We start from the raw sequence: 56,790 nt of genomic DNA on the forward strand, positions 1-56,790 counted from the left end.
CTTATGCGGGCACAGCAGCCTTGGCTTCTTTCAGGTGGTTCAGAACGGTCTCCGGAGAGGACACGCCATAGGGGTCTTCACCGTGGTTGTCGGACAGGCCCGGCTCTTCGAACCATGCTTCAACAACACCGTCGTTGATGATGGCTGCATAGCGCCAGGAACGGTTGCCGAAGCCCAGGTTGTCCTTGGCGACCAGCATGCCCATCTTGCGGGTGAATTCGCCGGAACCGTCCGGGATCACGGCCACGTTTTCCAGCTTCTGGTCGCGCGCCCAGGCGTTCATCACGAAGCTGTCGTTCACCGACATGCAGTAGATCGCGTCGATGCCTTCGGCCTGGAAGTCGCCAAAGCCTTTTTCATAGCCCGGCAGCTGGTAGGTGGAGCAGGTCGGGGTGAAAGCGCCCGGCAGCGAGAACAGCACAACGCGCTTGCCTGCAAAGTAATCTGCGGTGGTCTTGTCTTCCCAGCGGAAGGGGTTCGGGCCTTCGATCGACTCGTCACGGACGCGGGTGCGGAAGGTCACGTCGGGCAGCTTAACGCCAGCTTTCATTTCGGGATGCTCCTGAAGGTGGAAGTTCGTTCGGCGCGCAGACTTAAAATGATTCTAAGTGGGCTTCAACAATTTCGTGATGAAAATTACCGCCGGGTCCGGTTCTGCACCTGATGGCCGCTAAGTTGCGCCGTCCGGCTGGGGATTTGCGGCAAGGCTTCTGCCGCAGCGTCATGAGTTTTCCCCTTTGGCGGGTGTTTGCGAGCACTTAGAATACCGTGCTGCCCGGGTGCGGATTTCCCCGTGGCCTGCCTGCCGGGTTGGGTCCCGGATCTTTCAGCATTGCACCAGCCCGCTGCAATCTCTCGCGCGGCTGGAGATTAAAGGGATAAAAGATGCCATTTATTGTGACCAGCGCCACCGCAAATACGGGGATCAGCTATACTCCTTCCGACGATGATATCGTTCTGGTAGGACGCGAAACTTACTGGACCGTCAGCAACAAACAGTCTGTGCTGACATTGATCGGCGGTAATTCGAATTTCTCGGTGCTGATCGAAGGCGATCTGATAACCAATGGAGACACAGGGATCAATGTCGCGCCTGGGTCGGGGCTGAATCCGGACACATCCCTAGGTATTCATTTCCGGCTTTCAGAGTCCGGCAGCGTCCGGGCCAAGCTGGACGGAGTCAATTTTAATGGGTCTTCATCCATGTTCGTCAATGAAGGCGGGATCTATGCGGGCAGAACCGGTGTTGTTTTAAACGCAACCTATACTGATTTTTTTAATTCAGGACGGATTTCCGGAGACTACCTCGGGCTTGAGGCCAATGGAAACAGCCAGATTGTCAACCGCGGGGAAATCCTCTCCAGTTTCACGGCAGTCGGGCTGTCTGCAGATTCCATCGGTGTTGAAAACTACGGCTTCCTGCTTGGTGATTACGCTGGTATCCGCAGCAGTGGTAATACCTATATCAGCATCGTGAACGCAGGTCAGATCCAAGCGGAAACTTCCGGCATTGATGTTGCAGGTGATGGGTTGACCATCTCTAACTCCGGTAGGGTGGAGGGCGGCAAATACGGGGTCAATTTCCGCTTGTACGGAGATTCTTTGTATAATTCATCTGAGTTCGTGAACACCGGCACCGTGACCGGCGGCGAATACTCCTTGTTCGCCTGGAATGCCTCCGATGCCAGCAGCCGCTCTCACAGCCAGACGGTGAGCTTGTCGATCCGCAACTCTGGTTCCCTGATCGGTGATGTTCTTGCGTCATACGACAACGACACGTTTCGAAATACGGGGCTGATCGACGGAGATGTCAACCTGAGCGAAGGTAACGACACCTTTCTCGGCGCAGGCGGCATTGTAAAGGGAACAGTAAACGGCGGCGCCGGCGACGATACAATTATGGGCGGTGAGGAGGCCGATTACCTGAAGGGCGGCAGCGGGGCAGACCGGCTGTTCGGCGGCCGGGGGGATGACACGCTGGATGGCGGCGAAGATTCAGACATCATTTTTGGAAACCGCGGCAATGACTCGATCGTGGGACGTGACGGGGGGGACTATCTGACTGGCAGGTCCGGTGATGATTCCGTTTACGGAGACAGCGGCAATGATTTTCTGGATGGCAACTCAGGAAATGATTTCCTGTCCGGCGGCAGCGGCGCGGATCAGCTGATTGGCGGCAGCGGCGATGACACTCTCCGGGGCGGAACGGAAAATGACCAGCTGGAAGGCGGGCGCGGCAGTGATGAGCTGGAAGGGAGCTCAGGCGACGACACGCTCTCTGGCAACGCCGGGAATGATGTGCTGGCAGGCGAAGACGGCAATGACGTGCTTCGCGGCGGTTTAGGCGCCGATGAACTGTCAGGGGGGCAGGGCCGGGACAGCCTTGAAGGCGGGCGCGGCAGCGATGAGCTGCTGGGCGGAAGCGGACAGGACACTTTGGCGGGCGGCCGCGGCAATGATTTCCTGGACGGCGGTTCTTCCTCCGACAGCTTGCTTGGCGGCGCGGGCAATGACGAACTGCTCGGCGATCATGGCCTCGATACGCTGGACGGCGGCGCAGGCGACGACCTGCTGCGCGGCGGATCCTTTGCAGATACCTTTGTCTTTTCCGCTGGCGGAGGCAACGATACCATTGCCGACTTCAAGACCGGCCTGGACAAGCTGCGGCTGGACAGAGACATCTGGAGCGGCAGCATCACCAAGACGCAGGTGCTGGCCGATCATTCTGAGGCAGCGGGCGATGATCTGCTGCTGGACTTTGGCGTGGACGGCAGCCTGATCCTGCTCGGCGCCGCCGGGCTGACGGCCTCCGACATCACGTTTTTCTAGGCATTCGCCTGCAGCCGGGGGCGAGCGCCAGCCTGGCCGCCCCCCGGAGCTTCAGACAGCTGCTTTCTTGATCGTCACCGTGGTGCCGCGCAGTTTGCGTTCCGACGCCGCGGTGAGGTCGTTGAACCGTTTCAGGGTCGCCAGCAGCTTTTTCTTGTCCTTGGAGTCATTGATGGCGCCCGGGAATTTCTTCTTGGCGGTCTGATACTGGTCATTGATCTTCTTCAGATCCTTGAACTTCGCCGCTGCGGCTTTCAGATCCGGGGCGGCTGCCTTCAGATCTTCGCCGGCCTTTTCAATCGCCGCCACGCAATGGCCGTTGATCGCCTTCACCAGAGCGCCCACCCGGGTGGTGTATTTCTTCAGGTTCCGGTCCACCAAGAGCTGCGGCAACTCGGTTGCATCCAGCTTCTTGTCGTGGCTGTCGCCGCTTTCTTTGACGATCTTAGTGACTGTCTTCTGGAAGTTCGCGGCATAGAACTTCTGCGCCGCGTTCAGCTTGCCCTCGTACAGAGCCGCTTTCTTCACTTCGGCCGCTTCCTTGGCCAGAGTATCGCGCAGCGCTTCGATATCCTTTTTCGAAGCCGAAGACTTAGAGCGTTTCTTCAAATCCTTCTCGATGTCGCCAATCAGTTTCTGGATCTTGGTCAGGTGCGCCTGCGCCTCCTTGCAGAAGCCAAGCATCGCATTGAGTTCCTCCTGGTGAATGTCCACTGCCTTGTTCCAGGTGGTCAGGCCGTCCTTGACGTGCTTGTTCTTCTGCAAGTCGGCCATCTTCTTGGACTCGACTCCGTCCTTGCGCGCCTTGGCCAGGCTTTCGCGGAAGTAATCCTCGCCCTCCCAGGCGTTTCCCAGCGAAATACCAACACGTTTCTTCAGCTTGTCCCCTTCGGCAGTGGTGAATTTCTTGGTGCCTGCAGCCAGTTTCTTGTGTTCCGCTTTGAACTTCTCCAGCTCTTTGGCCATGGGTCCCTCCCTGAACGTGTTAACGGCGCATTCGCTTTGCACAGGTAAACTATGTGTTCCGAAGCGGCATTTTGGCAAAGGAAAACGGCAGAAATGCGCTGTATAAGCTATGCCGAGGAAGCAAGGCAGGGTTGCCGATAGCCGGGTGTCAACGCCCGGAACCTATGTTACACCTTGGCCAAGTGAGATGCCGGAAGGGAAAAACCACGTGCGAGACCTGAAAATCCCCGAGCAGCGCCACCCGGAAAAGGCGCACCGTCCCGACAACGCTCAGCCGAAAAAGCCAAGCTGGATCCGGGTCAAGGCGCCGGGCGGGCAGGGGTATGCGGACACGCACAAGATCATGCGCGAGCACAAGCTGACCACCGTCTGCGAGGAGGCAGGCTGCCCCAACGTTGGTGAATGCTGGAGCCAGGGCCACGCCACCATGATGATCATGGGCGAGGTCTGCACCCGCGCCTGTTCCTTCTGTAATATCGCCACCGGCAAGCCGCCCGAGGCGCTGGATGTGTTCGAACCCGGCCGGGTGGCAGACGCGGTGCAGAAGCTGGGGCTGAACCACGTGGTGATCACCTCGGTGGACCGTGATGACATCGAAGACGGCGGCGCTGAGCATTTTGCCCAGACCATCCGCGCTGTGCGCCACCGCTCGCCGGGCACCACCATTGAGATCCTCACACCGGACTTTCTGAAATGCGACCCGTCGGTGCTGGAAACCGTGGTTGAGGCACGCCCGGATGTGTTCAACCACAATCTGGAAACCGTCCCTGGCCTTTACCCGGAAGTCCGCGCTGGAGCGCGCTACTTCCATTCCCTGCGTCTGCTGCAGCGGGTCAAGGAGCTGGATCCGTCGATGTTTACCAAATCCGGCATCATGGTCGGCCTGGGCGAAGACGCGCAGGCGGTGAAGCAGGTGATGGACGACATGCGCGCCGCTGACGTCGACTTCCTGACCATCGGCCAGTACCTGCAGCCGACGCCCAAGCACCACGCGGTAGACCGGTTTGTGACGCCCGAAGAGTTCAAAACTTACGAGAAAGCCGCCTATGGCAAGGGCTTCCTCATGGTCTCGGCGACACCGCTGACACGGTCGTCGTACCATGCCGGCGACGACTTCGCGCAACTGCGCAAAGCGCGCAACAAGAAGCTGGGCCTGGCATGACGCCTGAGCGACTGGCGCGGCTTACACGGCTGCGCCACGCCCTGCATCAGATCCCCGAGGTTTCCGGTGCCGAGGAAAAGACTGCCGCCATGGTGGCGGACTACTTGCGCCTGTATGAACCGGATCAGCTGCTGACCGGTCTTGGCGGCCATGGCGTCGCAGCCATTTTCAACGGTGCAGCTGAAGGTCCGACGGTACTGATCCGCTGCGAGCTGGACGGCCTGCCGATCGAGGAATTGTCGGAGCTGCCCTACCGCTCCACTCACGCGGGCCGCGGCCATCTTTGCGGCCATGACGGCCACATGACCATGGTGGCGGCTTTGGCCGAGGATCTGCAGGCCCGCCGCCCGGCTTCGGGCCGTGTTGTTCTGCTATTCCAGCCCGCTGAGGAAACCGGCAAGGGCGCACCTGCCGTGCTTGCTGATCATGCGTTCAGCCAGATCGCCCCGGACTACGCGTTTTCGCTGCACAATCTGCCGGGGCTGCCTGTGGGGCAGGTGGCTCTCTGCGCCGGCCCGGCTAATTGCGCCTCTCGGGGCATGCGGATCAAGCTCACTGGCAAAACCTCCCATGCCGCCGCACCGCAGGACGGGGTATCGCCCGCCGGTGCCATTGCGCAATTGCTGCCGGGGCTGACAGCTTTGGCCAGCGGCGGCGAACTGGGGCCTGATTTCGCTTTGGTCACTTTGACCCATGCGCATCTGGGTGAGGCAACCTTTGGTATCGCGCCCGGCTATGGTGAGGTCTGGGCCACCCTGCGCACAGTTACCGACGCCCGTATGGGCCAGCTGATTGCGGATGCTACAGCGCTGGTGAAACAGGCCTGCGCAGCGGAGGGGCTGGCGTCCTCCATTGAGTTCGACGACGTCTTTGACGCCTGCACCAACCACCCCGAGGCTGTGGCAATCCTGAACGCTGCCAGCGAAGCGGCAGGCCATGCGGTTCAGATGCAAGACAAGCCCCAGCGCTGGTCCGAGGATTTCGGCCAGTTCGGTAAGGGCGCAAAGGCGGCGATGTTCTGGCTGGGCTCCGGCACGGATCAGCCGCAGCTGCACAATCCGGACTACGACTTCCCTAATGCGGTCATCCCGGTTGGGGCCGGGGTCTTTGCCCGGGTCATTGATCATCTGCTCAATACAGAAACGGGCGGCAACCGCTAGGTTCCGCCCGGTGATGCATCTGCCGGTCTTTTGGGGCATCTATGCCGCCCGGGGTCTTAGGCCGGTTCAGCCTTCGTCGGTGAAACGCACTTTTCCGATATGCGGCAGGTTGCGATTGCGCTGCGCGAAGTCGATGCCGTAGCCGACGACAAACTCGTCCGGGATCTCAAATCCGATCCAGTCGGCGCGGAAATCCACCTCGCGCCGTGATGGCTTGTCCAAGAGCGCAATGGATTTCAGCCGTGCAGGTTCCCGGCTTTTCAGCAGGTTCACCACATGGTTCAGCGTGTGGCCGGTGTCGACGATGTCTTCAACAACCAGCACGTCGCGCCCTTCAATGGCGCCGCGCAAGTCTTTGAGAATACGCACTTCCCGGCTGCTTTCCATCGCGTCGCCGTAAGAAGACGCCTCCAGGAAGTCGACCTCAATCGGCAAGTCCAATTCACGCACCAGATCTGCGATGAAGACAAAGCTGCCGCGTAGCAATCCGACCACCACTAGTTTGTCGGTATCACCGAACTCGCGGTGGATTTCACCGCAAAGCTCTTCGATCCGCGCCGCGATGGCTTTGGCTGAGATCATCACATCAATGACATATGGACGCTGTGACATGGCTGCCCCCTTGAATTTCCCGCGCGTACATAGGACATGACGCTGCACAATAGTAGCAGAAAATCAGCAGGCCGATGCCCACACACTCGGAAACCCGCCAGCTGCCGTATTCGGCACAGCAGATGTACGATCTGGTCGCGGATGTCGCGCAATACCCGAAATTCCTGCCCTGGTGCGCCGCCGCCCGGATCCGCAGCCGGGCGCCAATGGGCGAGGCTGAGGTGATGGAGGCGGATCTGGTGATCTCCTTCAAGGTCTTCCGCGAGCGCTTTGGCAGCCGGGTGACCCTGTATCCTGGCGAACAGAAGATTGACACCGAGTACCTGGACGGCCCGTTCCGCTACATGAAGTCGAACTGGTCATTTGCTCCGCGCGAGGATGGCACCTGCGACATTTCCTTCTTTGTCGATTTCGAGTTCAAGAACGCGGTGCTGCAGGGGATCATTGGGGTGGTTTTCAACGAGGCGATGCAGCGGATCGTGCGCGCCTTTGAGCGCCGGGCGGCGGAGCTTTACGGCTGAGATGCCGGAAGCAGGAAACCGCTTGACCTAAAGCGGGCTACAAGTCGTATGGCTGGCGGGGCATGAGATTTTCCAAAGGAAGGATTGACCCGCATGGAGCAGGAATTCTGGCAGGCGCGCTGGCGCGAGAACCGTATCGGCTTTCATGAGGCCGCGCCGAACACGCTGCTGACGAAGCACATTTCCCGGCTGGGCCTGAAAGCAGGCCAATCCGTCTTTGTCCCGCTTTGCGGCAAGGCGCTGGATCTGGATTGGCTGTTGGCGCAGGGGCTGCAGGTCACTGGGGCTGAATTCAACAAAGGCGCCGTTGAAGAGGTCTTTGCGCGCCAGGGGCTTGAGCCGGAGGTCGTCCAGCAGGGGAAGCTCCTGCGGTATCGGGCGGGCGCGCTGACGTTGTTTGCCGGTGATTTCTTTGCCCTTAGCGCCGAACAGGTTGGCTCCGTCGATGCTGTTTATGACCGGGCGGCGCTGGTGGCGGTGAAGCCCGAAGACAGAACGGTTTATGCGGGGCATCTCAACCGGATCACAAGCACTGCGCCGCAGCTTTTGATCGGTTTCGATTATGACCAGTCGCTGATGCAGGGGCCGCCGTTTTCGGTGCCTGGCGGTCTCGTCCAGACGCTCTATCAGGGCACACATGCGATCACCCTGGCCGAGGAGCGCCTTGCAGATGGCCGGATCGGTGAACGCTGCAACGCGCTGGAGCAAGCCTGGTTGCTGTCTCCATTGTCCTGAAACGAAAAGCGGGTCCCCGAGGGGACCCGCCCGGTGCGAAATATGCACCTTCTGCCGTGAGTGGCGGCATTCGTCATAGCCGGGGTCAGCTGTTCATGTCGTATGCCCGCTCACCATGAACAGAGAGATCGAGTCCGTTGGTCTCGCTTTCAAGATCCACGCGCAGGGATGTGATCGCTGCGGAGATCTTCACTAGGGCGATGGTCACAACCACGGTGAAGATGCCGACGATGGCCAGTGCGCCCAGCTGTGCCGCCCAGGCGCCGGCGCCGAAGACGGCGATCATGATGGTGCCGAAGATGCCGCCGACGCCATGCACGGCAAAGACATCCAGGGTGTCGTCGATCTGCATCTTGTTGCGCACCAGGTTGACCATTTCCTGGCACAGCACTCCGGCCACAGCACCGATGATCAGCGCCTCCATCGGGCCGACAAAGCCGGAGGCCGGGGTGATCGAGGCGAGGCCTGCAATGGTGCCGGTGACCAGGCCCACCAGAGACGCCTTGCCGTATTTGATCTTCTCCCACAGCGCCCAGGTGAGCGACGCGGTGGCGGCGGAGATATGGGTCACTGTGAGCGCCATTGCCGCGCCGCCGTCTGCGGCCAGCTGCGAGCCGCCGTTGAAGCCGAACCAGCCGACCCAAAGCATCGCGGCGCCGATCATCACATAGCCGGGGTTGTGCGGCGGGATGGCGCGGTTTTTGCGCGGGCCCAGGAAGAAGGCGATGATGAGGGCTGCGAGGCCTGCGGTCTCATGCACCACGATACCGCCGGCAAAGTCCTTGACGCCCACGTCGCCGAAGATGCCGCCATCCGCCAGAAAGCCGCCGCCCCAGATCCAATGCACCACCGGTGCGTAGCACAGCAGCATCCAGAGGCCAGAGAACACAAGGACGAAGCCAAAGCCCACGCGCTCCACATAGGCGCCGACGATCAGTGCAGGTGTAATGATGGCGAATGTCATCTGGAAGGCAAAGAACAGAACCTCGGGCAGGGTGCCTGACAGGCTGTCGGCGGTGACGCCGTTCAGGAACATCTTGTCCAGCCCGCCCCAGATGCCGGAGGTGCCGCTGCCGAAGGCAATGGTGTAGCCGAACGCCAGCCACAGAACGCTCATCAAACAGGCAATGGCGTAGCAATGCATGAAAACGCTGAGCACATTTCGGGCACGCACCAGCCCGCCGTAGAACAGGGCGAGCCCTGGCAGTGTCATAAAGAGGACCAGGGCCGTGGCCACAATGATCCATGCGGTATCCGCTCCGTTCATCCGTTTGTTCCTTCCCCTCAAAAAACGGTGGCTATGGGGAAAGCGGAAAGGCAGCGCAGAAAAAAGAGGCAGCCGTGCGGAATGCGCCCAAAATCGGGGCTTTTTCTGGAGTGCTGATTTTTTGGGCGGGCTTTAGCGGGATTTGCCCGGAATGCGACAGGTTTACGAAAGTGCCTGCATCAGCAGTGATAGCGCGTGATCACGGGCGGCTTCGCGCACGTTAGCGCGGCCCAGGGCGCCGAACTCGACGGTTTCGGTGGCAGTCTTGCGATCCGCACAGGCGAGGCCAAAACAGACGCGGCCTTCGGGTTTGAACTCTGAGCCGCCTGGTCCCGCAATGCCGGTGACCGAAACTGCCAGGGTAGTGCCGGCATTGCGAAGCGCGCCTTCGGCCATCTCGGACGCAACCTCTTCGCTGACGGCACCAACGGTTTCCAGCGTATCGGCCCGCACGCCCAGCATCTGCATTTTGGCTTCGTTGGAATAGGTGACAAAGCCCCGGTCGACCACGGCTGAGGAGCCTGGAATATCGGTCAGCGCCGCTGCGATCATGCCGCCGGTGCAGCTTTCAGCCGTGGCGATGGTAACGCCTGCCGCCTTGGCGCGTTCGATCAGCTTGGCCGCGTCGATGCTCATAACCCAAGAACCCCGTGCGAGAAACCGGCCAGCAGGACCACACCGATGGCGGCCATGATGCCGGCGATAACATCATCCATCATAACCCCGAACGGACCCTTTTTGCGATCCGCCCAGCCAACGGGGCCGGGTTTCCAGATGTCGAACAGGCGGAACAGCACAAAAGCGGCAATCCAGCCGGGCCAAAGCGCGGTGATGTCGATACCCTTGCTCCAGGCGGGAAAGGAAATGGCCCAAAGCGCGATCCACTGGCCCGCGACCTCGTCCACCACGATTTCCGAAGGGTCGTGGTCGGCGCTGCCTGCGGTCATGACTTTGGTCGCCCAAAGACCGGCGGGGATGCTGGCCAGCGTTGCCAGGGCCAAGAGCGGGAAGCCGCCAAGCTGATGCAGCACATAGGCCAGCGGCAGCGCCGCAAGCGAACCCCAGGTGCCAGGGGCAGGGCGCAGATATCCGACGCCGCCAACCGTGCCGATCAGCTGCGCCGCAGTCATGCTTTCACCAATGCGGCCGTGGCCAGCGCCGCGATGCCTTCGCTGCGGCCAGTGAAGCCAAGGCGTTCGGAGGTGGTTGCTTTGATCGATACCCGGTCTGCATCGATCCCGAGGATGCCTGCCATGACTTCGCGCATCTTTGCGGCATTGGGCCCGACCTTGGGGTATTCGCAAACCAGCGTGCAGTCGACATTGGAGATCGTGAACCCCATCTCGCGCGCCAGATCAGCGGCGTGGCGCAGGAAGATCTCGCTGGCGGCGCCTTTCCACTGCGGATCGGAGGGTGGGAAGTGCTGGCCGATGTCGCCACGCGCCAGCGCGCCATAGATCGCATCGGTGACGGCATGCATTCCGACATCCGCGTCTGAATGGCCTTGCAGGGTTTTCTCGTGCGGGATTTCGACCCCGCACAGGATCACGCTGTCGCCGGGCCCGAACCGGTGCACGTCGTAGCCATTGCCAAGCCTGATATCCATGTTTGCTCCCAGAATGCGTTCCGCCCGGGCAAAATCCTCAGGCCGTGTAATTTTGATGTTGTCCGGCTCGCCCGGAACAATGGCGACGTCAAGCCCCGCAGTGCGCGCCACCTCGACATCATCCGCAGCCCCGCCAGGGTGTGCCAGGTGCGCGGACAGGATCTCCGAAAAACGGAAGCCTTGCGGGGTTTGCGCGGCAAAGAGACCGTTGCGGTCCTGCGTGCCGGTTACAGTATTTCCGGTGCCGGTCCACAGCGCATCCGTCACGGCAAGCGCTGGGGCCGCCGCAGGTTCTTGGTCCAAGGTCTTGATAACACGTTGGATCAGATCCGAGCTGACGCAGGGGCGGGCGGCGTCGTGAATCAGTACTTTGGCCACATCATGCGCTTCCAGCGCTTTCAGCCCGTTCAGAACCGAGGCCGCGCGTTCTGCTCCGCCTTCAGCCAGAATCAGGCCGGGTTTTCCGGTAAACTCTGTCCAAGCCGCGGTGTCATCGGCGGAAAGCACAAGCACTGTGAGCTCCACCCCCGCCGCGGCAAAGGCGTCCATTGTCCAGTCGATTACCCTGCGCCCTTTAAGCGGGCGCCATTGCTTGGGCGTGCCGCTGCCTGCACGGGTGCCGCGGCCGGCAGCGACGATCAGGGCAGCTGTGGTCATGTGGGCCTCATTTCCGGTTTGGCCTTTGTTTATGAGGTGGCGCGGGAAGAGGCAATCACCCCGCGAAATCTGCTTAAAAAATAGGCAAACGATGATTTGCGATGCCTTGCAATGGGCAGTTTCGTTGCTGCATAGCAGGGGCTTCGGGTAAAAACGCCCCAGTTGCACAAGGATTAGGCAATTGTCCTTTACGCTTGGAACCACCTCTATGTCCCCGCCGATTGCTCTGGCGCCGATGGCTGGAATCACTGACCGCCCGTTCCGGGATCTGGTCCGCTCATTTGGTGCCGGGCTGATGGTGAGCGAGATGGTGGCAAGCCAGGAGATGGTGCAGGCCAAGCCCGGAGTGCGGGAGCGCGCCGAACTGAGCGCGGATGTAGAGAACACGGCCGTGCAGCTGGCAGGCCGCGACGAATACTGGATTTCCGAAGCCGCCAAACACGTTGCCGGGCAGGGCGCCCGGATTATCGATATCAACATGGGCTGCCCGGCCAAGAAGGTGACCAACGGCTACTCCGGCTCGGCATTGCTGAAGACGCCGGACCATGCGCTGAAGCTGATCGAAGCCGTCGTGACCGCTGTGGATGTGCCAGTCACGCTGAAGACGCGGCTGGGCTGGGATGATAACTACCTGAATGCGCCGGATGTGGCGCGCCGCGCCTGCGAGGCCGGGGTGCAGATGGTGACAATCCATGGCCGCACCCGCTGCCAGTTCTACAAGGGCTCGGCCGATTGGGCGGCTATCCGGGCCGTCAAAGAGGCGGTGACGGTGCCGCTCCTGGCCAATGGCGATATTGTGGATACCGCAACCGCCCGGCAAGCGCTGGAGCAGTCCGGTGCGGATGGCGTAATGATCGGGCGCGGCGCTGAGGGTAAGCCTTGGTTGCTGGCAGAAGTTGCGCATCATCTGTGGGGCACCCCGGCGCCAGTGATCCCAGAAGGAGAAGCATTTATCGAAATGGTGTCAGAGCATTACCGGGCAATGCTCGACTTTTACGGGCAGGATCTGGGAGTCCGCGTCGCCCGCAAGCACCTGGGCTGGTACATGGATGAGGCCGGCACCGGTCCCGCGATGCGCCGGGCAGTTCTGACCGAAAAGGACCCGGCGAAAGTGCTGGCGCTGCTTCCGGAAGCACTGAGCACCGGGCAACCGGAGGCCGCCGCATGATAGACAGCGCCGCCCTCTGGGCTTCCCTGCCGGTGCCTGCATTCCTGATCGACGCGCAGGACAGGATTGCCGATGTTAATGCAGCTGGCGAGGGGTTCCTCAATGCCTCCCGCAAGGCGCTGGTGGGGCAGTCAGTCTGGGATACCCTTGCGATTGACGCCCCAATCGAGGAGGCCTTTACCCGCGCCCGCGTGCAGGGCACGCCCTTGTTTGTGAACGACATCGACGTCGGCTCTGGCAGCCGGGCACCGCTGCAATGCGGGGTGCAGGTGTCGCCTCTGCAGGGGCAGGACGGCGTGATGCTGCTTATGGTCTCCCCGCGCGAACTGGCCGGGCGGATGACGCAGAACCACTCCGCCAAATCCGCCGCCGCCTCGGCCATCGGCATGGCCGAGATGCTGGCGCACGAAATTAAGAACCCGCTGGCGGGTATAACCGGCGCGGCGCAGCTTCTGAGTATGAACCTGGCGCCCGAGGATCTGGAACTGACCGATCTGATCGTCAGCGAAAGCCGCCGGATCGTGAAACTGCTGGAGCAGGTCGAGCAATTCGGCAACCTGTCGGAGCCGGGTTTCAAGCCGGTCAATCTGCATGACGTGCTGGACCGGGCTCGGCGCTCGGCGCTGCTGGGTTTTGGCGCCCACATGACGATCACCGAGGAATACGACCCCTCGCTGCCGATGGCCTGGGGCGATGCGGATCAGTTGCTTCAGGTGGTGCTGAACCTGTTGAAGAATGCCTCGGAAGCGGCTGATTCCAAAGGCGGGCACATCCACATCCGCACCTTCTATGAACATTCCTTCAGGCTGCGCCGCAGTGACGGAACCGGCAAGCTGCTGCCCTTGCAGATCGAGATCGTCGACGACGGGCCGGGGCTGCCGGACAAGATCAAGGATGACATTTTCGACCCGTTTGTTTCGGGGCGGGAAAACGGCACCGGGCTCGGCCTTGCTTTGGTGAGCAAGATCGTCTCGGAGCATAATGGCTGGATATCGGTAAGCTCGGTTCCCGGGCGCACGGTGTTCCGGCTGTCGCTGTCGCGCGTGCCGCGCGATGCAAAACCGCAGGAGAGCTGATCCATGGACGGCACCGTTCTGGTCGCTGATGACGACCGCACCATCCGCACTGTTCTGACCCAGGCGCTGACCCGCGCGGGCTGCAAGGTGCATGCGACCTCTTCGCTGACGACGCTGATGCGCTGGGTGGGCGAGGGCAAGGGCGATGTGGTGATCTCGGACGTGATGATGCCGGACGGGAACGGGCTGGAGATGCTGCCTAAGATCCAGGCCGACCGGCCCGGGCTGCCGGTGATCGTGATCTCGGCGCAGAACACCATCATGACGGCAATCAAGGCAGAGGAGGCTGAGGCCTATGACTATCTGCCGAAACCCTTTGACCTGCCGGAGCTGATGAAGCGCACCGCCAAGGCGCTGGCGGCCAAGCGGATTGCACCCTCGGCACCGAAACCCGGAACGCAGGAACGCCCGGAGGAACTGCCTCTGATCGGGCGCAGCGAGGTGATGCAGACGCTGTACCGGCTGATCGCGCGGGTGATGAACACCGATTTGCCGCTGCTGATCACTGGTGAAAGCGGCACCGGCAAGTCGCTGATTGCGCAGGCTATTCATGACTTCTCGGATCGGCGCACCTTGCCGTTGGTCCATGCCGATGCCGCCAGCCTGATTGAGCTGGAGGGGCCGGCGCGGCTGCTGGCGCAAGTCAAGGGCGGGACGCTGGTCGTGGATGAGCTGGCCGACCTTCCGGAAGAGGTGCAGGCACGGCTTGTTCGGATGATGGACGCCCCGGGCGAACACGCGCCGCGGTTCATTGCCTCGAGCCAGAAGGACCTGGAAGCTGCGATTCAGGCGGGTGAGCTGCGGCAGGACTTGTACTACCGGATCTGCGGCACAGCACTGCATGTACCGGCTTTGCGGGAGCGGGTGGAGGATATTCCGCTGCTGGCGGAGCATTTCCTGATCAAGGCCGAGAATGAGGGCGCGCCGCATCGGGTGCTGAGCGAGGGCGCGCGGGAGGTGCTGCGCCACTTTGGTTGGCCCGGCAATGTGCGGCAGCTGGAAAACACCGTGCGGCGGCTGGCGCTGACGGCCCGCAGCGAGGAGATCAGCCAGGCGGATGCAGCAGCTGTGCTGGGACCGCAAAACGGGCCGGAACCGGCGGTGCCGGGGCTTGCCAATGAAAAGCTGTCGGATTCGGTGGCCCGCCACCTGCAGCGCTATTTTGACCTGCACGGCGATTTGCTGCCGCCACCGGGACTTTATATGCGTCTGCTGCGCGAGGTGGAGACTCCGCTGATCGAAATCGCGCTGGCGGCAACGGGCGGCAATCAGGCGAAATGCGCAGAACTTCTGGGGATCAACCGGAATACCCTGCGTAAGAAGATTACTGATCTGGATATTGAGGTGACACGCCGCCGCAAACTGATGTAATATCGCCACAGAAATGTGGCCTTGCTGTGAATTTCCTAGGCAGAGCCACGAGATATGGCGGTGACTCGTAAAGAGTCGCACATCAGGATGAGGGCAGTCAGTGGCGCATAAGTCACATCTGAGGGCGGCATACGGGCCATTTTCGGCTTTTGACCGGTGGCGGAGAACCCGCAAGGCGCGCAATATCGGCACCATTGGGCTGGTTCTGCTGGGACCGGCGCTGGCGCTGGTGACATTCCTGATCATCGGGCCATTCGGACAAGGCGCCTCGTCCCGTCCATTGCGGCTGATTCTGCTGGCGGATCTCGTCTACATTCTGACCATTGCCGCTTTGGTGATGACCCAGATCGTGCGGCTGTTTGCGGCACGGCGGTCCAAATCGGCGGGATCCCGCCTGCACCTCAGGCTGATCGGAGCTTTTGGGTTTCTGGCACTGATCCCGACCGTGATTGTGGCGGTTTTTGCGGTGCTGACTGTCAACGTCGGGCTTGAGGGCTGGTTCTCGCAGCGGGTGCGCCAGGTGATTGGCAGCTCACTGGCGGCAGCTGAGGCTTATCAATCGCAGCAAAAAGACGACCTGACTGAGGATGCCCGGGCCCTGGCGCGTTATCTCGACAACAGCCGGTCGCGCAGTTTCTTCATCAACGATGCGGAGCTGCGGCAGGTGCTGACCCAGGGTCAGTTGCAGATCCAACGGGGGCTGCGCGAGGCTTATATCGTCGACAGTGCGGGGCTGATCCGGGCGCGGGGCGAGCGGTCTTACGAATTTGATTTCGAAAAGCCCAATGGCCGGCAGATCGGTGTGGCACGCGAAGACGGGTTTCTGCTGATCGAGGATTGGGACAACAGCGAATTCCGCGCCTTGGTGCAGTTGGAGGCTTTTGTCGACCGGTTCCTCTATATCAGCCGCGACGTGGATGGCGAGCTGCTGAACCTCTTAGATGACACTCAGGAAACCGCGCATCTCTATCAGCAGCTGGAGAGCGAACGCGGCCGGGTGCTGTTTGAGTTTGCGCTTCTGTACATCGGCTTTGCTGTGATCCTGATCCTGGCGGCGATGTGGCTGGGGATGTGGTTTGCCGAGCGGCTGTCGCGCCCGGTTGGACGGCTGACAGTGGCCGCTCAGCGGGTTGGCTCGGGTAATCTGGACGTGCAGGTTCCGGTCGAGCGCGACGGCGACGAGATCGCTCAATTGGGTGAGTATTTCAACCAGATGACGCGCGAACTTAAAGCGCAGCATGGGCGGCTGATTGACAATACCCGTCAGATCGAGCGCCGCCGCCGCCTGTTTGACTCGGTGCTGTCCTCGGTCACGTCCGGGGTTGTGGGTCTGGACGCGGAAGGTCGTGTAACCTTTGTGAACCGCTCAGCCGAGCGGCTGCTGGACTGGCAGGAGGATCAGCAGTCGCTGGCTCTGGCGGTCGCTGTGCCGGAGTTCGGGCCGCTGTTTGCCGAACTGATCGAGACCGGCGGCGAAGTGGTGCAGGAGGAGATCAAGGTGACCCGTCAGGGCCAGCTTGAAAACCTGCTGGTGCGGATGTCGCCGCGCCGCTCGGAAGAGGGCGGGCTGGAAGGCTACGTGGTGGCCTTTGACGATGTGACCGACTTGGTCAGCGCCCAGCGGATGGCGGCCTGGGGCGATGTGGCCCGGCGGATCGCGCATGAGATCAAGAACCCGCTGACCCCGATCCAGCTGAGCGCCGAGCGGATCAAGCGCAAATTCGCGCCCAAGCTTGGCGAAGAGAACAGCGACCAGCTGCAATCGATGACCGATGTGATCGTGCGTCAGACCAATGACTTGCGCAGGATCGTTGATGAGTTTTCGAAATTCGCCCGCATGCCGGAACCGGAGCGGCGCGAGGAGGATCTGGCCAAACTTGTGCGGGATGCGGTGATCCTGCAGCAGCAGGGCCAGCCAGGGGTCCGGATCAAAGCCGAGCTGCCGCAGGCAGAGATGCCCTCGGATCTGGATGCCACGATGATTGGACAGGCAATGACCAATCTGATCAAGAATGCAGGTGAAGCCATTGAAAGCCTGCAGAAAAAGGAGCCCGCCGTGGAGCTGGCGCCGGAGATCCGGGTGTCGGCCGAGAAGACGGGCAATTTTTATGAGATCCGGATTGCCGACAACGGCATCGGGCTGCCCGAGGACCGGGCGCGGCTGTTTGAACCCTATGTGACCACGCGTGATGCGGGCACCGGGCTGGGACTGCCTATAGTCAAGAAAATCATCGAAGAGCACGGGGGCACGCTGACGCTGGAAGATGCCCCCCTGTTCGAGGGACACGCGCATTTCGGCGCAATGGCGGTAATCCGCCTGCCCGCCGCGGCCAAAGCGGCGGCGCTAAACAAGAGCACAGTGAAAGCAGGTCTGACATGAGTGACATTCTGATTGTTGATGACGAGCGCGACATTCGCGAGCTGATCTCGGACATTCTGGAGGACGAGGGCTATGCCACCCGCAAGGCGGGCAGTTCCGACGAATGCATGGCACGGCTGGAAGAAGCCGAACCGGCGCTAATGATCCTGGATATCTGGCTGAAGGACAGCCAGATGGACGGCATCGACATCCTGAAGGCGGTCAAGCGGGATACGCCGGACATTCCGGTGGTGATCATCTCGGGCCACGGCAATGTCGAGATCGCTGTCGCGGCCATCAAGCAGGGGGCTTACGACTTCATCGAGAAGCCCTTCAACATCGACCAGCTGATGGTGGTGATCCGCCGCGCGATGGAGACCTCGCGCCTGCGCCGCGAGAACACAGACCTCAAGCGGAAGGAGACCGGACCGGCTGAGATGATCGGCACTTCGGCCGCTTACCGGACCTTGGTCAGCCAGCTCGACAAGGTGACCAAGTCGAACGGCCGGGTGATGCTGACCGGTCCGGCAGGCAGCGGCAAGGAGATTGCGGCGCGCTATATCCATGCCAATTCGAACCGGGCTTCGGCGCCGTTCATCACTGTCAATTGCGCCAGCATCGAACCGGACCGGATGGAGGAGGTGCTGTTCGGCCGCGAGTCCGCGGAACGCGGAGTGGAGCCGGGCCTTTTGGAGCAGGCGCATGGCGGCGTAGTGTTCTTTGACGAGGTCGCCGACATGCCGCTGGGCACCCAGTCAAAAATCCTGAGGGTGCTGGTGGACCAGCAGTTCCAGCGGGTTGGCGGCTCTGACAAGATCCGTGTCGATCTCCGCGTGGTGTCGGCGACAAACAAAGACCTGGATGCCGAGATTGAAGCAGGCACGTTCCGCCAGGAACTGTATCACCGGCTCAATGTGGTTCCGGTGGCGGTGCCCTCTCTGGCTGACCGGCGCGAGGATATCCCGCTGCTGGCGGGTTACTTCATCGAACAGTTCAACGAGGCCCAGGGCCTGCCGCTGCGCGAACTGAGCGAAGAGGCAGTGGCGCTGATGCAGACCATGCTGTGGCCGGGCAACGTGCGCCAGCTCAAGAACCTGGTGGAGCGGGTGCTGATCCTGGGTGACGGCAGCGGCCCGATTGAGGCCAAGGACCTGCCGCGCGAGGAGGAAAAGCCGCAGGAGGAAGGCCGCGTGGTGCTGTCCGGCGCGCTGGCAACGCTGCCGCTGCGCGAGGCGCGGGAAGCGTTTGAGCGGGAGTATCTGCTGACCCAGATCAACCGGTTTGGCGGCAACATCAGCCGCACCGCTTCCTTTGTCGGCATGGAGCGCTCGGCGCTGCACCGCAAGCTGAAGTCGCTGGGCGTGGTGACCTCCAACAAGGCTGGCGCCCGGGTGGCGCATGTGGAAGCTGAGGAAGAACAGGCCTGAGCAGCCCGCTTTGCGCCCGGCTGGACCGGGCGCAGAAGTCAGAACAGGTCCTGGCGGATCGGGTTCAGGGCAAAATGGATCTGTGCGGCCAATTGCAATTGGCTGATGGCATCGCCGGGAACCGTCGCAGGCAGCCCGGCTTCCCGGGCCCAGTTTGCCAGCTGCTTGCGGGAGGCAGGGCCAAACTGGCCGTCAATGGAAATACCTGATCCAAGCTGACGCAGGATGTATTGCGTGCCAGCGGCGATGTCAGTCTCGGGCATGCCGGTCAGAAGGTCCCGCGCCGCGGCCGCGGCCTCGGTATTATTCAAGGCCATTGCCTTGCCTGCGCGGGCGGCTGCGGAATGAGCGGGGATGCGGTCAGAAAGCTGGTTCAGGGCAACCCAGGCGCCGTTGGCACCGCCCCAGGCATCTCCGCGCGACAGGCCCATGTCGTACCATTCCAGCGCTTCGGCTGCGTCGCTGCCAGGCAGGTCGCCGTTCATGATCATGCGTCCGATTTCACCCGGTGCATGCGGATGACCCAGCTGCGCTGCTTCGGCAAACAGCGACTTGGCGCGCTCCTTGTCCACCGGCTGGCCTGCACCGCCGTCGCGGTAGACATAGCCCAGGTTGGCGGTGCCGTAGATGTCGCCGCGCCCGGCAGAGGCCTGCAGATAGGACAGCCCGCGCTGTGGCTGGGCCAGCTCATCGCCGCTCCACAGGAAGAATACCCCCAGCTCGTTCATTGAGTAGGTATGGCCCAGCTCCACGGCGCGGCTGAGCAGGTCAAACCCGCGCTGCTTCTCCTCGGACGTGCTGCTGCGGCGCAGCAGCCGTTTGCCGCGGGCATGCATCGAGAAAGGATCGCCAGCCTCAATCCCCTGATCCCACAGGCCAAATGCCTTGTCCGGGTCATAGGGGATCGGGACCGTCTCACGGTCGACATTGGGGGTGATGTGCAGATAGGCCACGGCGTTATAGGCGCGTACATGTCCCAGATCGGCGGCTTGCGTGAAGGCGTCATAGGCCTCGATCAGCCGCCCCTGACCCTGCAAGGCGCGGCCCAGCTGATAGTGCAGGCGGCCGATTTCCGGTGCCGCTTCCACCGCGTCGCGGCAGGCGGCTTCCGCTGCCTTGAGATTTATTTCATTGGGAAAGCGGTAAATTCCAACCCCTTGAAGATCCAGAAGATCCCCGGCTTCAAGATCGCATTGCCGGGCAATCATCTCAAGGTTCACGGTCACATCGCGCACCGTTTCACCCTGGGCCAGTCGCAGCACCATCCGGTCCTTGCGGACCTGGCCGCCATCCTTGCGGGCCGGCAGTTCGGTGAGCTGCGGCGCATAGTTGAGGCTCAGCGCTGTGCCTTCGCCTGCCTGCAGGGAAGACACCCCGGCCGAAGGCGTTTCGACAATCGACACCGTCGTGCCCGAATTGACATAAGGGCGGATCTCGGGCGCAAGTTCCAGGGACCGGCCCAGCGGGATCTTCACCGACAGTTCCGCAGGCATCTGATCAAGGCTGGCCAGAGTTTCTGCAGGTTCGGATTGGGCGATGTTCAGGGAACGGTCCGGCGGGCCCAGGTAGATCTTTTGCACCAGAGTCGAGCTTTCCCAGGGCACCTGGGTATTGCCGGTCGATGCATAGACATCGCCGCGGATCTCAGCCAGGACGGTCATGGCGTCTTCCTGCGGCCGTGCCGGGAAATGCTGTACCACCGAAGCGGTGTAGGGGCTGTTGCCGCCAGGCTCGCCATCCAGCGCCGTGGCGCCGGGAGAGGTGGAAAAGGCAACCAGCGTGTTGAGCGGCGGCCGGAAGACATCAAAGCCTTCCCGTGCTTCATAGAGCTGGGCTCCGACTTCGGCGTTGAGCTTGGCGTCAGGGACAGGGTTGTCGCGGCAGCTGTCAAGCATCAGGATCTGGCTGCCCGCCTTGCCGCCAAGGATGGCGGAGATCCGGTCAAGTGTCACCGACTGGAACGGCAGGTCGTGGATGCCGGTGAGTTCTGCATCCTTGGTCAGCAGATAATTGCGCCGCCCCAGCTGGATGCCGTGGCCGGCATAGTAGAAGAACACCTGGCTGCCGTCCCGGATGTTGAGCGCGGCCTGGCGCAGCAGCGCCTCAAACCCGCGTTTGTCCAGATCATAGCCTTCATAGACGGTGTAGCCGAAAGAGCGGAGCATCTCCGCCATGGCCTCTGCATCTTTGCGGGTGTTGGTCAGGTCTGTGACGTGATCATAGTCCTGAATGCCGATTACGATGGCGGTTTCCGGTGCAGCACCGCTGCTGGTGGTTTCATAGGCCGCCTGCACGGCGGCGGCCGGCAGCAGCGCTGTGCAAGTCAACAGAGCCGCCGCAAGAGTTCGCATATTTCGGGGGAGGGCTGTCATTGCGGTGTCCGGGGTTAACCCCAGCCTCCTCCGCCGCCCGAGCCACCGCCACCGCCACCGGCGCCACCACCGCCGCCACCACCTCCTCCTTGGTAGGCGGGTTCCGGAGTTTGCTGAACAGGCGCAGAGGGTACGGATGGGGCAGCCGCAGGTGCCGGGCGGGTGGCTGGTGCCGGTGCCCTATAGGTCGCTGGTGCCGGCGCCGGGGCCGCAGCGGGCGGCGGCGCAACCGGTGCCACCGGCTCACAGGCTGTGGTGACAGCAGCAAGGGGCAGCGCGGCGATCAGGAAATATATCCGCATCGGGTACCTTTCTCTAAGGAAATGACTGGTGAACAAAAAAGATCTGGATCAACTCTACTTGATCCAGAGGCGCAAATCAAAGTTAGCCCGCCGCAAAACTTCGGCAAGGGAGCAGGGTCAGCCGCCGGACCGGATGCTGATGCTGCCGTCGCGGTTGCGCTGCGCACAGGAGGCTTCGGTCAAAGGCGCCAGCCGTGCGCCGGAAGCCGCAGCAGGGGGGCGTCTTTCGCAGCGCTTCAGCGCGATTTGCTGGTAGCCTTTGCCGGCCATACAGGATTTTTCCAGCCGCTGCCGAAGCGGCCGGTTTACATCCACCGTATAGAAACTGCCGGGCATCCAGTACCCGGGCCGGTAATAGCAGCTGCCGCCGGAGCATACTTTGCGGCCGGGGTGGTAAATCGGCGGGTGCTGGCGGATTTCATTGGCAACCGGGGCGTCCTTAAGCGCCACGGTTGCGCAGCCGAGTTCATCGCTTTGCAGCCGGGACACTTCTGCCCCCGGCTTGTAATAGACCGGAAGCGGGCCGCAGGCTGCTGCGCCAAGCAGCAGGGCCAAGCCTGCCATGATCGTGAAATCCTTGCGCATGCGGCAAGAATGGCCGCAAACAGAGCAAGTTACAATTAAATTGACCGTGAATGCGGGTTCTGTCATTCACGTTGGGCGAAACGCCGCCAGGGGAGCCTCCAGGGGATACGCATATGAAGGTCATTATCTGCGGTGCGGGCCAGGTGGGCTGGCAGATCGCCCGCCACCTTTCCGGCGAGCACAACGACGTCACCGTTGTCGACAGCAACCCCGAACTGGTGCGCCGTGCCACCGATACGCTGGACGTTCAGGGGATTCACGGGTTTGCCTCCTATCCGGATGTGCTGGACCGTGCCGGTGCGCGCGATGCCGACATGATCATTGCTGCAACCCACTCTGACGAGGTCAACATGGTGACCTGCCAAGTGGCGCATTCGGTGTTCAAGATCCAGCGCAAAATCGCCCGGCTGCGGGCCAAAAGCTATCTGACGGCGATCTACTCGGACCTTTATCAGCGCGAGCATTTGCCGATTGACGTGGTGATCAGCCCCGAGCGCGAAGTGGCTGCAGCGGCGATGCAGCGCCTGTCGGCGCCGGCCGCTTTTGACACCGAGACCTTCATGGAAGGCAAGGCGCAGCTCCTGGGCATCCAGATCGATGCGGACTGCCCGGTGGTCAACACGCCGCTGCGGCAGCTGACCGATCTGTTTTCTACCCTGCGGGCCATTGTGGTCGGGGTGCGGCGCGAAGGGACGCTGTTTGCTCCCGAGGCCGGTGACCAGCTGTTTGTGGGCGACAGCTGCTATGTGTTCAGCCATGCGGACGATGTGGCGCGCACCATTGAAGTGTTCGGCAAGCACGAGAAACGCCAGGACCGGGTGGTGCTGGTCGGCGGCGGCAATGTCGGCCTTGAAGTGGCCAAGGCGCTGGAGAGCAGCACCACGCGGATCCGCTCCAAGGTGATCGAGCGCGACCGCGCCTGCGCCGAGCGTGCGGCCGAGACGCTGGAACGCACCATTGTGCTGAACGGCGACGGGCTGGACCGGTCGCTGATGATCGAAGCGGGCATCGACAAGGCCGATGCGATGCTGGCGGTCACCGATGACGACAAGACCAACATGCTGGCGGCGGTGCGGGCCAAGGCCGAAGGCTGTCCGCTGGCGATTGCGCTGATCAACGACCCGACCCTGGTGCCTTTGCTGCCGCACCTCGGCATCGACGCTTATATCAACCCGCGCTCCACCACCGTGAGTTCGATCCTGCGCCATATCCGCTATGGACGAGTGCGGCAGGTCTACTCGCTGGGCGATGCCGAAGCCGAAATGATCGAGGCTGAGGTGCTGTCCACCTCGCCGATTGCAGGGCAGATGATCCGCGAGACGGATTTCCCCGAAGGCGTGCTGGTCGGCGGGGTGCTGAAAAACGGCGAGATGCTGCGGCCGATGGGCGAAACCCGGATCGAGGAGGGCGATGTGATCGCGCTGTTTGCAATGGCCGATGACGTGCCCGAGGTCGAGCGCCTGCTGCAGGTGTCGATCGACTATTTCTAGATGCGCCGCCCGGTCAAAGCTTCCCTAGGCGTGCTGCGCCTGCCGCTGTTCCTGCTGATCTGGGGCATCTTTGCCCTGGCGATGTGGCTGCCGGCCGTGCATGCACTGGTGCTCGACGACCATCATACCTCGCGCAGTTTCTTCTATGCCGGCGTGGCGGGGCTGATGCTGGTGGTTCTGATCGGCCTGTCGATCGGCAACAAGGTGCCGCGCTACGGGATGCCGGGGCAGCTGCTGTCCTTGCTGGCGACCTTTACGGTGCTGCCGGTTTTTCTGGCGGTGCCGGTGCAGGATGCGCTGGTCAGCACACGTTTCCTGAACGCCTATTTCGATATGGTCAGCGCCATCACCACCACCGGCGCTGATATCTGGGGCGACCCGGACAGGGTGCCGCCCAGTGTGCATCTGTGGCGGGCGATTGTCGGCTGGCTGGGCGGGCTCTTGATGTGGATTGCCGCCTCGGCGGTTCTGGCGCCGATGTCTCTGGGCGGCTTTGAGGTCACCGCCAAGGGGGAGCCCGGCGGCGGATCGGTAGCGCCTGCCCAGATGGAAAGAGCCGACCCGCGCCGCCAGCTGGTGCTGGTCACCCGCACGCTGGCACCGGTTTATGCAGGGCTGACTATGGTGCTGTGGCTGCTCCTGATGATCACCGGCGAGGAGGCCCTGGCGGGCCTCAGCCATGCGATGTCGGTGATGGCGACCTCGGGGATTTCCGCAACCGGCGGGGTGGAGAATGCCGCCAGCGGCCTCGGTGGCGAGATGGTGATGTTCCTGTTTATGTTCTTTGCCTTGTCGCGGCTGACCTTTTCCAGCGACACGGTGACCTCGGGGCAGGGGCGGCTGGATAAGGATCCCGAGTTTCGCACCGGATTGCTGATCGTCTTTGGTGTGCCGCTCTTGCTGTTTCTGCGCCATTGGGTGGCCGCCTATGAGGTGGACGCTGCCGAGGATATTCTGCAGGCGCTGCGGGCCTTGTGGGGCACGCTGTTCACGGTGATGTCCTTCCTGTCGACGACTGGTTTTGAAAGCATGCACTGGGAGGCCGCCCGCGCTTGGTCCGGGCTGGAGACGCCGGGCATGATCCTGCTGGGGCTGGCTGTCTTCGGCGGCGGTGTGGCCACCACCGCCGGCGGGGTTAAACTGCTGCGGGTCTATGCGCTCTACCTCAACGGGCTGCGCGAGATGGAGCGGCTGGTGCACCCGAGCTCGGTCAGCGGCGAAGGCGACCGCACCAAGCGGCTGCAGAAAAATGGTGCCTTCGTGGCCTGGGTGTTCTTCATGCTGTTTGCCCTTTCGCTGGCCCTCGTCAGCACCGCGCTGGCAGCTGTGGGTACCGATTTCGAGCAATCTCTGGTTCTGGCGGTGGCCTCTCTGGCGACCACCGGACCGCTGACCGAGATCGCCGGCAGCGAGCCGATCGTGCTTAACCTGCTGGCCACCCCTGCGAAGCTGATCCTTTGCGTCGCCATGGTTCTGGGGCGGCTGGAAACACTGGCCTTTATTGCGCTTTTGTCGCCGAACCTTTGGCGCAGCTGATACCCCTTAAGGGGAAAAAGTGTTTTTCGGGTGGAAACTTATAATTTCTGCGTCCATAGTGATCTTTAACGTGCGTGCTGGTCCGCAGCGCGTGGCAAGAACAAAGGCGAGATAATAAAAAATGGCTTCGGACAGACAGAATCTTCAGGATGCCTTCCTGAATCACGTTCGCAAAACCAAGGTTCCAGTTACAATTTTTCTGATCAACGGGGTCAAACTGCAGGGTGTGATCACCTGGTTCGACAATTTCTGCGTGCTTCTGCGCCGCGACGGACAGTCGCAGCTGGTCTACAAGCATGCAATCTCGACCATCATGCCGGCCCAGCCGATCAGCCTCTATGAGGGTGAAGACGCCTCTTGATGGAGCACGACAGGAAGCGCACCCGGGCCTGGGTGCTGCATCCGGAAATCAAGTCAGACATGGGGCGCCGGGACGCAGGTCCCGCGCTGGAAGAAGCTGTGGCGCTTGCTGCGGCCTTGCCCGATCTGGATGTGATCGGCTCTAATGTCGTGCGCCTGCCCAAGGCGCACCCGGGGATGCTGTTCGGCTCCGGCAAGATCGAAGAGCTGGCGAACGTCCTGAAGGCGGAAGAGATTGAACTGGTCCTGATCGACGGGCCGGTGTCGCCGGTTCAGCAGCGAAACCTCGAGAAAGCCTGGAAGGTCAAGATTCTGGACCGGACCGGGCTTATCCTCGAGATCTTTTCGGACCGTGCGGCCACCCGCGAAGGTGTGCTGCAGGTGGAGATGGCGGCGCTCAGCTATCAGCGGACCCGTCTGGTGCGTGCCTGGACCCACTTGGAACGCCAGCGCGGCGGCCTGGGATTTGTCGGCGGACCCGGCGAAACCCAGATCGAGGCCGACCGCCGTGCCATCGACGACCATCTGGTGCGCCTGCGCCGGCAGCTCGACAAGGTGGTGAAGACCCGGACCTTGCACCGGGAATCCCGCGCCAAGGTGCCTTATCCGATTGTGGCGCTGGTGGGTTATACCAACGCAGGCAAGTCGACCCTGTTCAACCGGCTGACCGGGGCTGAGGTCATGGCCAAAGACATGCTCTTTGCCACGCTCGACCCGACCATGCGCCGGGTGCAGCTGCCAGATGGTCCTGAGGTGATCCTGTCCGACACCGTAGGTTTCATCTCGGACCTGCCGACCGAGCTGGTCGCGGCCTTCCGTGCCACATTGGAAGAGGTGCTGGCCGCGGATGTAATCCTGCATGTGCGCGACATCAGCCATGAGGAAAGCGAGCATCAGGCCGAGGACGTTGAAGCGATCCTCGCGTCGCTTGGCGTGGATGAGAACCGCGCCCGGATCGAGGTCTGGAACAAGCTGGATCAGCTGCCCGAGGAAGAGGCCGAGGCACGCCGCCAGCGTGCTGCACGCGAGGACGGTATCCACGCGATCTCGGCGCTGACCGGTGAGGGGCTGGACGCGCTTCTTGCGGATATTGCCGAGCAGTTGCAGGGCGTGCGGCATGAGGAGGTTCTGAGCCTCTCCTTTGCCGAAGGCAAGCAGCGGGCCTGGCTGTTTCAGCAGGATCTTATCCAGTCGGAAGAGCAGACAGAGACCGGCTTTGATATCACCGTGCTGTGGACGGACCGGCAAAAAGCCAAGTTTCAGAAGCTGTAAAGCAGCTGCAACCAAAAAGAAAAACGGGCGCTGATGCGCCCGTTTTTTATTGCCTGGGGGTGATCCTAGTGACGCCGACGGCCGCGGCCCGCGCCAGTTCTTCGTCCAGCGACATCGGGATGTATTCGCCGCGCCGCCAGAGCTGGGCCATGTCGTCGTAGTACCGCGACAGCGGGTGGCCGGACTGGCCGGTGGCGGTGATGAAGACCGAGCTGTCCGGGTCGGCAAAGTCATACACCCCGCGGTAGCCTGCCGCATGCACATTCTGGAACGGATCGGGATCCTTGCCGGAGCTTTTGCCGCGCTGCAGGGTGTTGCTGCTGCCGCTGGTGGATTGGCGGATGTTCACGAAGTACCGCAGCACCGGCACCTTGCCCAGTACCGGGTGATCCTGGACAGCCTGATGCGCATCGCCCCAGCGCAGCGACTCCAGTGCGTCGCCATATCGCTCCTCAATCCAGACCAGCGCGTCGTCCAGTGCCAGCCGGGCCATGTCGGTGCAGCTTTCCTCCGGCGCGCTTTGCCTCACGTCGCACCAGGCGGCGGCGCCATCGACGTTGCGGTAGACCCGCTCGATGAACAGCGGCTCAACATGGCGGATGCTTTTGGCGACCGGGCCAAGCTCGTCAGTGATCAGCCGCGTTTGCAGGGCACGCAGCCAGGCTGCGTAGATCAGCGGCTCCGGCAGGTGCTCGTTCATCTCGCCGTTCCATTCCGACAGAAGCGTGAGCGCAATCTGGCGCTGGCGCTCGCGGCTGCCGGCAGGCGCCGCCTCGCCAGTGAACCACAGGTTGGCGCCGATCAGCGGCAGCAGGGTGCGGGCGGTATAGGAAACGGTGTCCAGCTGCGCCTCGATAAAGCTGTCTCGGGTGTGCACCTCGCGGTTCTGCATCAGCTTTTCCCAGCGGTGGATGCGCTGGGTGTCGCCCCAGTCGAAGGAAACATGGTTGGGGAAAGGCCGGTCGAGGATCTTGTTGTTGGTGTTGCCTAGGATGCCGCCGGCGGGGGCAAGGAACTCCGGGTTCTGCGCATAGGGCAGGCGGCCCTGCCAGCGGTTTTCCTGGCGCCAGCCCTGGCTGGGCAGGCGGCCCTTGCTTTGATGGGCCGAGTCGCGCGCAGGGAAGGCGCCGACGGTCTTAAGCGCAATGGAGTCCTGATCTGCCAGCGTCAGGTTTTGCGACGGGGCGATAAAGCCTTCACCCGCCTTGATGGCTTCTGAAACGCTGGTGCTGCGCATCAGGTTGATAGCCGCAGTCATGGACGTGTCCTGGGGGCTGAGCACAGTCCAGCCGATTGACACCACATGGCCGGGCGGAGTGATGTCGGCGAGGTTGAACATCGAACCGGGCAGAACCGGGCCGTTATCTGTCCAGCGCAGGGTCAAAGTGACCGGGGCTTCACCCGCGATTTCGAGGATTGAGGGGGTGGAGATGAATTTCTTGTAGCCGTTAGTGCTCAGGTATTCTTCGGGGTTATCCGGATTCAGCTGTTCGATGAACAGGTCCTGGTCATCCAGATAGGATGAGGTCACGCCCCAGCCGAGTTTGTCGGAACGGCCGGTGATCACTGCCGGGATGCCGGGAATGGTGCCGCCGATCACCCCCCCGGAGCCAAGCTCCAGCCGGGCCAGGTACCAGACGCCGGGGGCCGACAGGCCCAGGTGCGGGTCATTGGCCAAGAGCGTGCCGCCAGCGGCGGAACGGCTGGGGGCGGCAGCCCAGGCGTTGGAAGCGCCGGCCAGCCCGCGCGGGGCTACCGGGAAAAGCAGGCTGTCTTCTTCAGTAGTATCTTCCGAGGCGAATTGCCGGACGCCGGGCACCAGTACGGCGTACTCAGGCAGGGCGGTCAGCCCTTTGCCCGGCGCATCCGGCATGATGTCCTGCAGGCGGGTTGGGTCATCCAGGGCCAAAGAGGTGCGGGCGCGCAGGATTTCCTCTTTCATATGGCCGGACAGCTGCAGCGCCATCAGCTTCATGATCGCGATGCTGTCGGCGGGCTGCCAAGGGGAAACAGGCATGTTGAACAGAAACATTTCCGGTGCGCCGCGGCCAAGGGCATTTTCGTTCACCTCAAGGATCCGGGCATTGACGCCCGCGGCATAGGCTTCAAGAGCCGCACTCGCTTCGGGGGATTGCACGGCTACTGATTGCTGCGCCAGCCCGTAGATATTGAGGCGGCGGAGATAAGTATCGGTCTCGACCGTGCGGCTGCCGAAGATCTCGGACAGGCGGCCCTTTGCGGTCCGCCGCATCACGGCCATTTGCCACAGCCGGTCCTGGGCATGGGCATAGCCGAGGCCGAAATAAACATCCTCGTCGCTGGCGCCGTAACTGCCGAAGATATGCGGCACGTTGGAATTGTCGCGGACAATTTCCACCGGAGAAGAAGGACCGGGCAGGGCGATCTCCTTGTCATACCCGGGCAGCGATTGCGAGGCGAGGTAATAGACCAGCAGCGCGGCCAGAACGCTCAGCAGAATCAGTCCTGCAGCGATACGCAGGAGCCAGCGGAAGAGGTGTCCCATTAGCGGCAGTTTCCCCTTTGGTTTTTGTCATTTCCGCGTCTGGGCAGATTGCGTCCGGCGGCGGCGGTGGTAGGGTCGGCGCCAACATATGCGAAGAGAGATCAAGGGAAAAGCAAATGGCAAAAATCGCGTTTTTGGGGCTGGGTGTCATGGGCTATCCGATGGCCGGCCACCTGCAGGCGGCTGGACATGAGGTCACCGTCTACAACCGCACCGAGGCCAAGGCCAAGACTTGGACCGGAGAACACGGAGGCCGCTACGCCGCTACGCCGCGGGCTGCAGCTGCGGGCGCGGAATTTGTGATGGCCTGTGTCGGCAATGATGACGATCTGCGCTCAGTCTGCCTGGGGGCGGACGGCGCGTTTGCCGGGATGGCTGAGGGGGCGGTGTTTGTCGATCACACCACAGTTTCGGAAATCGTGACCCGCGAGCTGCATGGGGTTGCGGCCGAAAAGGGTGTGTTTTTTGTCGACGCGCCGATCTCCGGTGGCCAGGCCGGGGCCGAGAACGGTGTGCTGTCGGTGATGTGCGGCGGCGATGAGGGCGCCTATGCAAGGGCTGAGCCGGTGATTGATGTGTATTCCAAGATCTGCCGCCGCATTGGCGAAAGCGGCGCTGGCCAGCTGACCAAGATGTGCAACCAGATTGCCATTGGCGGTCTGGTGCAGGCCTTGAGCGAGGCGCTGCATTTCGCTGAGAAGGCAGGTCTGGATGGGCGCGCCGTGGTTGAGGTGATCAGCCAGGGGGCTGCGGGAAGCTGGCAGATGGTGAACCGCCATGAGACCATGCTGGAGGACCATTTCGATCACGGTTTTGCGGTGGATTGGATGCGCAAGGATCTGGGCATCTGCATGGATGAGGCCAACCGCAACGGGGCGACCTTGCCGGTGACGGCGCTGATAGATCAGTATTACAAGGACGTGCAGAAAATGGGCGGCGGGCGCTGGGATACATCGTCGCTGTTCAAGCGCCTGCGCGCAATGGATGCGCTGTCTTCGGATAGCTGAAATGGAAATGGCCTTTCCATTTGGAAAGGCCATGCCTCCGACAGAGGTATTTTGAACCAGAAAGAAGCAGCATATCTGCTGCTCCTGCTCCTGCTCCTGCCCCTGACCGGGGTCAGGGGATGATGCGGGTGTATTTGGAGCCTTCCAAGGTGGCGCCGACCCGCAGGCCGGCCTGGCCGAAGACAACGGCCAGGATCGGCGAGGTCAGCGTATTGGTGTCGGCGCTCAGTGCGTTGCCTTCGTCTTTGATGACATATTCCACGTCGGCGCCTGCTGCCCAGCCTGTTGAGCGGCGGAAACCTGCCAGCGCGTCTTCGGTCATGAAGAACAGCACATGGGCATATTGCTGGGCGCCGATCTGCAGGCCTGCGTTGCCTTTGACTGTGGAGTAGTAGTCAACGGTGACGTCATTGATGCGCAGTGCGCCGCGGCCATAAGCGCCGCCGAAGACGAAACCGGCCTCGGTGACCAGCGGCATAACCAGCATGCCTGTGGCCTTGTCCGCCAAAGTGCGGGTGTTGGGGTAGCGGCTGTACATCTGGTTCAGCGTGGCGTCGACGCGGGCGTCGATCTTCGCGGCGTTGCTGTTGCCGACGCCATTGCCGCAGGCGGCGGTGACGCCCGCCCCGGCCAGTGCCGCCAGAGCGAACCCGCGGCGGGTCATTTTTGAAGAGGAAAAACTGCTCATTTCTCAGGTGCCTGTGATGAATTTCTCTTGGGCCGGTTGCTCCGGCTCTGCGCCCTTGTATACGCGGAAACCCGCTGCCTGTCATCCGCAGACAGGCAGATAGCGGCGGCTTCCCGCTGACGTGAATTCTCGTGCGCCGGGAGCTGCCGGATCAGCCGTTCAGCAGCTTGGCTGCGGCGGGGGCGAAATAGGTCAGGACGCCGTTGCAGCCTGCGCGCTTAAACGCCATCAGGCTTTCCATCATCACTTTTTCGCCGTCGATCCAGCCGTTCTGCGCCGCTGCTTGGATCATCGCGTATTCACCGGAGACCTGGTAGGCGTAGGTCGGCACGCCAAAGGCGGATTTTACCCGCTGGCAGATGTCCAGATAGGCGATGCCGGGCTTGACCATTACCATGTCGGCGCCTTCCTGCAGGTCGCGCTCGATCAGCCGCAGCGCCTCGTCGCTGTTGCCCGGGTCCATCTGGTAGGTCTGCTTGTCGCCTTTCAGTGCGCCCGAGGCTCCGACCGCATCGCGGAACGGGCCGTAATAGGCCGAGGCATATTTGGCAGAGTAGGACAGGATCGCCACATTGTGGTGGCCCGCTTTTTCCAGCGCGCTGCGCATGGCGCCGACGCGGCCGTCCATCATGTCGGAGGGGCCGATAATGTCGGCGCCCGCCTCAGCCTGGGCCAGGGTCATCTTGACCAGCGCCTCGACGGTAGCGTCGTTGACGATCTCGCCATCCACGACATAGCCGTCATGGCCGTTGATGTTGTAAGGATCCAGCGCCACGTCGGTCATCACCGCAATATCCGGTGCCGCGTTCTTGATGGCGCGGATGGCGCGGTTGGTCAGGTTCTCCGGGTTCCAGGCTTCGGCGCAGTCTTCGGTTTTGAGAGACGCATCGGTATAGGGAAACAGGCAGATCGCCGGGATGCCAAGCGCCTGGGCTTCGACTGCGGCCTCGGCGATCTTGTCGACAGTTCGGCGCACCACGCCGGGCATCGAGGAAACAGGCTCTTCCATGCCTTCACCGTCGCGGACAAAGACCGGCCAGATGAAATCTTGCGGGGTCAGCGTGTTTTCCCGCACCAGGCCGCGGATGGCTTGGCTGGAACGGGTGCGGCGGAGGCGGGCGGCAGGAAAGGGCGCAACGGTGGGCTTCATGGCGGTCTCTCGTTCAGGTTTGCCCATGGGTGGCATGGAAGCGGGCCTGGGAACAAGGGGCACATTCGCCGCGCCGGAAAACTTATGCGCAGTGCAGGCTTGCCTGCGCGCGTCTGCCGGTGGATATAGGGCCGGTTGAGAAATTTCCGGCCCGCCGACCCGCGGGCTCAAGAGGGGGCTGGCGTGGATCTGCTTCAGATTATCTATGAGATGATTGAGCTGCGGTCATTCTCCAATCTTTGGTACTGGATTTCGCTGGCAGTGCTTTGGTCGACGGCCAGCCATTGGATTCTGGGCGTGCCTTACGACATGGTGCACCGGGCACAGCGCAAAGGCGGCCAGGCAGAGCGCGATCTGGAGGATGTTGCCCGGGTCAATGTGAACCGGCTGCTCTATATCTCCGAGGTGTCGGGCCCGTGGCTGGTGGCGCTGAGCTGTTTTGCGCTATCGGCGCTGGCGACCCTTGGGTTTGTGTTTCTTCTGGAAATCGCCCAGGCGGTGTTTCTGCTGGCGTTCCCGATGGCCGTTGTCGGAGTGATCAGTTTCCTGACCGCCCGCCGGATCCATGCTGAACAGGCAACAGGGAAAGCGTTGCGGAAGCGGCTGGCATTCTGCCGCCTCTATGTCCAGTTTGTCGGGGTGATTTCGATTGTGGTCACCGCCTTCTGGGGCATGTATCAAAACCTGACGATCGGGGCGTTTTGACGGGCGGTCAGCGCATCAGGGAAGTTCCTGGAAAAGGATAACGCATGGCACAGCGTGCAATCACCATGGGCGGCGCGCCCGAAGGGTTCGACGCCCGGCTGATCCTGAAGGAAGTGCAAAAATCCGGCGCGCCGGTGCTGCATGTGGCGCGCGACGACAAGCGGATGGAGGCGATGCGGGCGGCCCTTGCCTTCTTTGCGCCTGAGATGCCGGTGTTTGTTTTCCCTGGCTGGGACTGCCTTCCTTATGACCGGGTGTCGCCGAACGCGGATATCTCGGCTGCGCGGATGGCTGCGCTGGCGGCTCTGGTGCATCAGATGCCAAAGCAGTTTGTGTTGCTGACAACATTGAATGCAGCCGCTCAGCGGGTGCCCGCGCGCGAGGTGCTGCGCGAGGCGGCCTTTACCGCCCGTGTCGATCAGCGCGTGGATGAAGATGCCCTGCGTAAGTTCCTGGTGCGCATGGGCTTTACCCAAAGCCCCACGGTGATGGAGCCGGGGGATTACGCGGTCCGCGGCGGTATCATCGATATCTTCCCGCCGGGCGAAAGCGGGCCTGTTCGGCTGGATCTGTTCGGCGATGTGCTGGACGGCGCGCGACGCTTTGACCCGGTCTCGCAGCGCACCACCGAAAAGCTGGAGGTGGTGGAGCTGGCGCCGGTCTCGGAAGTAATCCTGGATGAGGCCGCGATTACCCGCTTCCGGCAGAATTACCGGATCGAATTTGGCGCGGCTGGCACCGATGATCCTCTGTATGAGGCGGTGAGCGCGGGGCGCAAGCATCAGGGGATCGAGCACTGGCTGCCGTTCTTCCACGAGAAGCTGGAAACCCTGTTCGACTATCTGCCGCAGGCCACGGTGACGCTGGATGATCAGGTGACTCCCGCGCGGCTGGCGCGATGGGACACCATCGAAGATCAATACGAGACCCGAAAGCACGCGATGGAGCAGAAGGGGCGGATCGACACGGTCTACAAGCCGACACCGCCGGGGCTGCTCTATCTTGATGATGCGGCTTGGGAGGCGTCCACCGCTGAGCACCGCGTGGTTCAACTGCATCCGCTGCCGCAGGCCTCGGGGCCGGGCACAGTGGATGCCGGCGGGCGGATCGGGCGCAACTTCGCGCCGGAGCGTCAGCAGGAAAACATCAGCCTTTTCGGCTCCTTGGCGGCGCATATAAAGACGCGGATGCAGGAGGGACCGGTTCTGATCGCCTCCTATTCCGAAGGCGCGCGCGAGCGTCTGTCGGGGCTGATTGAGGACGAAGGACTGGCCGAGGCGATCCCCGTGATGGATGGCACACGCATCGGCAAATCCGGCTTGCATCTGGCGGTCTGGGCTCTGGAGCATGGCTTCGAAGCGCCGGACATGACGGTGATTTCCGAGCAGGACGTGCTGGGCGACCGGCTGATCAGGGCGCCGAAGAAACGCCGCAAGGCCGAGAACTTCCTGACCGAGACCCAGTCGCTCAGCCCGGGTGACCTGGTGGTGCATGTGGACCACGGCATCGGCCGCTTCAAAGGCTTGGAAGTGGTGACCGCCGCGGGCGCCGCCCATGAATGCATCCTGCTGGAATACGCTGAAGCTGCCAAGCTGTACCTGCCGGTCGAAAACATCGAACTGCTGTCCAAATACGGCCATGACGAGGGGCTTCTGGACCGCCTCGGCGGCGGCGCCTGGCAGGCCAAGAAGGCCAAGCTCAAGGAACGCATTCGCGAGATGGCGGACAAGCTGATCCGCATCGCCGCCGAGCGCGCCCTGCGCAAGGCGCCGGTGATGGATCCGCCGCCGCATGCCTGGGAGGAGTTTTCCGCCCGCTTCCCCTATCAGGAGACCGACGACCAGCTGCGCGCTATTGAAGACGTGATGGAGGACTTGCACTCCGGCTTGCCGATGGACCGGCTGGTTTGCGGCGATGTGGGCTTTGGCAAAACCGAGGTTGCGATGCGCGCGGCCTTTGTCGCCGCCATGTCCGGGCTGCAGGTGGCGGTGGTGGCGCCGACCACGCTGCTGGCGCGCCAGCATGCGGCGTCCTTTGCCGATCGGTTCCGCGGGTTTCCCTTGGTCGTCAGGCAGTTGTCGCGGTTTGTTACGTCGAAAGAAGCCAGCCAAACCCGTGATGGGCTGGCCAAGGGCACCGTCGATATTGTCGTCGGCACCCATGCGGTGCTGGCCAAGAACATCAAGTTCCAGAACCTGGGCCTTCTGATCATCGACGAGGAGCAGCATTTCGGTGTTGCGCATAAGGAGCGCCTGAAACAGCTGCGTAGCGATATTCATGTGCTGACACTGACAGCAACGCCGATCCCGCGCACGCTGCAGCTGTCGCTGACCGGCGTCCGGGACCTGTCGATCATCGGCACCCCGCCAGTCGATCGTCTGGCAATCCGCACCTATGTGAGCGAATTTGATACCGTCACCATCCGCGAAGCGCTTTTGCGCGAGCATTACCGCGGCGGTCAGAGCTTTTACGTGGTGCCGCGGATCACTGATCTGCCGGATGTCGAGGAGTTCCTGAAGGCGCAGCTGCCCGAGCTTACCTATGTGGTGGCGCATGGGCAGATGGCGGCTGGCGAACTCGACGACCGGATGAATGCTTTCTATGACGGTAAGTATGATGTGCTGCTGGCGACGACGATTGTCGAAAGCGGTCTGGACATTCCGACTGCCAACACCATGGTGGTGCACCGGGCCGATATGTTCGGCCTGTCGCAGCTTTATCAGATCCGCGGCCGGGTGGGACGTTCCAAGACCCGGGCTTATGCCTACCTCACCACCAAGCCGCGTCAGCGGCTGACGCCCGCGGCAGAGAAGCGGCTGCGGGTGCTGGGGTCGCTTGATACGCTGGGGGCCGGCTTTACTTTGGCCTCGCAAGACCTTGATATCCGGGGCGCGGGCAACCTGTTGGGTGAGGAACAATCCGGCCAGATGCGCGATGTCGGCTATGAGCTTTACCAGTCGATGCTGGAAGAGGCGATTGCCAAGATCAAGGCTGGCGAGATGGAGGGGCTCTCGGAGTCCGATGACCAATGGGCGCCGCAGATCAATCTCGGCGTGCCGGTGCTGATCCCCGAGGATTACGTTCCGGACCTGGATGTGCGCCTTGGGCTGTACCGCCGCCTGTCGTCGCTATCGACCAAGGTTGAGCTGGAAGGTTTCGCTGCCGAGCTGATCGACCGCTTCGGCAAGCTTCCGAAAGAGGTCAACACACTAATGCTGGTGGTTCGGATCAAGGCGATGTGCAAGCGCGCAGGCATTGCCAAGATGGATGGCGGGCCGAAGGGCGCGACGATCCAGTTCCACAACGATAAATTCGCCTCACCGCAGGGGCTGGTGGAGTTCATCCAGGGCCAGAATGGGTTGGCCAAGGTGAAAGACAACAAAATCGTTGTGCGCCGGGACTGGAAGAAGGACAGCGACAAGATCAAGGGCGCCTTTGCCATCGCTCGCGACCTGGCGGAGAAGGTCGTCGCCGAAAAGAAGAAAGCCAAGGCCTGATCCTGGACGCCACGGAGATTCGAATTTCCTTGGCAAATTTCTTTCTGAAGAAATTTGATTAAGAACAGCTGCTGTTCGGGTTCATAGCGGCCTGGGCACAGAAGCAGGAGGCGCCTACGGCACGGTCAGCGCGGGCGAGCGCAAGATCCAGTTTCTGTTCGATGTGTTTGATTTCAACGGTTTCGCCGCGGGCCTTAAGACAGTCATGCAGGCCTTTCAGGCTCCAGATGTTGTCTGGGTGCACGGAAGCACGCGGCAGAGAGCCGTCCAGGCCCAGATCGGCGCGGTATGCGGCCTCGGCTTCCGTGATGCGGCCTTGCTCAAACAGCAGGGCACCCAGTGCGTGGCGGGTGGGTTGCATCCAGCCCCAGGGTTCATCATAGGGCAGATTGTCATCCAGCTCCGCCGACCGGCACAGATGGGCAAAGGCGGCGTCATAGTTGGCTTTTCGGTACGCGATCTCGCCGCGCAGCATTTCCGTTGCGATCTCCAGCAGGTCCACCACACGGTTGTTGTGCATCAGGCGGCTGTCCGGAACCCGGGCTTTGGCTGCCAGGAACAGCTGTTCCTCAGTTTCCGCCTCCGCCACTTGGCCGGTTGCGGCAAAGGCGATGGCGCGCGCGTAATGGGTGTTGGCGGTGAGCGTTCGGAACAGATCCGGATCCGCGGGCAGCTCAAGCGCCATGGCTTCCTCCCAGCGGCCGAAGCGCACCAGGATATGCGGATGCATTGCCATGTAGCTTTCAAAATAGTCGGCCATCGGCGGGCTTTCGATGCGCAGCATATCCTCCGGGGTGGTATCCAGAATGCCCTGATTGGCGCGCAAGGCCGGTTCGATCTGGCCCAGGAACATCGCGCCAAAGATGACGAAGTGGTAATTGTGCTGGCGGTAGCCGGTGTAGATGTTGAAGGCACCCTCGCGCCGGTAATACTTCAGGTCAGCCTCGATTGCCTTCTGGTTCCAATGCACCACGCTGTGGTAATCGCCGCAGAGCACGTCGATATGGGTGGGCATATGCACCAGATGACCCGCGTCCGACACCAATGTGCGCAGGACATCCGCTGCCTTCAGGGCTTTTTCCGGCGTGGGCGACATCTCCATCAAATGCACGTAGAGGTGCAGCAGGCCGGGGTGCTGCATGGCACCGCGCGCGTTCTCCATCGCCCACTCTAAGGTTTCCTGCGCCTCCAGTGTCGCAGCGCCGTCGGCCGGCCGGCCGGACTTCAGATCCCACATCTGCCAGGGCGTGAGGTTCAACAGGCTCTCTGCATAGACGGTGCGCAGGTCCAAATGGTCCGGGCAGGCGGCAAATGCGGCGCGCATGGCATCGGCAAAGGCATAGTCCCAGGCATGCATGTCCTCCACCGCTTCGCGCTGGGGGTAGCGGGCCTGAAGCGCCTGGATCAGCTGTTGTTCAGGGTCCGTGCAGCTGCCCGAGCAGGCCAGTGCCGTTTGGGCGGCGTCATAGGCTTCGGCCAGCGCCTTGGCGCGGCTGCGGTCATCGCGCAAGGCCCAGGGCAGATTGTAATTGGGGCCGGCTGCGTAGGCCACGCCCCAGTGGGCCATGGCGCAGTCCGGGTCGTGCTCCAGCGCTTTCTGGAAGCACTTGATGGCTTCTTCGTGGTTATAGCCGTAGGTCCAGATCAAACCGCGGTCGAACCAGAGCTGGGCCTCAGGCGAGGCGGTTGTCACCGGGCAGGAATAACTGCCGAGATCGTAATCGTATGCCATGAAAAAACCTCCCCAATGTCTTGGAGAGGTTATGAGTGCAGCCAGTGCCGGGCAAGGCGGTTATTCGGCAGGCAGCCGCGCCTCAGCCTTGGCCATCTGCAGCATCAGCAGGAAGGCGATGCAGGCCATGATCAGCAGACCCGCGGCCAGCGGTACCAGCGAGCCGTCGAACAGCAGCCCCACAGGCGCGGCAATGGCGGCGGCCAGCACGGTAGAGATCGCGCCGATCACTGAGGCCGCCATGCCGGCGATATGGCCCATCGGCTCCATTGCCATGGCGTTCAGGTTGCCGACTGTGGTGCCAACCATGAAAAAAACGCTGGCTTGCCAGCCAACAAAGAGGCCGAACATCCACGGATCCGGCAGGCTGCCGCCGCTGACCAGCAGCATGCCGCCAGTGATCACGATCTGCGCAGCAAGTGACACAGTGACGATGCGGCGCATGCCGATGCGGACCACGATGGCGGCGTTCAGCAAACTGGCGGTGCCGGAGATCAGAGCGACAAGCCCGAACCAGAAGGGGAAGCTTTCTGCGCGGCCGAAGATGATGTCATAGACCGGCTGCACCATGGTCAGCATGGTGAACAGCATGCCAAGGCAAAGCGTCTGCACGAAGATCGACAAGCGGACGGTGGGATGCGCCATCATCTCTTTGACCGCAGCCATCATCAGAGGCGTGCGGAGGGGGCGGCGGTCTTCCACGGCCAGCGTTTCCGGCAGGCGGAAGCTGGTCCACAGGACAATGACCGTGGCAAACAAGGCAAACGACAGGAAAATGACGCGCCAGCTGGAGATTGCAATGATGCCGGCCCCCATCAACGGGGCAATGGCCGGGACGATCATGAAAATCATCATGGCAATCGACATCAGCCGCGCCATTTCGCGGCCCGAGTAAAGATCGCGGACTACAGCAACCCCGACTATCCGCGGGCCGGCGGCACCAATCCCCATTAGCACTCGGGAGATCAGCAGCACTTCCAGCGAGGGCGACAGCCAGGCGGTTACGGCGGACAGGACGTAAAGAACACAGCCTGCGGCGACAACGGGCTTGCGGCCGAAGGCATCCGACAGCGGGCCGGTGAAGAAAGTGCCAAGCCCCATGCCGAGAACAAAGGAGGTCAGCACAAGCTGCGCGCGGTTGATGTTGTCCGGGCTCAGCGATTGACCGATTTCCGGCAGGGCGGGCAGCATGGCGTCGATAGACAGGGCAATGGTGGCAAACATCATTGCGATCAGCGCAATGAATTCAGCCTTGGCCATGCCATGGGCCGAAGTTTGGGCCTGGGGTTGTGACATTTGGAACCTCTAGCGGCACTGCAGGCGGTCCCCCGGAAGCGGGGCCGGTCTGGGCGCCGTTTGCTTCCGCTATCACGATTTCGTCAGCCGGGCCAGCGCCCGGCTGCACAGAGATGTGTGCATTGTTGCGATGCTAAGTAATTTGCCTGCGCCTATTCTGCCTCGGCGGCCTTCAGCTGCTGCAGGATGTCTTCGATCACCTGTTTCCACAGCTCCGGCGGCTGGGCGCCTGGCACCGCGTGCTGGTTCGCAACGATGAAAGTCGGCACCGAGCTCACGCCCATCTTGCGGGAGTGGGCGTCGCGGTCGCGGATGGTCTCCACATCGCTGTCGCCCTCCAGCAAACGGGCTGTAGCGTCAGCGTCAAGACCTGCATCCTTGGCAATCTCTGTCAGAACCGCATGGTCCCCGATGTCTTTGGCATCGACAAAATAGGCCTGGAACAGAGCATCCACCACTTCGGTCTGCTTGCCTTCGATGCCAGCCCAATGGATCAGCCGGTGCGCATCCAGGGTGTTGGGAGTGCGCTTCATGGCCTCGAAGTTGATTGTGAGGCCTGCTTTTTCAGCGTGTTCGACCACTGGGGCATAGGCCTTCACCGCGCCTTCCTTGCCGCCGAACTTACGCTCCAGATACTCGCGCCGGTCCATGCCTTCGCGCGGCATGTCCGGGTTCAGCTGGAACGGATGCCACTCGATAACAAAGGGATGATCCGGAACTTCGGCCAGCGCCTTGTCCAGATGGGTCTTGCCGATGTAGCACCAAGGGCAGATCGGGTCCGACAGGATGTCGAGCTTGACGGTGGTCATTGGTGTCATCCTTTGAACAGGGCGGGCAGGGCACGGCGCAAGAGTTTGCCATTGCCGCCCATGGGCAGGGCGTCGAGATGGACATAGGCGCGCGGCTGCTTGTAGCGGGCCAGGCGTTCGGATGCAAAGGCCTCAAGTTCTGCCGCGTTCAACTCTTCGGGACCGGTGTAGAAGGCAGCGATGATATAGGTGTCTGCCTTCACTTCAACGGCTGCTGCGCCGGCTTGGGTGATGCCGGGATGGGCGGAAAGCGCGGTTTCGACCTCGATCGGCGATACCCGGTAGCCGCCAGCGTTCATCATGTCATCGCTGCGGCCCAGATAGCGGATCTGCCCGTCTTGCGTCATTGCCCCCTGATCGCCGGTCAGGAACCAGTCTCCCTGGTAGCGGGCAGCGGTTTCTTCTGGTGCGTTCAGGTAGCCCAGCATCAGCCCGGGATCGGCCTGGTGAACGGCAATAGTGCCCTCATGGCCCATTGGAACAGGTCCGTTTGGGCCCAGGATGGCAACCTTGCGGCCTGTCTGGGGCTGTCCCAATGCACCGTCCTGCGCCGGGTTCGCCGGGGCAGAGGAGATGAAAGTTGAGCATTCCGACATGCCGAAGGCCTCGTATAATCCGCAGGACGTGGCGGCCTCCCAGGCCCGATGCAAATGGGAAGAGAGCTTTTCACCTGCGCAAAGCCCGTGCCGCAGATCCGGCAGATCCAGCGGGGTGCTGCGCAGGAACTTGCGGTAGACGCCGGGGGCTGCCGCAAAGATTGTTGCGCGATGCCGGCGCAGCAGGTCCGGCAGGTCTTCCGGCGGCGTGCCAGGCACAGGGATCAGCGCCGTGGCGCCCGCCGCCCAAGGATCCATCAGCCCGGTCCCGAGCGTGTAGGTCCAATTGAAAGCACCCGCGTGCAGCAGCCGGTCATCCGCAGTCAGACCGTACCAGCCATCGACCATCATCTGCCGCGCCCAGACCGCCCGGTGCGCATGCGCCACCGCGCGCGGATTTCCGCTTGTCCCGGATGTATAGACCACATAGGCCAGCCGTTCCGGATCTCCCATGGCGTACTCACATGGGGGTAGCCCGTGCATCTCCATTAGATCGTCAGTGGTGATCTGCAGCGGGTGACTCGCACAAGACACTTCAGGATCGCGCAGCACCGCAGCCGGGTTCAGATCAGCAATCATCCGGGCGGTTTCCAGCTCTGTCAGCTGCGCGGACGTCGGCACCGGCACCAGCCCGGCGGCAATGGCGCCGAGGTAGGCAATGGGAAACTCCACCGTGTTTCCGAGCCGCATCAGCACAATGTCCCCGGGTTTCAGCCCCGCCTGCAGCAGCCCTGTTCCGGTGCCGCGGACGGCAGCTTCGAGACGGGCATAGCTCCAATCCTCGCAGCTTTCCTTCTCTAGTACCGAAAGCGCGGTTTTGCTGCCAAGGCGCGCGGCATGGCGCAGCACATGGGCGGCAAGATTGAAGGGTGCGGGGCAGGGCGCAAAGGCCCCCTGATCAAAAATCGACTTCATGGCAAATGGCTAGCCCGCACCGTCCTGCGTTGCAAGCGGCGCGGGCGCGGCTTATAGAGGCACTATGACTGGCCGTGACCCGAAATCCCTGATCACCATCGCCCGCGCAAACGGCGGCGAAGACGACGCAGAACCTTTGGACCTGGGCGCCCGCGTGCGTGAGCTGCGCAAAGCCCGCGACTGGACGCTGGAACATGCCGCCAACCAGGCGGGACTGGCACGCTCGACCCTGTCGAAAATCGAAAACGGCCAGATGTCACCGACTTACGAGGCGTTGAAGAAGCTGGCCGAGGGCTTGCAGATCTCTGTGCCGCAGCTGTTTACCCCGCCGCAGCGGGACCAGGTGAACGGCCGGATGACAGTGACCAAGTCCGGCGACGGTTCTGCCCATGCCACCGCGACCTATGAGCACGAGCTGCTGGCCGATGGTCTGTCGCGCAAGCAGATGCTGCCTTACCGGGCAAGGGTGCGGGCGCGGTCAATGGAAGAGTTTGACGGCTGGGTGCGCCACGACGGCGAAGAATTCCTCTATGTGCTGACTGGTGTGGTCAAGCTTTACACCGAATTCTACGAACCGATTGAAATGCGCCGCGGCGACAGCGCCTATTATGACGCTGCCATGGGGCACAACGTCATCTCGGTCAGCCCCGAGGATGCGATGATCCTCTGGGTGACGTCCCTGGCCTGACCTCCCGCTCAGTGCGGGCGGCCGTCCAGCTCTCTCAAAAGGCTTTCGATGTAGAGGAAATCATCCACCTCCTCCTTGGCTTCATTCAAGGTGAGGTGGTGGGTCCGCGCCAGATAGGCGACGAATTTGTCCCGATCGTCCAATAGCGACGGTGCGTTGCTGGCTTTCAGATGCGGAAAGCGCTGTTTGATGCGGGGCATCCTGTCAATCCAGCTGGCAGCTGCTGCTTGTACAGGCATTGGGGGGCACTCCCTGACAAACGGTTTTTGGTTTTTGGCCCCCCATGGTAACACTTTTTCGGCCCATTTGCAGCATTGGCTGCGGGCGGCGGCTTCAGGCCTGCCGCGCCGGGCCGGTTTCCGCCGGGCTGGATGGTACCGCAAACAGGCGGGTGAGCACGACATGGCCGATGCCGACCGCAACCAGCTGCATCACGATGAACATCGGGATATGGCCAGGGTAGATGCCGGCGAAGGTGTCGGAGAAGCCGCGTGCAATGGTGACTGCCGGATTGGCGAAGCTGGTGGAGGAGGTGTACCAGTAGGCACCGGTGATATAGAGGCCGACCAGCGCGGGCACTGCCTCGGGACGCGAGCGCAGGCCGCCGAAGATCACAAAAAGCAGGCCGAATGTGGCCAGGATTTCCGAAAACCACTGTGCGGTGCCGGTGCGGTGCATCGTGGCCGAGCTTTGCAGAATTGCAAGATCGAACATCATATGGCTGGCCCAGACTCCCAGGATGCCGCCGCCGATTTGCACCAGGATGTAGGGCGCAACCGCACTCCAGGGATGGTCGCCGCGCAGGGCAAAGGCAATCGTGACTGCAGGGTTGAAATGGGCGCCTGAAATGGGTCCCAGCGTGGTGATGATGGCGTAGAGCATGCAACCGGTTGCGATGGCATTGGCCAGAAGCGCCAGTGCGACGTTCCCGTCTGCCAGGTTTTCGGCCATGATGCCGGAGCCGACGACACCCACCAGCAGCATGGCGGTGCCCAGGCCTTCGGCCAGGAGTTTCCGGGTGTTCATACGATTTCTCCAATCCGCTTGAGCTGCTGGGTCAGCTCGGCCGGATCCATGGTTTCAAACGGCAGATTCAGCAGCGCCTTGGCGCGCTTCTCGAGCGTGATGTAGGCGGTGCGGAAGGCCTGGTCCCAATCCGGCTGATCTGCTGCGGCCGGGTCATCCACGCCCCAATGGGTTCGGACCGGCGCGCCAGGCCAGACCGGGCAGGTCTCACCGGCGGCGGAGGCGCAGACAGTGATTACGATATCCATTTCCGGAGCATCCGCCGCGGCAAACTCATCCCAGCTTTTGGAGCGCGCGCCATTGGTGTCATGACCCAGCTCGCCCAGCAGCACCAGAGACTGCGGATGCACCTTGCCGGTGGGGTTGGAGCCGGCGGAATAGGCGCGGGTGCGGGTGGCGCCAAGGGTGTTGAAGATCGACTCCAGCAGGATGGAGCGCGCGGAGTTGCCCGTGCAAAGGACGAGAATATTCATAAGTTTTGACCGTTCTTAGGGTTAGTCAGGAGAGTTCACACGGCCGATATCGTCCATCTGATGCTGGAGCGACATGCGGTCGAGGGTTTCGAAGGGGAGCGCGGCAAAGGCTTTGATCCGGTTGTGCAGCACGCCATAGGCCTGCTGGAAGGCCAGGCGGCGCTCGGCGTCGGTGCCTTCGGCCTTGACCGGGTCGGCGAGGCCCCAGTGGGCGCTCATCGGCTGACCGGGCCAGGCCGGGCATTCCTCGTTGGCGGCATGGTCGCAGACAGTGAAGATGAAATCCATTTGCGGCGCATCTTCTGCAGTGAACTGGTCCAGGTTCTTGGAGTGCAGTTCGCCAGTGTCATAGCCCTTGGCCTGCAGCAAGGCAGTTACCTCGGGGCGCGGGCCTGGGGATGGCTGAGTGCCTGCGGAATAGGCGCGGAATTTGCCATCTCCTTCGATGTTCAGGATCGCTTCGGCCAGCAATGATCTGGCGGAGTTGCCGGTGCAGATGAACAGGACTTTCAGCGGCCGTTCGGCTGATGGCATGATCTTCTCTTCATTCATGACCGGGAGGCAGATATCGGGGCGGTTCTGGCAGCAACCGGACAGGAGAATGTCGAACATGCCGCGCAGGCCCGGCAGATCCGCGGTGTACATCAGCGAAGTGCCGGTCCGTTTCTGGGTGATCAGACCGGCCTGTTTCAGTACCGACAGATAGGCGGAGGCCGTATTGGCTTTGTACGCCAGTGCCGAGGCGATCTCTCCGGCGGGAACGCCGTCCGGATAGCGCCGCATCAGCAGACGGAACAGCGCGAGCCGGTTCGGATGCGCGAGGGCGCCAAGCTTATCTGTGATTTCTATTTCCATGATTCATGAAATATGGAAATAGAAGATGTGAGTCAACCGGGCTTTTAGGGTTGATCCCCGGATTCACCTCTTCAATCGGCTTGGTACCACCAGACATCCGGCATAAAGCCGGTGCGGTCTCCGTAGATCGGCAATGTCTCCGGGAACCGCATTTCCTTGATGTGGGCAATCCGGCCAGCATCGAACGACCAGAATGGGATGACATAGCGCCCGGCTGTCAGGATACGGTCCAGTGCCCGTACTGCGGCGGTGAAATCCTCTGGCGCCTGGGCGGTCAGCATCGCATCGATCATCGCCTCAGCCGCCGGGCTGTCCATGCCCATCAGATTGCGGCTGCCGGGCTGGGTGACGCCGTCGCTGCCCCAGTAGTAGCGCTGTTCGTTGCCTGGGCTCAGCGACAGCTCCCGGCGATACCGGGTAAGATCGAAGCTGTAGGCGTTCTGCCGTTCGACGTATTGGGCGTTATCAACTGTTTCCGCGGACAGGGTGATCCCCAGCCGCTCCACCGCCCGGGCATAGATTTCCGAAATGGTCTTCATTTCGCTGTCGCCCTGACGGATCAGAAGGCTAAGCTCCAGCGCCTCGCCTTTTTCATTGCGCAGAACACCGTCGGAAACATCCCACCCAGCTTCCGCCAGAAGTTTCATTGCCTTGCGCAGGTTGCTGCGGTTGCGTTTGCTGCCGTCGCCCTGGGGTAGGGTGTAACCTTCCAGCGTACCGGGCAGCAGGGTGTCTTTGAATGGCTCCAGCAGCGCCAGGACCTTGCCCTCGGCAGGCCCGGGCAGCATCCCAAGCGCTGAGCCGGAGAAATACGAGGTAATGCGCGGCTGCACGCCGCCGGTCACCGTTCCGTTGATGAATTCAAAGTTGAACGCCAAAAGCAGCGCCTCGCGCACCCGCCAATCATCCAGCGGTGCGCGGCGGGTGTTCATTACCAGCCCTGTCATGCCCGAGGGGCGCTGGTGCGGGATCTCGCTTTTGACTACATCGCCGCGGGTGATGGCGGGGAAGTCATAGGTGCTGTCCCATTTGTCGGCGTTGAACTCTCGCACGGCGCTCAGCTCGCCTGCCTTGAAGGCTTCGAACAAAACAGTTTGGTCGCCGAAGAAATCTATACGCAGCTCATCAAAATTCTGGGTGCCGCGGCGGAACGGCAGGTCCTTGCCCCAATAGTCCGGATTCCTGGACAGGGCGACAAAGCGGCCGGGTTCAAAATCCGCCACCGCATATGCGCCGGTGCCGATGGGGGTGCCCTCGATGGGATCGCTGCCGAAGTCCTTGCCGTCCCACTGCGCTTTCTTGAGGATCGGGCGCAGGCCGGCAATCAGCGCCAGCTCCCGGTCTGCGGTATTGAAGGTGAGGCGCAGGCTGCGCGGGCCGGTCTGTTTGATCTCCTCCACCTTGCCCCAGAAGCCCCGGTAGCGGGGGTGGCCTTTGGTGCCCAGAGTCTCGTAAGACCAGATCACATCTTCGACGGTGACTGGGCTGCCGTCAGAGAATCGGGCCTCTGCGCGCAGGGTGAATTCGACCCAGGAGCGGTCCTCGGGGACCTCAATCGATTCGGCTAAGAGACCGTAAAGCGTGAACGGCTCATCCCAGGACCGGCCCATCAGGCTCTCATAGCCCCAGAACCTCAGCTGCCAGGGAACGGTGCCTTTCAGCGTAAACGGGTTCAGTGAATCAAAGCCGCCGGTATTGCCGAAAACCACCTTGCCGCCCTTGGGCGCATTCGGGTTGGCATAGGGTAAAGACACAAAATCAGGTGGCAGGGCAGGGTCGCCGTACATAGCTATGCCATGAGCTGATTCTGCTTGCGCGAAATTTACGCTGCAGGCCAGGGTGATTCCGGCCAAGGCCGCGCGGTGATTCAGGAAATTTTCTATTCGCAGTTTCACAACAATCCCGCTCTGCCCTTATTTTCTTGCTTCTGCACGCTACGTGCGCTCTTTCGTCTTTTCAAACTTTTAGCTTGGACGAAAGCCGGAAATTGCTTATAAAGGGATCACTGCTCGATAGGTTTCTTGCCTGTATGAAACCTGCCTCAATAACTAACGCCCGCCTCGTGCGGGCGTTTTTTTCTGGGCCGCAGATCTCCACTCCTGAATGAACCTGCCTGCGCAGCAACAGGCGGTTTGTCCGTAGTCTTACGCGTTTCTTTTGCATCTGCAGCATGGCACAGTGCGGCCAAATGCAGCCAGCTGAGGGGTAGAAAAATGTCCTTTGAAGGAAAGACCGCGGTGATCACCGGATCGAATTCCGGCATTGGCCTGGGCGTTGCGCGCGAGCTTGCGCGTGCGGGCGCCAATGTGGTGCTGAACTCGTTCACTGACCGCGACGAAGATCACGCTCTGGCGGCTGAGCTCGCCCGTGAGTTCAGCGTCAAGGCCCAGTATGTCCAGGCGGATATGTCCAAGGGCGCAGACTGCCGGGCCTTGATCGAAAATGCAGGAGCCTGCGATATCCTGATCAACAATGCGGGCATCCAGCATGTGGCGCCGATTGATGAGTTCCCGCAGGACAAGTGGGAGGCGATCATTGCGATCAACATGAACTCCAACTTCCACACTATGGCAGCGGCCTTGCCCCGGATGCGTGCCGCCGGCTGGGGGCGGATCGTCAACATTGCATCGGCGCACGGGCTGACGGCCTCGCCATACAAGGCGGCGTATGTGGCAGCCAAGCACGGGGTTGTGGGGATGACCAAGACGGTGGCGCTGGAAACCGCCGAGGAGCCGATCACCTGCAATGCGGTCTGCCCGGGCTATGTGCTGACCCCGCTGGTGGAGGCGCAGATTCCGGACACCATGGAGAAATACGGCATGGGCCGGGAAGAGGTGATCAAGAAGGTCATGCTGGAGCGCCAGCCGAGCCGGGAATTTGCCACGGTCGAGCAACTGGGCGGCACCGCGGTTTTCCTGTGCTCGGATGCAGCGGCGCAGATCACCGGCACCACGCTGAGCGTCGATGGCGGCTGGACTGCGCTGTAGCCCCATTTGCTGACGGCAGGAGGGGGCCAGCCCCCTCTTGCCCCTGCGGGGCAATTCACCCCCGGAATATTTCGGGCAAGAGGAAGAGGCGGACCAGGAAATGACTGTGAAGATCAATCTTGCCTTGCAGGGCGGCGGCGCACATGGGGCGTTTACCTGGGGTGTGCTCGACAGGCTTTTGCAGGACGAAGGCATCGAGGTGGCTGCGATCACCGGCACCTCGGCCGGGGCGCTGAACGGGGCGGCGCTCAAGTCCGGTATGGTGCAGGGCGGCCGCAGGGGCGCCAGGGAGGCCTTGGACAGCCTGTGGCAGCGGATGGGGGCGGCGGGCGACATGCGTTTTGCCCATTGGCTGACTCAGCTGGACGCCGTTGCCTGGGCGGGCGCGCTGGAAGCGATGATGCCGTTTTCTCCGCTGGAAACCATGGGTCAGGCCATCTCGCCCTATCATTACGGGCCGTTTTACAAGAACCCGCTGCGCGATGTGGTGGAGCAGTTCTGTTTCGACGATGTCTGTGCCGGTGCGGGACCGGAGCTGTTCATCTGTGCGACCTGCGTGCGCACCGGCAAGATCCGGGTGTTCGAGGGCGCGGAGATCAGCACCGATGCGGTGCTGGCCTCTGCCTGCCTGCCGGATCTGTTCCAGGCTGTGGAAATAGAGGATCCTAAGACCGGGCGCATGGAAGCCTATTGGGATGGCGGCTTCACCGGCAACCCGGCGCTGTTTCCGCTGTTCCGCGAGGCGTTGCCGGGGGATGTGGTGATCGTGAACATCAATCCGCTGGAGCGGGACGAACTCCCAAAGACACCGCAGCAGATCCGTAACCGGGTGAATGAGATCAGCTTCAACTCCTCGCTGCTGCGCGAGCTGAGGGCGATTTCCTTTGTTCAGCGGCTGCTGGAGGACGGCACGCTGGCGCCCGGGCGGATGAAGCAGGTGCGGGTGCATATGATTGCCGATGATGCGCTGATGACGCAGCTGTCTGTTGCCACCAAGCTGATCCCGGTGCCGCAGATCCTGGCGCGGCTCAAGGCGGCGGGCCGGGAGGCGGCGGAGCGCTTTCTGGCGGGGGACAGGGAGAACCTTGGCGTGCAGTCCTCGGTGGACCTGCCGGCCATGTTCGGCTGAGGGGTTACTTGCCCATCACCGGCGGCTGGGTCGGATCCTTGGGGTTCGGATAGACCAGGCCTGCCGAAATCACCAGCTTGGCGGAATCTTCCACCGACATCTCCAGCTCGATCACGTCTTCCTCAGGCACGAACAGCAGGAAGCCCGAGGTCGGGTTCGGCGTGGTCGGGAGAAAGACGCTCACCAGACCGCCGCTGGTTTCGGCGCGTTCGGCAATCTCGCCCTTGGCGGTGGTGGAGATAAAGCCGATCGCCCAGATGCCCTTGCGAGGGTATTGCACCAGGCAGGCTTTCTCGAAACTGCGCTCGGACTGGGCAAAGACGGTTTCCGAGATCTGCTTGATGCCGGAATAGACCGTGCGCACCACAGGCATCCGGTCCACCAGGCTTTCGGCGAAGCTGATCAGCGAACGGCCGAGGATGCCTTTGGCGATCCAGCCGACCACGATCGTGAACAAGAGGAAGATGATCAGCCCGACGCCGCGCAGGTTGATGCCGATATATTGTTCGGGCCGGAAAGTGGTGGGCACCAGCGGCAGCACCACGCTGTCGATCCAGCCCATCACCGACCACAACAGCCAGATGGTCAGCCCCACCGGCGCGATGACCACGATGCCGGTAAAGAAAGAGGCGCGCAGGCTGGCAAACAACCCTGGGCGTCGGTGCGGTTCTTCGTCGAAAGGCGTGGTCATTGGTCTGCTTTTTGCGGAAATTCCGGATGGAACCTAGGCACTGATGCCGGGCCTAGCAATGGCATAGGCCCGGAAAATCAAGTCATTGTGTCAGTTTGTTCAGTTCCTGTGCGATCTTTGCCGCGAGCCGGGCGTTGTTGCGCACCAAAGCGATGTTGGCGGTCAGCGAACGGCCTTCGGTCAGTTCGAAGATACGGCGCAGCAGGAACGGGGTGACATCTTTGCCAATGACGCCTTGTGCGTCCGCCTCGGACTGGGCCTGGGCGATCACCGGGGCGAGGTCCTGAGCGGCGATCTGCGCGTCTGCCGGGATCGGGTTGGCGATCAGCTGGCCGCCGGGCAGCCCCATCGCCTGGCGGGTGGCGTGGGCGCGGGCGATTTGAGCGGGGGTGTCCATCCGCAGGGGGGCTTTCAGCCCGGATTGCGCCGACCAGAAGGCTGGGAAACTGTCCTGGCCATAGGCAATCACCGGCACGCCCTGGGTTTCCAGAACTTCCAGCGTCTTGGGCAGGTCGAGGATCGCCTTGGCGCCGGCCGCAACGACGGTGACCGGGGTCTGCGCCAGCTCCATCAGGTCTGCGGAAATGTCGAAGGTGGTCTCGGCCCCCTTATGCACGCCGCCAATGCCGCCGGTTGCAAAAACGCCGATACCGGCCAGACGGGCCGCAATCATGGTTGCGGCAACCGTGGTGGCGCCAGTGCCGCCTGTCGCGATGCAGGCAGGCATGTCGGCGCGGGAGATCTTGGCAACACCCTTGGCCTGGCCCAGCGACTGCAGCTGATCGGGCTCCAGTCCAACGTGCAGCACGCCATTCATGACTGCCATGGTGGCGGGTGCGGCACCAGCCTCGCGGATGTCCTGCTCGACTTGGGCTGCGACCTCAACATTCTGGGGATAGGGCATCCCGTGGGTGATGATGGTGCTTTCCAGCGCTACAACGGCGCGGCCTTCGGCCTTGGCGGCCTGGACCTCGGTGGAATACTGGATCTCGATCACAGTGGGGGTTCTCCTGAAACGTAAGTTGCCGCGGCTTTGAGAGCTGAGCCCAAAGCTGTCTGGCGATCTTCACCGCGCGCTTCGGCGGCGATGTGGGCGGCCATGAAGGTATCTCCGGCGCCAGTCACACGGGCGACCGTGACGCGGGGCGGAACAAGGGTGATGGCGCCCTCTGCCGTGGCCTCGGTGGCAGAGCTGCCACCGTCGGTGACCAGCACTCGCGCAGCGCCGCGGTCCAGCATCGCCTTGGCGGCAGACTCGCTGTCGTTGAATTCGGCCTGGCAGAGAATGCCGGCTTCCTCAAGGTTCACGTAAAGCGTGCCGCGTGTGCAGCTGAGGAAGGGGCGCAAGCGCTCTGCCTTGCCGGGCGAGGCCGGGGCCACCCGCAGATCCGCCTTGGCAAAGGCCGGGCTTGCGGCGATGTCGTCCAGCAGTGAGAGGGTCAGGTTGCCGTCCAAAGCCACCTGGCCCGCATAAGGAGCGGCTGCAGTGCCTAGCGTGCCGTCGGACAGAGGGCGCAGGATCTTGTCGCCTGCGGCCTCCAGCGAATGGGCATCGGCAATAGCGGCTATCAGACCATTGGCGCCTTCAACCGCCATGTAGCGGTCGGTCGGAAGGTCTTCGGAACGGTAGACGTAATCGGTGATCAGCCCGAAATGGCCGCAGGCATTGATCAGTTCCTCGCCTTCAGGATCGCGTCCGACCGCGGTCAGCAAGGCAGGCTTCATGCCGAAACGGGACAGCGTCATGGCGATGTTCATGGCGACACCGCCGGGCAGGCGGGTAATCCGCCCGGGCATGTCCGAGCCGCGCTGCATTTCCATGGTGCAGCGGCCGATGATGTCCCAAAGGACAGACCCGATGCAGAGAACACCGGGGCGCTGAGGGTCAGTTGCTTGTGTCATAATGACCTATTGCCGCCTTTGGGCTGCTACTGCAAGCCGCTTCACCGGGCCGGGACGGCAAAGGTGAGCGCCGCCCAAAGGCTTTCCCATACGTAGTCTTTTCCTTCAGGGGCGGCGCGCAGCACCACTGCGTCCAGCAGGTAGGTATGTCCCGGGGTTGCGGGGATTGAGGCTTCGCCCTGGTGATCTGTCAACTGGGTGCTGATGGCGACTGTTCCGTCCGGCGCCTTGCTAAAGATCTCAACCTGGACCCGCGGCCGCGGGGTGCCCTGGTAGAGAACCCGTACAGGCAGCCCATAGGTCAGATCATCGGTGTAGGGGTTGGCAAGGGCAAGGATCTCCGTCTCAAGACCAGCCTCCGTGTCTTGACCCCTGCCGCTGCCGACTGAAACCAGCGCCTTTGCATAGCGGGTGTATTGCTCAATGAACCCGGCCTCTGGAAGGCCGAGCGCTTCGTGATGGATGCGGACGCCTTCAAACCCCTTGTGGTCGATGAAGGCCTGAAACTCCTCCCAGCTGTCATAGGTCAGCGTCTGCGGTTGTGTCTGGTGGATGAGAATAGAAAGCCCATCTTGTGCTATATTCCCGGTAAAGGCTGGCATATCACCCATCCGGCCTTGGTAAGGAACCGCGGTCCTGCCCTGCATCACTTCGAACCGGGCAATGCGGTGATCCAGGTAGGGTTGCTCGGCGCCATTGAATTCCTGGCCGTTGCGCAGTGTTGCCACTACCGGTTCACCGGAATCGACTTGATATTTTTCCGGCTCAATCCAAAACTCATGGGATAACAGCGGGGCGGATCCCAGGGTTAGCCCAGCACAGAGCATTGAGCAGAACAGGCGGATTTGCATGAGGGTGTCCTTGGTTGCCGGGCGGTGTCTTACTTGGCTGCGGGTTCTATTTGCGCTGCTGTTCTGCTGGGTTGCAATAGCTGCCGCCAGCGCCCGTGCGCATGAAGTAACGCCTGCCATTGCCGATTTCTCGGTCAAGGACGGGCAGATCACTCTGGAACTGCGGCTGAACGTGGAGGCCTTTGTCGCCGGGATCAATCTGGATGGGCTGTCGGACACCAATCAGACCGAGCAGTCCGCCGACTATGACGAACTGCGAGCGCTGGGCGCGCGCGAACTGGAGCCGATGGTTCAGCTCTTTGCCGAGGAGTGGCTGCCCGGCTTTTCGCTGCAGGCGGGCGGCCCGGTGGTGCTGAGCGTTTCCAAGGTCACCATTCCGGATGTTGGGGACGCTAGCCTGCCGCGTTCGTCCTTTCTGGAACTGACCGGCGAAATTCCGTCAGAGGCCCGCAGCCTGCGCATCGCCTGGCCCGTGGGCTCCGGTGGTGTGGTCCTGCGGCAGAACGGAGTGGAGGCGCCCTATACCGGCTACTTGCAGGGCGGAGAGACCTCGCCGCCGATAGCCCTGGGCGGTGGTTCGGCGCAAACACCGGTGGACGCCTTCATGGAATACATCCCCGTGGGCTTTACCCATATTCTGCCCAAGGGGCTGGACCATATCCTGTTTGTGCTGGGGCTGTTCTTCCTCAGCCCGCGTGTGCGGCCGCTGCTGCTGCAGGTGAGCGTGTTCACCGTTGCTCACACCATCACTCTGGCGCTCGGCGCGCTGGGCATGGTTGATGTGAACCCAAGCATAGTGGAGCCGCTGATTGCGCTGTCGATTGTGTTTGTTGCGGTCGAGAACATCTTTGCCCGCAAGTTGCACAGTTGGCGGACCTTTGTGATCTTCGGCTTTGGCCTTTTGCACGGGCTAGGGTTTGCCTCGGTGCTGGGAGAGTTCGGTCTTCCGCCCAGCCAGTTCCTGCCCGCCCTGATCGGGTTCAACGTGGGGGTGGAATTGGGGCAGCTGGCCGTGATCGCCGTGGCCTATCTGGGAGTGCGCCTGTGGTTCGGAAGGCATCCAAAGTACCGCGGCCGGGTGGCTATCCCGGCCTCGGTTACCATCGCGATGATTGGCGGATATTGGTTTGTGGAGAGGGTGTTTCTCTAAACACCCGCCATGGTCTCAGCCGATGGCCCGCATCAGCACCTTGAGCGCGGCCAGCGGGTCTTCTGCGTGCCAGATCTCGTCACCAATGCCAAAGAAGTCGGTAAACGGGGAAACCTCGCGCACGAGTTCCTCGGTCAGACCGCCCTCGGCAACCACGGGCACTTCGATCATCTGCGACCACCACTGGAACAGGTCGGCTTCTGCCTGTGCGCCGTCGCCCAGGCCGGAGGTGCCCACCGGACCAAAGCTTACATAGTCCACGCCTGCCTCGCCTGCGACCATGCCGTCATGCTGCGACGCGCCGCAGAAGGAGCCTACAATGGCATCCGGACCAAGCGCCTTGCGTGCGGCGCGCACGGATTTGGAGGCGTCGGTCAGGTGGACGCCGTCCAAGCCCAGCCGCTCAGCCAGGATCTGGTGGTCAGAGATCACCAGCGCTACGTCACGCTCCATGGTTACTTCGCGCAGCGCATCGCCCGCACGGCTCAGGGTGTCCTCGTCGCGGCTCGCCAGATCCAGGCGCACGCAGGCCACGTCGATCTCATCCAGCACCCGCGCCAGGATCCCGGGAAATTTGCCCAGCTCGAAACTCGGCGGGGAGATCAGATAGATCTGCGGCTGCTCCGGTGCGTCAGCAGGGCTTCCCATGGCGGTGCTCCATTGTTCAGGCATTTGCCGGTGTTTAGCGCATCTGCTGCAGGACGCAAGGATTTGCAGGCCGCCGCGGCGCAGGAAATGCCGCTGTTGCTGGCGCCGGACCTTGCCCCGAGCGCCTGCGGGGATTACAGCAGGGCGGATTTTACGCGCAACAGACGGATGCCAGTCGCAATGCCCACCGATACGCCTCAGCCCGCCTTTGTCCTGGTCCGCCCGCAGATGGGCGAGAATATCGGTGCCGCCGCGCGGGCGATGTGGAATTTTGGCCTCGACCGGATGCGCATCGTGGCGCCGCGCGATGGCTGGCCGAACCCCAAGGCGGTGGCGATGTCCTCGGGCGCGGGGCGTCTGCTGGATGAGGCGCAGCTTTGCGCCGATGTGCCGGAGGCGCTGGGCGACTGCACCTATGTCTTTGCCACCACCGCCCGCCAGCGCGGGCTGACCAAACCGGTCTACAGCCCCGAACGCGCGATGCAGATCGCCGCGGAAAAGATAGCCGAAGGCGAAAAGGTCGCCGTGATGTTCGGCCCCGAGCGCGCTGGTCTGGAAAACGACGACATCGCCAAGGCCAATGCTATCATCTCGGTGCCGGTGAACCCGCTATATGCCTCGCTGAACCTGGGCCAATGCGTGCTGTTGACCGGGTATGAGTGGATGCGCCAGTCCGGTGAGGTGGTGCATGAAACCACCGATCTGGGCCGCAAGGGCGACTGGGCGACAGGTGTTGAAGTCGAAAAGCTGGTTGAACACTACGAAGACCGGCTGGAGGAGGCGGGCTTTTTCTACCCGCCGGAAAAGGCCGAAGGCATGAAGACCAACCTGCGCAACCTGTGGAGCCGGATGCGGATGACCCGCTCTGATGTGCAGATGCTGCACGGGATCATGCGTCAGATGGTCCGCTGGAAAGAGCGTGGCGGCGAATAAGCCGCACTGGACCTACACTATTTCCGCCCCTAGCTTGGCAGCAAAGATGACGAGGCAAGCATGAGCAAGCGCAGCATTTTCGAAGAGGTCGGGGGCGAGAAGCAAGACGCGCCCGCAGCGCAGCCGGGGCTGATCGACCGCGGCCGCGGCGGCGCCCGCAAGGCGATCCGCGCCTGGCTGATGGTGCTGTTTGCCCTGGTGGTGGCGATGATCGTGGTGGGCGGGCTGACGCGTCTGACCGATAGCGGGCTGTCGATCACCGAATGGAGGCCTGTAACCGGAGCGATCCCGCCGATGTCCGAGGCCGAATGGCAAGCGGAGTTCGACAAGTACAAGCAGATTGACCAGTGGCAAATCCAGAACCAATGGATGGAACTCTCTGATTTCAAAGAGATCTACTGGTGGGAATGGGGGCACCGCCAACTGGGCCGTTTTGTTGGTCTGGTCTGGGCTGTTGGCTTCCTCGGCTTCCTGGTGGCGCGCAAGATTCCCGCGGGCTGGACTGGCCGACTGGCGCTGCCTGGCATTCTGGGCGGAGTGCAGGGGGCCATCGGCTGGTGGATGGTGGCCTCTGGCGTGACCCAGGGCGAAGGCATGATTGCCGTCGCCTCCTACCGCTTGGCAGTGCACTTGGGCCTGGCCTTTGTGATCCTGGGCTTCATCGCCTGGTACGTGCTGATGCTGGGCCGCGAGGAGCGCGAGCTGATGCAGGCGCGCCGCGCCAAGGAGGCCAAGCTGTTCAGCCTCTCAACTGGCCTCATGCATTTCTCCTTCCTGCAGATCCTGCTGGGCGCGCTGGTGGCGGGCATTGATGCGGGCCGCTCCTATACCGACTGGCCGCTGATGGGCGGTCAGGTGATCCCGCCGAACCCCTTCATGATCGAGCCCCTGTGGAAGAACTTCTTTGAAAATCCCGGGCTGGTGCAATTCATCCACCGGGTGGCCGGCTATCTGCTGTTTGCCTTTGGCGTGGTGGCCTGGCTGCGCGGCCGCGGCTCTGCCCATTCTCGCACCCGCTTTGCCTTTAACGCGGTTTTTGCGGCGCTTTCGGTGCAGGTTCTGCTGGGGATCATTACCGTGATCTATGCCGCGCCGCTGCATGCCGCGATCACCCATCAGATCGTGGCGATTGTCGTCTGGGTGCTGATCCTGCGGGCCCGTTTCCTGTCGGCCTATCCCATCGCAACTTCGATTAAGGACCATTGAGAGCATGAGCGCATTTGACGAACTGATGGCCTTCCAGCGCGACACCCAGGCGCTGGGGCAGATTGCAGGCCGGCTGGGCTGGGACCAGGAAACCATGATGCCGCGCGGAGCCGCGCCGCAGCGGGGCGAGGAGATGGCTGCGATTGAGGCAGTGCTGCACGCCCGCCGCTCAGACCCGCGGGTTGCAGACTGGCTGGAACAGGCCGAAGCTCCGGATGAGGCTGGCGCGGCGCAGCTGCGCGAAGTCCGCCGCAGCTATGAGCGCACGCTCAAAGTGCCCGCTGATCTTGCCAAGAAGATCGCCCAAGTGACCTCTGAGGCGCAGGGCAAATGGGCTGCGGCACGCGCGGATGAAGATGTAGCCGCGTTCCTCCCAGTGCTGGAGGAAGTCGTTGCGCTGAAGCGTGAAGAAGGCCAGGCGCTGGCGGCGGGCGGTGATGTCTATGACGCCATGGTCGACGACTACGAGCAGGGCATGACCGGGGCAGGGATCGCAGAG

Annotated in this window: 50 protein-coding genes (1 of these 50 only partly in view); 24 read left to right on the forward strand and 26 right to left on the reverse strand. The window is 62.2% G+C overall.

What is annotated here, in order from left to right; genetic code table 11:
• Position 1: 1 nt before the first annotated feature.
• A complete protein-coding gene (locus tag RA19_RS08060) occupies positions 2-550 on the reverse strand; it encodes a peroxiredoxin (RefSeq protein WP_039161360.1) in 549 nt (182 codons plus the stop codon).
• A gap of 335 nt (positions 551-885) precedes the next feature.
• On the opposite strand from RA19_RS08060, the gene RA19_RS25715 reads away from it, so the two are divergent.
• Complete coding sequence (locus RA19_RS25715) at positions 886-2,829, forward strand: calcium-binding protein (RefSeq protein ID WP_052261698.1); 1,944 nt, start codon at positions 886-888, stop codon at positions 2,827-2,829.
• 51 nt (positions 2,830-2,880) lie between these two features.
• Here the strand turns inward: RA19_RS25715 and RA19_RS08070 are convergent, their stop codons facing one another.
• On the reverse strand, positions 2,881-3,795 hold the full coding sequence (locus tag RA19_RS08070; RefSeq protein WP_039161363.1) for a hypothetical protein: 915 nt from the start codon (positions 3,793-3,795) through the stop codon (positions 2,881-2,883).
• 208 nt (positions 3,796-4,003) lie between these two features.
• Here RA19_RS08070 and lipA point away from each other — a divergent pair, with 208 nt between their 5' ends.
• Positions 4,004-4,957: a lipoyl synthase gene (gene lipA / locus RA19_RS08075; RefSeq protein WP_039161681.1), complete on the forward strand. Its 954-nt coding sequence runs from the start codon at positions 4,004-4,006 to the stop codon at positions 4,955-4,957.
• A complete protein-coding gene (locus RA19_RS08080; protein ID WP_039161365.1) occupies positions 4,954-6,117 on the forward strand; it encodes an amidohydrolase in 1,164 nt (387 codons plus the stop codon). The genes lipA and RA19_RS08080 overlap by 4 nt, the downstream gene beginning before the upstream one ends.
• Before the next feature lie 66 nt (positions 6,118-6,183).
• On the opposite strand, the gene hpt is transcribed toward RA19_RS08080, so the two are convergent.
• A complete protein-coding gene (hpt, locus tag RA19_RS08085; RefSeq protein WP_039161367.1) occupies positions 6,184-6,729 on the reverse strand; it encodes a hypoxanthine phosphoribosyltransferase in 546 nt (181 codons plus the stop codon).
• Between the two features lie 74 nt (positions 6,730-6,803).
• On the opposite strand from hpt, the gene RA19_RS08090 reads away from it, so the two are divergent.
• The gene (locus RA19_RS08090; protein WP_039161369.1) at positions 6,804-7,250 is read left to right on the forward strand and encodes a type II toxin-antitoxin system RatA family toxin; all 447 of its coding nucleotides are present in this window, start codon (positions 6,804-6,806) and stop codon (positions 7,248-7,250) included.
• Between the two features lie 93 nt (positions 7,251-7,343).
• Positions 7,344-7,985, forward strand: a complete 642-nt coding sequence (gene tmpT / locus RA19_RS08095; RefSeq protein WP_039161371.1) for a thiopurine S-methyltransferase — start codon at positions 7,344-7,346, stop codon at positions 7,983-7,985.
• An 85-nt stretch (positions 7,986-8,070) separates the two neighbouring features.
• Here tmpT and RA19_RS08100 read toward each other — a convergent pair whose 3' ends face one another.
• From RA19_RS08100 to RA19_RS08115, 4 genes are all read right to left on the reverse strand, one after another.
• Positions 8,071-9,252 (reverse strand): ammonium transporter, encoded by a 1,182-nt coding sequence (locus tag RA19_RS08100; RefSeq protein ID WP_039161373.1) that lies wholly within the window; start codon positions 9,250-9,252, stop codon positions 8,071-8,073.
• A 162-nt stretch (positions 9,253-9,414) separates the two neighbouring features.
• Positions 9,415-9,888, reverse strand: a complete 474-nt coding sequence (locus RA19_RS08105) for a CinA family protein (protein ID WP_193748241.1) — start codon at positions 9,886-9,888, stop codon at positions 9,415-9,417.
• On the reverse strand, positions 9,885-10,382 hold the full coding sequence (locus RA19_RS08110; protein WP_039161376.1) for a phosphatidylglycerophosphatase A family protein: 498 nt from the start codon (positions 10,380-10,382) through the stop codon (positions 9,885-9,887). The genes RA19_RS08105 and RA19_RS08110 overlap by 4 nt, the downstream gene beginning before the upstream one ends.
• Positions 10,379-11,515: a bifunctional 2-C-methyl-D-erythritol 4-phosphate cytidylyltransferase/2-C-methyl-D-erythritol 2,4-cyclodiphosphate synthase gene (locus tag RA19_RS08115; protein WP_039161377.1), complete on the reverse strand. Its 1,137-nt coding sequence runs from the start codon at positions 11,513-11,515 to the stop codon at positions 10,379-10,381. The genes RA19_RS08110 and RA19_RS08115 overlap by 4 nt, the downstream gene beginning before the upstream one ends.
• A 181-nt stretch (positions 11,516-11,696) precedes the next feature.
• Between RA19_RS08115 and dusB the strand changes: the two genes are divergently transcribed.
• The 5 genes from dusB to ntrX all read left to right on the forward strand — a co-directional run bounded on the left by dusB (position 11,697) and on the right by ntrX (position 18,916).
• Positions 11,697-12,683: a tRNA dihydrouridine synthase DusB gene (gene dusB, locus RA19_RS08120; RefSeq protein WP_039161379.1), complete on the forward strand. Its 987-nt coding sequence runs from the start codon at positions 11,697-11,699 to the stop codon at positions 12,681-12,683.
• The gene (locus RA19_RS08125) at positions 12,680-13,759 is read left to right on the forward strand and encodes a two-component system sensor histidine kinase NtrB (RefSeq protein ID WP_039161381.1); all 1,080 of its coding nucleotides are present in this window, start codon (positions 12,680-12,682) and stop codon (positions 13,757-13,759) included. Before dusB ends, RA19_RS08125 begins: the two co-directional genes overlap by 4 nt.
• Positions 13,760-13,762: 3 nt before the next feature.
• Positions 13,763-15,130: a sigma-54-dependent Fis family transcriptional regulator gene (locus RA19_RS08130; protein ID WP_039161383.1), complete on the forward strand. Its 1,368-nt coding sequence runs from the start codon at positions 13,763-13,765 to the stop codon at positions 15,128-15,130.
• A 100-nt stretch (positions 15,131-15,230) separates the two neighbouring features.
• On the forward strand, positions 15,231-17,510 hold the full coding sequence (locus tag RA19_RS08135) for a sensor histidine kinase NtrY-like (protein ID WP_039161385.1): 2,280 nt from the start codon (positions 15,231-15,233) through the stop codon (positions 17,508-17,510).
• On the forward strand, positions 17,507-18,916 hold the full coding sequence (ntrX, locus tag RA19_RS08140; protein ID WP_039161388.1) for a nitrogen assimilation response regulator NtrX: 1,410 nt from the start codon (positions 17,507-17,509) through the stop codon (positions 18,914-18,916). Before RA19_RS08135 ends, ntrX begins: the two co-directional genes overlap by 4 nt.
• Before the next feature lie 38 nt (positions 18,917-18,954).
• On the opposite strand, the gene RA19_RS08145 is transcribed toward ntrX, so the two are convergent.
• Positions 18,955-21,243 (reverse strand): caspase family protein, encoded by a 2,289-nt coding sequence (locus tag RA19_RS08145; RefSeq protein WP_241479039.1) that lies wholly within the window; start codon positions 21,241-21,243, stop codon positions 18,955-18,957.
• Positions 21,244-21,707: 464 nt separating this feature from the next.
• On the reverse strand, positions 21,708-22,175 hold the full coding sequence (locus RA19_RS08150; RefSeq protein ID WP_052261699.1) for a hypothetical protein: 468 nt from the start codon (positions 22,173-22,175) through the stop codon (positions 21,708-21,710).
• A 113-nt stretch (positions 22,176-22,288) separates the two neighbouring features.
• On the opposite strand from RA19_RS08150, the gene trkA reads away from it, so the two are divergent.
• The 4 genes from trkA (at position 22,289) to hflX (ending at position 26,833) form a co-directional block, all read left to right on the forward strand.
• The gene (gene trkA, locus RA19_RS08155; protein ID WP_039161393.1) at positions 22,289-23,665 is read left to right on the forward strand and encodes a Trk system potassium transporter TrkA; all 1,377 of its coding nucleotides are present in this window, start codon (positions 22,289-22,291) and stop codon (positions 23,663-23,665) included.
• Positions 23,666-25,201: a TrkH family potassium uptake protein gene (locus RA19_RS08160; protein ID WP_039161395.1), complete on the forward strand. Its 1,536-nt coding sequence runs from the start codon at positions 23,666-23,668 to the stop codon at positions 25,199-25,201.
• Positions 25,202-25,322: 121 nt separating this feature from the next.
• Positions 25,323-25,562 (forward strand): RNA chaperone Hfq, encoded by a 240-nt coding sequence (hfq, locus tag RA19_RS08165; RefSeq protein WP_008204623.1) that lies wholly within the window; start codon positions 25,323-25,325, stop codon positions 25,560-25,562.
• Entirely contained in the window at positions 25,562-26,833 is a 1,272-nt protein-coding gene (gene hflX / locus RA19_RS08170; RefSeq protein ID WP_039161398.1) for a GTPase HflX, read from the forward strand. Before hfq ends, hflX begins: the two co-directional genes overlap by 1 nt.
• Before the next feature lie 46 nt (positions 26,834-26,879).
• Here hflX and RA19_RS08175 read toward each other — a convergent pair whose 3' ends face one another.
• Positions 26,880-29,357, reverse strand: a complete 2,478-nt coding sequence (locus RA19_RS08175; protein WP_039161400.1) for a penicillin acylase family protein — start codon at positions 29,355-29,357, stop codon at positions 26,880-26,882.
• Positions 29,358-29,473: 116 nt separating this feature from the next.
• On the opposite strand from RA19_RS08175, the gene RA19_RS08180 reads away from it, so the two are divergent.
• The gene (locus RA19_RS08180; RefSeq protein WP_039161402.1) at positions 29,474-30,364 is read left to right on the forward strand and encodes an NAD(P)-dependent oxidoreductase; all 891 of its coding nucleotides are present in this window, start codon (positions 29,474-29,476) and stop codon (positions 30,362-30,364) included.
• A gap of 112 nt (positions 30,365-30,476) precedes the next feature.
• Here RA19_RS08180 and RA19_RS08185 read toward each other — a convergent pair whose 3' ends face one another.
• Together RA19_RS08185 and hemB are read right to left on the reverse strand one after the other, a co-directional pair.
• A complete protein-coding gene (locus RA19_RS08185) occupies positions 30,477-31,052 on the reverse strand; it encodes a lipid-binding SYLF domain-containing protein (RefSeq protein WP_039161404.1) in 576 nt (191 codons plus the stop codon).
• Positions 31,053-31,203: 151 nt separating this feature from the next.
• Entirely contained in the window at positions 31,204-32,202 is a 999-nt protein-coding gene (gene hemB, locus RA19_RS08190) for a porphobilinogen synthase (RefSeq protein WP_039161406.1), read from the reverse strand.
• 183 nt (positions 32,203-32,385) lie between these two features.
• Between hemB and RA19_RS08195 the strand changes: the two genes are divergently transcribed.
• A complete protein-coding gene (locus tag RA19_RS08195) occupies positions 32,386-32,907 on the forward strand; it encodes a hypothetical protein (RefSeq protein WP_039161408.1) in 522 nt (173 codons plus the stop codon).
• A 44-nt stretch (positions 32,908-32,951) separates the two neighbouring features.
• Positions 32,952-36,404, forward strand: a complete 3,453-nt coding sequence (gene mfd / locus RA19_RS08200) for a transcription-repair coupling factor (protein WP_039161410.1) — start codon at positions 32,952-32,954, stop codon at positions 36,402-36,404.
• Between the two features lie 58 nt (positions 36,405-36,462).
• Here the strand turns inward: mfd and RA19_RS08205 are convergent, their stop codons facing one another.
• From RA19_RS08205 to RA19_RS08220, 4 genes are all read right to left on the reverse strand, one after another.
• Positions 36,463-38,136 (reverse strand): tetratricopeptide repeat protein, encoded by a 1,674-nt coding sequence (locus RA19_RS08205; protein WP_039161412.1) that lies wholly within the window; start codon positions 38,134-38,136, stop codon positions 36,463-36,465.
• A 60-nt stretch (positions 38,137-38,196) separates the two neighbouring features.
• Entirely contained in the window at positions 38,197-39,432 is a 1,236-nt protein-coding gene (locus tag RA19_RS08210) for a multidrug effflux MFS transporter (protein ID WP_082020487.1), read from the reverse strand.
• A gap of 152 nt (positions 39,433-39,584) precedes the next feature.
• Positions 39,585-40,241: a DsbA family oxidoreductase gene (locus RA19_RS08215; protein ID WP_039161416.1), complete on the reverse strand. Its 657-nt coding sequence runs from the start codon at positions 40,239-40,241 to the stop codon at positions 39,585-39,587.
• 5 nt (positions 40,242-40,246) lie between these two features.
• A complete protein-coding gene (locus tag RA19_RS08220; protein ID WP_039161419.1) occupies positions 40,247-41,752 on the reverse strand; it encodes a class I adenylate-forming enzyme family protein in 1,506 nt (501 codons plus the stop codon).
• Positions 41,753-41,816: 64 nt separating this feature from the next.
• Between RA19_RS08220 and RA19_RS08225 the strand changes: the two genes are divergently transcribed.
• Positions 41,817-42,440: a helix-turn-helix domain-containing protein gene (locus tag RA19_RS08225; protein ID WP_039161420.1), complete on the forward strand. Its 624-nt coding sequence runs from the start codon at positions 41,817-41,819 to the stop codon at positions 42,438-42,440.
• Positions 42,441-42,448: 8 nt separating this feature from the next.
• Here RA19_RS08225 and RA19_RS08230 read toward each other — a convergent pair whose 3' ends face one another.
• The 5 genes from RA19_RS08230 to RA19_RS08250 all read right to left on the reverse strand — a co-directional run bounded on the left by RA19_RS08230 (position 42,449) and on the right by RA19_RS08250 (position 46,581).
• Entirely contained in the window at positions 42,449-42,679 is a 231-nt protein-coding gene (locus RA19_RS08230; RefSeq protein WP_039161423.1) for a hypothetical protein, read from the reverse strand.
• 94 nt (positions 42,680-42,773) lie between these two features.
• Positions 42,774-43,466, reverse strand: a complete 693-nt coding sequence (locus tag RA19_RS08235) for an aquaporin (RefSeq protein ID WP_039161425.1) — start codon at positions 43,464-43,466, stop codon at positions 42,774-42,776.
• Positions 43,463-43,939 (reverse strand): arsenate reductase ArsC, encoded by a 477-nt coding sequence (locus RA19_RS08240; protein ID WP_039161427.1) that lies wholly within the window; start codon positions 43,937-43,939, stop codon positions 43,463-43,465. Before RA19_RS08240 ends, RA19_RS08235 begins: the two co-directional genes overlap by 4 nt.
• Before the next feature lie 21 nt (positions 43,940-43,960).
• Positions 43,961-44,794 carry an arsenate reductase/protein-tyrosine-phosphatase family protein gene (locus tag RA19_RS08245; RefSeq protein ID WP_039161429.1) on the reverse strand — a complete coding sequence of 278 codons (834 nt, stop codon included), beginning with the start codon at positions 44,792-44,794 and terminating at the stop codon, positions 43,961-43,963.
• A gap of 71 nt (positions 44,795-44,865) precedes the next feature.
• On the reverse strand, positions 44,866-46,581 hold the full coding sequence (locus RA19_RS08250) for an extracellular solute-binding protein (protein ID WP_193748242.1): 1,716 nt from the start codon (positions 46,579-46,581) through the stop codon (positions 44,866-44,868).
• Between the two features lie 426 nt (positions 46,582-47,007).
• On the opposite strand from RA19_RS08250, the gene RA19_RS08255 reads away from it, so the two are divergent.
• Both RA19_RS08255 and RA19_RS08260 read left to right on the forward strand, forming a co-directional pair.
• Positions 47,008-47,781: a 3-hydroxybutyrate dehydrogenase gene (locus RA19_RS08255; protein ID WP_039161431.1), complete on the forward strand. Its 774-nt coding sequence runs from the start codon at positions 47,008-47,010 to the stop codon at positions 47,779-47,781.
• A gap of 100 nt (positions 47,782-47,881) precedes the next feature.
• Positions 47,882-48,910, forward strand: coding sequence for a patatin-like phospholipase family protein (locus RA19_RS08260; protein WP_039161686.1), 1,029 nt, complete (start codon positions 47,882-47,884; stop codon positions 48,908-48,910).
• Positions 48,911-48,914: 4 nt separating this feature from the next.
• On the opposite strand, the gene RA19_RS08265 is transcribed toward RA19_RS08260, so the two are convergent.
• From RA19_RS08265 to RA19_RS08280, 4 genes are all read right to left on the reverse strand, one after another.
• Positions 48,915-49,601, reverse strand: a complete 687-nt coding sequence (locus tag RA19_RS08265) for a DUF502 domain-containing protein (protein WP_039161434.1) — start codon at positions 49,599-49,601, stop codon at positions 48,915-48,917.
• Between the two features lie 82 nt (positions 49,602-49,683).
• Positions 49,684-50,598: a pseudouridine-5'-phosphate glycosidase gene (locus tag RA19_RS08270; protein WP_039161436.1), complete on the reverse strand. Its 915-nt coding sequence runs from the start codon at positions 50,596-50,598 to the stop codon at positions 49,684-49,686.
• Positions 50,595-51,503, reverse strand: coding sequence for a PfkB family carbohydrate kinase (locus RA19_RS08275; RefSeq protein WP_039161438.1), 909 nt, complete (start codon positions 51,501-51,503; stop codon positions 50,595-50,597). Before RA19_RS08275 ends, RA19_RS08270 begins: the two co-directional genes overlap by 4 nt.
• A 41-nt stretch (positions 51,504-51,544) precedes the next feature.
• On the reverse strand, positions 51,545-52,354 hold the full coding sequence (locus RA19_RS08280) for a DUF4198 domain-containing protein (protein WP_039161441.1): 810 nt from the start codon (positions 52,352-52,354) through the stop codon (positions 51,545-51,547).
• Between RA19_RS08280 and RA19_RS08285 the strand changes: the two genes are divergently transcribed.
• Complete coding sequence (locus tag RA19_RS08285) at positions 52,353-53,504, forward strand: HupE/UreJ family protein (protein WP_052261700.1); 1,152 nt, start codon at positions 52,353-52,355, stop codon at positions 53,502-53,504. The two genes, RA19_RS08280 and RA19_RS08285, sit on opposite strands and share 2 nt — an antisense overlap.
• Positions 53,505-53,519: 15 nt before the next feature.
• Here the strand turns inward: RA19_RS08285 and RA19_RS08290 are convergent, their stop codons facing one another.
• On the reverse strand, positions 53,520-54,152 hold the full coding sequence (locus tag RA19_RS08290) for a thiamine phosphate synthase (protein ID WP_039161442.1): 633 nt from the start codon (positions 54,150-54,152) through the stop codon (positions 53,520-53,522).
• 180 nt (positions 54,153-54,332) lie between these two features.
• Between RA19_RS08290 and RA19_RS08295 the strand changes: the two genes are divergently transcribed.
• The 3 genes in view from RA19_RS08295 to RA19_RS08305 are tightly spaced (at most 60 nt apart) and all read left to right on the forward strand, a layout consistent with a single transcriptional unit that may run on beyond the window.
• Positions 54,333-55,085, forward strand: a complete 753-nt coding sequence (locus RA19_RS08295) for an RNA methyltransferase (RefSeq protein WP_039161693.1) — start codon at positions 54,333-54,335, stop codon at positions 55,083-55,085.
• Positions 55,086-55,145: 60 nt separating this feature from the next.
• Positions 55,146-56,291 carry a heme A synthase gene (ctaA, locus tag RA19_RS08300; RefSeq protein WP_039161444.1) on the forward strand — a complete coding sequence of 382 codons (1,146 nt, stop codon included), beginning with the start codon at positions 55,146-55,148 and terminating at the stop codon, positions 56,289-56,291.
• A 4-nt stretch (positions 56,292-56,295) separates the two neighbouring features.
• Positions 56,296-56,790, forward strand: the 5' end (the start) of a protein-coding gene (locus RA19_RS08305) for a carboxypeptidase M32 (RefSeq protein WP_039161445.1). It continues 975 nt past the right edge of the window; only the first 495 of its 1,470 coding nucleotides appear in the window; its start codon is at positions 56,296-56,298; its stop codon lies beyond the right edge, outside the window.

This window comes from Leisingera sp. ANG-M1 (assembly GCF_000813745.1).
Taxonomy (GTDB): domain Bacteria; phylum Pseudomonadota; class Alphaproteobacteria; order Rhodobacterales; family Rhodobacteraceae; genus Leisingera.

What these genes read in the sequence shown, in the direction of transcription:
- RA19_RS08255 (WP_039161431.1), top strand. Translation starts at nt 47,008, where the DNA reads ATGTCCTTTGAAGGAAAGACCGCGGTGATCACCGGATCGAATTCCGGC.
- RA19_RS08105 (WP_193748241.1), bottom strand. Translation starts at nt 9,888, where the DNA reads ATGAGCATCGACGCGGCCAAGCTGATCGAACGCGCCAAGGCGGCAGGC.
- RA19_RS08210 (WP_082020487.1), bottom strand. Translation starts at nt 39,432, where the DNA reads ATGTCACAACCCCAGGCCCAAACTTCGGCCCATGGCATGGCCAAGGCT.
- trkA (WP_039161393.1), top strand. Translation starts at nt 22,289, where the DNA reads ATGAAGGTCATTATCTGCGGTGCGGGCCAGGTGGGCTGGCAGATCGCC.
- hflX (WP_039161398.1), top strand. Translation starts at nt 25,562, where the DNA reads ATGGAGCACGACAGGAAGCGCACCCGGGCCTGGGTGCTGCATCCGGAA.
- RA19_RS08245 (WP_039161429.1), bottom strand. Translation starts at nt 44,794, where the DNA reads ATGGAAATAGAAATCACAGATAAGCTTGGCGCCCTCGCGCATCCGAAC.
- RA19_RS08275 (WP_039161438.1), bottom strand. Translation starts at nt 51,503, where the DNA reads ATGACACAAGCAACTGACCCTCAGCGCCCCGGTGTTCTCTGCATCGGG.
- RA19_RS08215 (WP_039161416.1), bottom strand. Translation starts at nt 40,241, where the DNA reads ATGACCACCGTCAAGCTCGACATCCTGTCGGACCCGATCTGCCCTTGG.
- RA19_RS08285 (WP_052261700.1), top strand. Translation starts at nt 52,353, where the DNA reads ATGAGGGTGTCCTTGGTTGCCGGGCGGTGTCTTACTTGGCTGCGGGTT.
- RA19_RS08230 (WP_039161423.1), bottom strand. Translation starts at nt 42,679, where the DNA reads ATGCCTGTACAAGCAGCAGCTGCCAGCTGGATTGACAGGATGCCCCGC.
- ntrX (WP_039161388.1), top strand. Translation starts at nt 17,507, where the DNA reads ATGAGTGACATTCTGATTGTTGATGACGAGCGCGACATTCGCGAGCTG.
- RA19_RS08260 (WP_039161686.1), top strand. Translation starts at nt 47,882, where the DNA reads ATGACTGTGAAGATCAATCTTGCCTTGCAGGGCGGCGGCGCACATGGG.
- hpt (WP_039161367.1), bottom strand. Translation starts at nt 6,729, where the DNA reads ATGTCACAGCGTCCATATGTCATTGATGTGATGATCTCAGCCAAAGCC.
- ctaA (WP_039161444.1), top strand. Translation starts at nt 55,146, where the DNA reads ATGAGCAAGCGCAGCATTTTCGAAGAGGTCGGGGGCGAGAAGCAAGAC.
- RA19_RS08175 (WP_039161400.1), bottom strand. Translation starts at nt 29,357, where the DNA reads ATGGGACACCTCTTCCGCTGGCTCCTGCGTATCGCTGCAGGACTGATT.
- RA19_RS08150 (WP_052261699.1), bottom strand. Translation starts at nt 22,175, where the DNA reads ATGCGCAAGGATTTCACGATCATGGCAGGCTTGGCCCTGCTGCTTGGC.
- RA19_RS08125 (WP_039161381.1), top strand. Translation starts at nt 12,680, where the DNA reads ATGATAGACAGCGCCGCCCTCTGGGCTTCCCTGCCGGTGCCTGCATTC.
- hfq (WP_008204623.1), top strand. Translation starts at nt 25,323, where the DNA reads ATGGCTTCGGACAGACAGAATCTTCAGGATGCCTTCCTGAATCACGTT.
- RA19_RS25715 (WP_052261698.1), top strand. Translation starts at nt 886, where the DNA reads ATGCCATTTATTGTGACCAGCGCCACCGCAAATACGGGGATCAGCTAT.
- RA19_RS08295 (WP_039161693.1), top strand. Translation starts at nt 54,333, where the DNA reads ATGCCCACCGATACGCCTCAGCCCGCCTTTGTCCTGGTCCGCCCGCAG.
- RA19_RS08070 (WP_039161363.1), bottom strand. Translation starts at nt 3,795, where the DNA reads ATGGCCAAAGAGCTGGAGAAGTTCAAAGCGGAACACAAGAAACTGGCT.
- RA19_RS08250 (WP_193748242.1), bottom strand. Translation starts at nt 46,581, where the DNA reads ATGTACGGCGACCCTGCCCTGCCACCTGATTTTGTGTCTTTACCCTAT.
- RA19_RS08265 (WP_039161434.1), bottom strand. Translation starts at nt 49,601, where the DNA reads ATGACCACGCCTTTCGACGAAGAACCGCACCGACGCCCAGGGTTGTTT.
- RA19_RS08160 (WP_039161395.1), top strand. Translation starts at nt 23,666, where the DNA reads ATGCGCCGCCCGGTCAAAGCTTCCCTAGGCGTGCTGCGCCTGCCGCTG.
- RA19_RS08115 (WP_039161377.1), bottom strand. Translation starts at nt 11,515, where the DNA reads ATGACCACAGCTGCCCTGATCGTCGCTGCCGGCCGCGGCACCCGTGCA.
- RA19_RS08130 (WP_039161383.1), top strand. Translation starts at nt 13,763, where the DNA reads ATGGACGGCACCGTTCTGGTCGCTGATGACGACCGCACCATCCGCACT.
- mfd (WP_039161410.1), top strand. Translation starts at nt 32,952, where the DNA reads ATGGCACAGCGTGCAATCACCATGGGCGGCGCGCCCGAAGGGTTCGAC.
- RA19_RS08100 (WP_039161373.1), bottom strand. Translation starts at nt 9,252, where the DNA reads ATGAACGGAGCGGATACCGCATGGATCATTGTGGCCACGGCCCTGGTC.
- RA19_RS08205 (WP_039161412.1), bottom strand. Translation starts at nt 38,136, where the DNA reads ATGGCATACGATTACGATCTCGGCAGTTATTCCTGCCCGGTGACAACC.
- hemB (WP_039161406.1), bottom strand. Translation starts at nt 32,202, where the DNA reads ATGAAGCCCACCGTTGCGCCCTTTCCTGCCGCCCGCCTCCGCCGCACC.
- RA19_RS08180 (WP_039161402.1), top strand. Translation starts at nt 29,474, where the DNA reads ATGGCAAAAATCGCGTTTTTGGGGCTGGGTGTCATGGGCTATCCGATG.
- RA19_RS08240 (WP_039161427.1), bottom strand. Translation starts at nt 43,939, where the DNA reads ATGAATATTCTCGTCCTTTGCACGGGCAACTCCGCGCGCTCCATCCTG.
- RA19_RS08080 (WP_039161365.1), top strand. Translation starts at nt 4,954, where the DNA reads ATGACGCCTGAGCGACTGGCGCGGCTTACACGGCTGCGCCACGCCCTG.
- RA19_RS08185 (WP_039161404.1), bottom strand. Translation starts at nt 31,052, where the DNA reads ATGAGCAGTTTTTCCTCTTCAAAAATGACCCGCCGCGGGTTCGCTCTG.
- RA19_RS08220 (WP_039161419.1), bottom strand. Translation starts at nt 41,752, where the DNA reads ATGAAGTCGATTTTTGATCAGGGGGCCTTTGCGCCCTGCCCCGCACCC.
- RA19_RS08280 (WP_039161441.1), bottom strand. Translation starts at nt 52,354, where the DNA reads ATGCAAATCCGCCTGTTCTGCTCAATGCTCTGTGCTGGGCTAACCCTG.
- RA19_RS08235 (WP_039161425.1), bottom strand. Translation starts at nt 43,466, where the DNA reads ATGAACACCCGGAAACTCCTGGCCGAAGGCCTGGGCACCGCCATGCTG.
- RA19_RS08225 (WP_039161420.1), top strand. Translation starts at nt 41,817, where the DNA reads ATGACTGGCCGTGACCCGAAATCCCTGATCACCATCGCCCGCGCAAAC.
- RA19_RS08060 (WP_039161360.1), bottom strand. Translation starts at nt 550, where the DNA reads ATGAAAGCTGGCGTTAAGCTGCCCGACGTGACCTTCCGCACCCGCGTC.
- RA19_RS08110 (WP_039161376.1), bottom strand. Translation starts at nt 10,382, where the DNA reads ATGACTGCGGCGCAGCTGATCGGCACGGTTGGCGGCGTCGGATATCTG.
- RA19_RS08290 (WP_039161442.1), bottom strand. Translation starts at nt 54,152, where the DNA reads ATGGGAAGCCCTGCTGACGCACCGGAGCAGCCGCAGATCTATCTGATC.
- tmpT (WP_039161371.1), top strand. Translation starts at nt 7,344, where the DNA reads ATGGAGCAGGAATTCTGGCAGGCGCGCTGGCGCGAGAACCGTATCGGC.
- RA19_RS08090 (WP_039161369.1), top strand. Translation starts at nt 6,804, where the DNA reads ATGCCCACACACTCGGAAACCCGCCAGCTGCCGTATTCGGCACAGCAG.